This is a genomic window from Streptomyces sp. AK010, from assembly GCF_014207295.1.
Lineage (GTDB): Bacteria > Actinomycetota > Actinomycetes > Streptomycetales > Streptomycetaceae > Streptomyces > Streptomyces massasporeus.
Genome location: NZ_JACHCX010000024.1, coordinates 1 through 57,243, shown reverse-complemented (window position 1 = coordinate 57,243; position 57,243 = coordinate 1). Strand labels below are relative to the sequence as shown.

Genomic DNA, 57,243 nt, shown 5'->3' with positions numbered 1-57,243 from the left:
GGCAGGCGAACATCTCGATGACCCGTCCGTCGGCGAGGGCGATCGAGTTCCACCATCCCGGCGTGCCGTACTGCCGGGGCGAGATGTACGACGGCCCCATCTCGACGGTGGTGATCTCGCCGGACGTCCGGAGGTCGTTCAGGTGGGCGTTCCAGCCGAACACCTCGTCGTCGTTGTCGTAGTCGCCCATGTAGATGCCGACGTGGTTGACCCCGGCGAACCTCTCGACGACGTGGTCGGGCGCGTATCCGCACCAGGCCGACAGGTACTGCCCGCAGTCGAGGTCCCGCCAGGCGCTCGACGTCCGGAGGATCTCCTCCCAGGCCCGGCCGAAGCCGGCGCGGTCGGGGAAGCGCCCGTCGCGCGTGGCGGTGATGGCCGGCGAACTTCCCGCGAGTGCGTTCATGGCGCTTCCTTCCTGCCGGTGATGACGATCCCCATCTGCACTTCCGTCACGACGGCCGCGTCGAGCGCGGTGCCGCGCAGCAGCTCTTCGATCTCGCTCTTGACGTACGCGGACCGGATCGAGGTGCGGAAGCCGGGGCGCATGTCGGCCGCGATGTTCGCCTTCATGAACTGGAACGTCGTCCGGTCGACGTCCCTGCGCAGATCGGAGACGCAGTACCGGCCGCCCGGCCTGAGCACGCGGTGCATCTCCGACAGGGCGGTCGCCGGATCGGCCCATTCGTGCAGTGAGGACGCGCTGATGACGTGGTCGAAGCGGTCGTCCTCGAACGGCAGGGCCAGGACGGTGCCGCATTCGTAGGCGCATCGCTCGGCGACGCCGTAGCCGCCTGCGTTGATGCCCGCCCGCCGGAGCATCGCCGGTGAGATGTCGAGGCCGACGAGCCGGGCGGAGTCCTCGGCCTGGGTGAGCCATTCCAGGCCGAGGTAGCCCGGGCCGCATCCCAGCTCCAGGACCTCGCCGGTGGTGATCTCGGTGGCCAGGATGTCGTCGATCTTCTCCTGGAGCCAGCCGTTGTCCCGGATGTGGCGCTGCATCTCGTCGTATTTGAGGGCCAGTTCGTCGCCCTGCAGGCCCTCGTCGGTCTCCGGCACCCGGGCGGCGACGGTGCCCCGCGCGCTAGCCACGGCCCGGCCCCAGTCGCCGTATTCCCACTGCTACACCTCTCATCGTCGCGCTCCCCATGTGCACGTCGGAACGGTCGTTGCCCGTCAGGAGATTGACCGAGGATCTGAGCGAGGCGTCGACCGAGGACTCGCCCGGATACCACCAGCCGGCGTCCGCCATCACGACGTTCGGTGCGACGGAGTCGGAGATCTTGACCGTCATGCGCACCCCGCGCGCACCGGCCCGCGTGAAGAGGTCCACCTCTTCACCGTCTGTCAGGCCTTCCCGCTCAGCGGTGTCCGGATGGACGGTCACCCGCGCCGTGCTCTGGCCGCGCGAGGTGGTCGGGAGTTGGTGGAACTCGGTGTTGTAGAACTGGCGCGGATGGGCGCTGGTCATCACGTACGGCAGGGCCGGGTCCGGCTCCGGCGGGTGCCGGTAGACCGGGAACGGCTCGTAGCCCATGGCCCGCAGCCCGTGGTTCATGAGGTTCACGCGTCCGGACCGGGTCCGGAATCCGCCGTCGCGGTACTTGCGGTACCGCTTCTCGTTCCGGATGTAGCCGATCTTGGTGAACTGTTCCCAGGTGAGGTCGATGCCGGCCAGCTTGGCGTCGAGAGCGGCTTCCAGCGAGGGGAAGAAGTGCTCGCCCAGGCCGAGCCGTTCGGCGAGCTGGAGGATGATCTCCTCGTCCGAGCGGCAGCCGTCGACCGTGGCGATCTTCTGCCGGGCCGCGATGTAGGAGTTGAACTCGACGATCTGGTCCCGCTCCAGCCAGCTCGACGTCGGCAGGACGACATCGGCGTAGCGGGCGGTCGGCGTCATGAACAGGTCGCACACGACGATCAGGTCCAGCTTGCTCATCGCCTCGCGGACGAGCTCGGTGTTCTCGTGTGAGGCCAGCATGTTGCTGCCGAAGATCAGCATCGAGGTGATCGGGTACGGCGACCCGGTCACGATGGTCTCGTGCAGGTCTCCCGGCGCGACCCAGCCGGACATCGAAAGGATCTTGTGCTTGTCGCCGCCGATCCGCTTCTTGGCCTGCTCCTCGGGGAGCAGGTCCGAGCGGGGGAAGGCACGCCGGCCCTCGATCGGCATCGGCTCCCAGATCACGTCGCCGCCGGGGGCGTCGATGTTCCCGCAGATCGCCGCGAGGATGGCGATGGCGCGGTGGGTGTCGAAGGAGTTCTCGTTCTGCGACAGACCGGTTCCGGCCTCGATGCACGCCCGGGAGGCCAGAGCGTAGGAGCGGGTGGCTTCGTGGATGAGCTCGGGGGCGAGTCCGGTGATCCGCGCGACCCGCTCGATGTCGTACGCCTTCACGTGGGCGGCGAGTTCGTCGAACCCGGAGGTGTGCGCGGCGACGAAGTCGTGGTCGTACCAGCCCTCGTCGATGACGGTCCTGATCATGCCAAGGGCCAGTGCGCAGTCGGTGCCCGGCTGGATCGCCAGGTGCAGGCTGGAGCGGGCGGCGGTCTGCGTCCGTCGCGGATCGACGGTGATGACGCGGCTGCCTCGGTCGACGGCTCGTAGCAGCTTGACGCCGATCACGCCGTCCGAGTGGGTGCTCGGCTTGTTGCTGCCCCAGAGCAGGACCACTTCGGGATCGCCCTCGTAGTCGCAGAAGGTGAAGGCGCCGTACGTCATGATCGACGCCATGACCCGCGGGTAGAAGCACACATGGGCCGGACCGACCACGTTCGGCGTCCCGATCGCGTTGGCGAGCCGGAACACCCATTCCTGGTAGTTGCGGTCGGTGCCCTGCCCGAGGACGACGGACTCGGGTCCGTGCCGACCGATGGTCGTGGCGAGCTCGCCGGCGATCCGGTCGAGGGCGGCTTCCCAGCCGACCGGTTCGAACGTCCCCGAGCCGCGCGGGCCCGTCCGCATCAGCGGTGTCGTCAGCCGGTCCGGGCTGCGCAGCAGGTCGAGTGAGGCCTTGCCCTTGATGCAGAAGTAGCCTTCGCTCGTGGGATTGTCCGGGTCCCCGTGGATGTCGGTGGGGACGCCGTCCGTGAGCTCGACCATGGCGCCGCATCCGCCGTGGCACATACGGCAGACGGATCTCGTCCGGGTGATCGTCAAGCCGGCTCACCCGCCCGCTTGGCGGCCGACACGAGCAGCCTTTCGAAGGCGGCCTGTTCGGCGTCGGCGATCGCGTGCAGCCGGGCCGCGACGGCTTCCAGCCGCCGTCGCCCGTCGTCCGCGTCGTGGTAGGCCATCAGCAGGTCGATCGCCTCGTCCCACTGCCGCTGTACATCGCCGAAGTCCTCGACGAACGGGTCGAGTTCGGGGTCGTCGTACCGCTGCCGGGCCTCCAGCAGGAACTCCCGGTAGAGCGTGCGGAAGTTCGCTCCGCCGGTTCCCGCGAAGCGCCAGAAGCGTCCGACACCCGGCACCGACTCGTCCGGGGAGGCGAGGGTGTCGCTCCATCCGGCGATCTCGGAAGCGGCCCGCCGCATGGCGCGCAGACCGAATCGGGGTCCGCGGTCCTCGGTCATCCGCTCCGCGGTCAGCCGGATGGCGTTCCAGATCTGTTCGCGCAGGACCGCGTCGGTGTCCGTGGTCAGACGCTCCGGCAGGTTCTCGACGTACAGGTGCAGGTGGGGCGACGGCATGAAGCCTTCGTCGGAAGCGCGGGCTCGGCGCAGCGACTCCGTCGGAAGGGTCTGTGCCCCTCCCTGCTGGTCGGTGTCGACGACGTGGGCGAGGCAGTCGTCGAGCCCGTACACCGCGATGTAGTGCGACGCGAAATGGCTGCGGGACGAGAAGTAGTCGAGGTGGAAGATGTCGACGGACACTCCCACGACGTGTCCCGCGGCCAGCAGTTCCGTCGCAGCGGCGGAAGCCGATTCGGGGTCGGGTGAGCGCGATTCGCGCAGGGTCACCCCCAGGGCCGCGCAGGCGTTGCGGGACAGCAGGGCCGGCTCGATCCGGCCGGTGAGCATCGGCGTGCCGCGACCAGGATCCGGAGCGTCACGGTATTGGAAGTCGATCCCCTGGCCGAGGCCGAACAGCATGGCTTCGGATATACCGGCGCCGGCATGGTGGAGCATGTTGCGGAGGGTGGTCGTCTCGCAATGAACGCCGTGCTGGGGCTGAAATGTCGCCAAGCGCATATGGCTTCCCAATCGCATGGTGCGAAGATGCCGTGAACGATGGTGCGGCTATGCGTCGAGCAGGACCTCGTTGTATCCCTGCAGATCGAGGAATCCGGAGCCGCTGGCCAGGACCACGATCACCGGTTCGGCGTTTTCCGCGTCGGCCTTCGCCACGACGTCCAGGGCCGCCGCGACCGCGTGACCGGCCTCGGGGGCGAGCAGCAGGCCTTCGGTCTGCAGCAGTAGCCGGCCGGCCTCCAGCGCTGTCCGCTGGTCGAAGGCGACGGCGTCGAGGACGCGCTCGCGCCGGAGCAGGCTGACCAGGGCGGAGCTGTGATGGTTGCGCAGGCCGCCGACGTGGTTGGGCGGGGGGATGAAGCTCTCCCCCATCGTGTAGCCCAGCACCTCGGGCGTGTAGCCGCCCAGGTCGGTGCGGCCGTACGCGTAGACGCCCTGGGTGAGCCGGGGCGCCGCCGTGGATTCCGCGGCGAGGAAGCGGAGGTCGGCCCCGTCGGCCTTGGCCCGCAGGTGAGGGCCGATGAGACCGCAGAGGTTGCTTCCGCCACCCGAGCACGCGATGAGGTGGTCGCCGCGCCCGTCGACGCCCAGGTCCTCGCCGTGGGTCGTCTTGAGCTGCTGCGCGATCTCGAGCCCGAGCAACGTCTGATGGAGGTAGACGTGCGGCATCCCGCTGCCGGCGAGATACGCGGCGGAGGGGTTGCCCAGGGCGTGCTCGATCGCGTCGCTGATCGCGGTGCCGAGGCTGCCGGGGTGGTCCGGGTTCTCCCCGAGGATCTTTCGTCCGATCGCCGTGTGGGTCGACGGCGACGGCCGTACCTTGGCCCCCAGGAGCTCCATGTAGTGACGCCGGTAGGGCTTCTGCTCGAGCGAGCACCTCACCATGAAGATCTCGGCCCGCAGACCGAACATCTTCGCCGCCAGCGCGACGCTCATCCCCCACTGACCCGCCCCGGTCTCGGTGACGAGGGTCGTCCGCCCCTCCTCGGCCGCGTAATACGCCTGGGCTATGGCGGTGTTCAGCTTGAAGCTGCCGGTGGGAAGGACGTCTTCACGCTTGAGGTAGATTCTCGCGCCGGTACCGAGATACTTCTCGAGCCGGTGCGCCCGGTGCAACGGTGTCGGCCGGCCGCATTGCCGCAGCCACTCCGTGACCGGTTCGGGAATGGCAATCCACTGCTCCCCCGAACCGTTTTGCTCGACGAGTACTCGCGGCCGAATTGCGGCCGATATCTCCGCGGCCGTGGGGCTTCCGGAATCTCTGACTTCGGGCATGGGGCCCGGCAGATCTGCCAGGAAGTTGCACCAATGGGTCGGCATCCCCGGTAATGATGAACCGTTAGGAACAATGCGTTGAGGCACGGGTGACTGCTCATGCCCAACATGGCCAGGACTATACGAAGTCACGTTCCCCCCGCACCCCCGCTTCAAAATTGTGTGAGCCAGCGTACAAACCGTTCGAGCACCGCGCAACCGTTTGAACTGAAGTCGCACATTCAACGAATACCGCAGACCCCAGAAAGGCTTTTCTATCCCCATCAGGAGCCACGCCGGATTGATCAGCCGGCGAAGACGAAGTTCGGAGCGCGTCGGCGAATAGACCCGAGGGCCGCTGAATCCGATGTGCCGGCGTTTCACACAGCGCCTGCGGGGATCCACGAGACGATCTCGACGGAATCAACCGGAGGCGACAATCCGAGGCGTCGGCAACGGTGTTCGATGAACCGGCCGGAGATCTATACGTCAGCTTCCCTGGAATTGATCCGTTCCGTCAACGATTCCGCCAGGAGCTGCCAGCTCTCGGCGTGCTGCCGTGCCAGCTCGGCGATCAGAGGTGCGCAGTGGATCGGAATGCTGCTCGCCATCGCCGCCCAGTCGTGCGGCTGCGTCGCCGAGGGGTCCAGTGTCCGCAGCAGCTTCCGGCCCACCTCGGTGAACCGTAGCGAGGGATCGGCGCGCAACCGCCGCACGGCCAGTGACAGGTCCGCGCTCCCCGCCTTGGGACGTTTCACGAGGGCAGGGCGGCCGGCCCCGGTCTCCCGGACCCGCCCGTCGCCCGGCTGCTCCGTCGGCGGCGGCTCTCCCGGAAGTGCGCGGGCCCGCTTTCGCGTGTCCTTCGCCGTGGTGAGCGAGATGCCCGCGGCACGCGCCACCTCCTGCGCGGACGCGTCGGGATGCGCGGCGAGGTACGCCAACGCGCGACTGCGGCCTTCGGCCGCCGCGAGGGGGTAGGCCACCCCGTCACGCCCGAGTCGCACCGCTGTCGGGTGCGGAAGTTCCGCACCCGACCGGCGCCTGAGTGCCGCGACGGTCTTGTCCGACAGGCCCACGACCCCCGCCAGCCGCCGGTTGGACCACTCCGGGAAGTCGGCGAGCATGTGCAGGGCCGCGGCCTTGCGGTCGGCAAGGGAGAGTGGCAGTCCGTGGTTGCTGTTCAGCTTGACCGCGAGCACGAAGGCCTCGCGCTCATCACCGTTGAAGAGCACGGCACTGATGTGCGTGGCGCCGCTGTTCTCCACCGCCCTGAGCCGGTGCACACCGTCGATGACGGTCATCGTCTTCCGGTGGATGACGATCGGCGGCAGTTCGGAGCACACTTCGGCGAGCGCGTTGATGTGCCGTGGATCCTCCCCGACCGTACGAAGCGAACCCACGACCACGATGGCGCTGATCGGCACCTGGATGATCTCCGATAAACGTCCGCCCAGATGCGGATCCGGGCGGCGTAAGTGCTGCTGTATCGGTTTCTGTACGGATGCGGAGATGTGGTCCATCGCTCTTCCTCCTCAGCTCCCAGCGGACCCACCGACTGTCGTGCGACTCATCCGGTTGCGGATGTCGTCAGGCAGCGCGGCGAACCACGGGCCGATGATAGGAAGAACCGTCATGCTCCATCGGAAAGGTGAACAACATCGAGTCTCCCCCGTGACGCAATGCCGAGAACCGACTCCCGAACCCTGTCAGGAGGATCGGATCGGTGCAAGGCTTCTGTCATGCCGTCCTGTCGAGGAAGCCGATCCTTTCTTGATCGCTGATCGAGGGGCGACCGGAGTGCAAAGCTCCCCTCGCGGGCGGAATGATCGGCTCCCCGCGAGCGGACGGAAATGTCCCCGCAGCTGGACGCATGATCTGCCTTCGCCTTCCGGACCACGAGGCCGGTCCTCTTGGCCTGCGTGAAGCGCAAAGACGAGATCATGGAGCGATGGAAGCCGCCGATTAACAGGTAGTCCCGCGCAACGCCGGAAAGTTCAAAGTTCGACCAGTACTCCCCCTGCTCCGGTGGTTGCTCTCCCGTGAATTCACCTGCCACGTACAGCGGCCAGAGCGTGAAAACGATCCAGGAGCCGGGGACCTGCCTGCCTCGCGGATGGCGCCCGCGGCCTCATGATGTCGCTGGTGGGGCTGACGGCGGGTGCCGGGGCGTTGCACCGGGGTTGAGCCCCTGTGCGCCCTGCCGGCGCCCTCCCGTTCGGGTACGGGACGGCGCACGGTCGAGCGCATGGGGGTCGGCGGGGAAGCGTGTGAGGGTCGCGGGGACGGCACGGACTGCCCGAACGGGGAGGTGCTCGACGTGGGGGCGGACGGCCCCCGGTGCGAGGAGTGCCGGCACCACTGGGAGTTGGACGCGACCGTGCCGGAACGCAGGGTGGTGGAGGACGAGGGGCCGACGCGGCCACTGGGCGCTCCCGGCGAGGCCGGTCACGACAGCGCCGCGTAGAGCCGCCCTCCACGGTCGTGCGCTCCCGGCACGGCCGCCGGTCAGTGGTCGGAGTAGCTGAAGTCGCCCACGGTCCAGGCAGTGATGTCCTCGATCGCGACGCGGAACATGCCGCCCGTCTCCGGGATTCCCACGGTTCCTTGCAGAATCCGCGCGACATGGAAGTGCAGATGCGTGGGCGGCCCGTCCTTCTTCTGCGGGGTTTCGAAGACGGCGGAGAACTCACCCAGGCGGGCGGAGTCCGTCAGCACCTCCGACACCCTCTGCCGCCACATGGCTTCGGGAGCCAGTCGACCGGTGATGACGGCACCACCGGTGACCACGGTCAGGGACATCTGGCTGCTCTGCCCGGATTCCACACGGGCGGCGATGTCAACGATCAGCTCGTCAGGCTTCGGCATGAGAGCGAATTGTATGCGCCGAGCCGCCGGGGTGGTTCGAGTGGTGCCGCCGACGGGCCGGACAGGCACGCAGGGGTCTCCCGCCGAGTGTCGGCGACAGCACGCCGCGGCACCGGCGGGCCGACCGCCCAAGGGCAGCCGGATGATCACCGCCTCGTCCGTGGGTCTCCCCCAGCGGGAGAACACCCGGTTCGGCGGCACCGGCCTCCTCGGATGATCTGACGCCCCGCGTCGTCCGCCGGTCAGCTCTCGGTGAGCATGCCCTCGCGCAGCCGGGCCAGGCAGCGCGAGAGCAGGCGGGAGACGTGCATCTGGGAGACACCGAGGCGTTCGCCGATCTGGGCCTGGGTGAGTTCTTCCGCGAAGCGCATGTGGATGATCTGCCGGTCGCGTTCGTCGAGGGCGGCGATCATCGGGGCGAGTGCGTGGAAGTCCTCCACGAGTTCGAGGGCCCGGTCGTCGGCGCCGATGAAGTCCGCCAGGGCCGTCTCGCCGTCCTCGCTGCCGCCGATCGCCGCGTCCAGGGAGGTGGAGTTGTAGCCGTTGGAGGCCAGCCGGGCCTCCCTGACCTCGTCCTCGGGCAGGCTCATCAGCTCCGACAGTTCCTTCACCGTCGGGGTGCGGCCCAGACGGCTGCGGAGTTCCTCGGTGGCGCGGGCGAGTTGGACGCGGGCCTCCTGCAGCCGGCGCGGCACGTGCACGGCCCAGGTGGTGTCGCGGAAGAACCGCTTGATCTCACCCACGATGTACGGGATGGCGAACGAGGTGAACTCCACCTCGCGGGTCAACTCGAACCGGTCGATGGCCTTGATCAGGCCGATCATGCCGACCTGGACGATGTCCTCCATCTCCTCCGGCCCACGGCTGCGGAACCGCCCCGCCGCGAAGCGGACCAGGGACATGTTCATCTCGATCAGCGTGTTCCGCGCGTACTGGTACTCGGGTGTGCCCTCCTCCAGCGCCGCGAGCTGGTCGAAGAACAGACGCGTCAGCTGCCGGGCGTCCTTCGGTGCCATCCGCGAGGGCTCGGCGACCTCCGGCAGGCCATCCAGGTTCGTTTCCGTCTTCGCCGTCGTCACTGTCGCCACGATGCTTCCCTCCCCTATACCTGCACGCTGCCGGCCTCCCGTGGGCTGACGAACGCGCGTGTACCCCGGCATGTACAGAGCATTCCCCCCCACGCGATCCGGAGTGAAGTCACCTACTTGGCTCCCTCCGACGATCAAAGCGCCGCAGCCCCTTCCCTTGTCATGCCCTCATCTGAAATCTTGCGTCGACCCATTCGACCCACGGCCCGGCGGGCATCACCCCTTGCCCCGGGCTCTCGGAGGATGCTGTGACAACCCCCCGCATATCCCGGCGCCGTCTCAGACGGTCGCTGCTGTCCGTCGCCGCTGCCGGAGCGGCCCTCGCGCTCGCCACGCCCGCCGGAGCGGCCGACGTGGACACCGGCCTTCCGCCCGGTCCGGGCGCGGCCCGCGCCGCCGTGCCCGCCCAGACTGCCGCCGGGTGGGCCGCCGGAACCCGCTCCTATCTCGTCATCACCGCTCCCGGCGACACCTCCGCCGCCCGCAACGCCGTCGCGGCGAACGGCGGTTCGGTCTTCGCGCACTACGACGCGATCGGCGTCGTGGTCGCCCACTCCTCGTCGGCCGGCTTCGCCGCCGCGATGCGCTCCGTCGCGGGCGTGCAGAAGGTGGGTGCGACCCGCACCTCGGACGTCCCCGCCGACGCCTACTCCCCCACCCTGCCGAGCGCTCCCGGGCAGTCGTCCACGACGCTCACCGAGACCGCGCGGTGGGACATGACCAGGATCAACGCCGACAAGGCCTGGGCCGTCAGCACCGGCTCGCCGTCCGTCACGGTGGGCGTCCTCGACACCGGAGTGGACGACCGGCACCAGGACATCGCACCCAACTTCGACACAGCGGACTCCGTCTCCTGCGCCTACGGCAAGGCCGACACCCGGGCCGGCGCCTGGCGTGACGTCGGCAGCCACGGCACCCACGTCGCGGGCACCATCGCCGCCGCGAAGAACGGCAAGGGCGTGGTCGGCGTCGCGCCGGGCGTGAAGATCGCCTCCGTGCGCGTGGCGGAGCCGAGCACGAGCATGTTCTTCGCCGAGAACACCGTCTGCGGCTTCATGTGGGCCGGTGACCACGGCTTCGACGTCACCAACAACAGCTATTACACGGACCCCTGGATGTTCAACTGCCCCGACGACCCGGACCAGGCGGCCATCATCGAGGGTGTGCGCCGGGCGCAGGAGTACGCGGAGGGCAAGGGTTCGCTCCAGGTCGCGGCAGCGGGCAACTCCAACTACGACCTGGCGAACAAGCGCAGCGACAGCTCCAGCCCGAACGACTCCACCCCCGTCAACCGCACCATCACCAACGCCTGCATCGACATCCCGACGGAGCTGCCGGGCGTGGTGACCGTCGCGGCGATGGGCAACGGGAACGTCAAGGCGTCGTACTCCAACTTCGGCCGGGACGTCATCGACGTCGCGGCCCCGGGCGGCGACGGAGCCTACGGCGTCTACTCCACGCTCCCCGGCGGCAAGTACGGGAACATGAACGGCACATCGATGGCGTCGCCGCACGTCGCCGGTGTCGCCGCGCTGCTGAAGAGTGCCGATCCGGCGGCCACCCCCGCTGATCTGCGCGCGCGGCTGGGAACCCAGGCCACGGACACCGCGTGCCCGTCCGACGGCCGCTGCACCGGCACCACGGCGAAGAACGCCTTCTTCGGAGAGGGCCAGGTCGACGCGCTGAAGGCCGTCGGTGGCACCACGCCGCCGCCCGGCCGCTCCTTCGAGAACACCACCGACGTCACCGTCGCCGACAACGCCACGGTGGAGTCACCGATCACCGTGACCGGTGTGACGGGCAACGCCCCGGCCGCGCTGAAGGTCGGTGTGGACATCAAGCACACCTACCGCGGCGACCTGGTGCTGTCCCTCGTCGCCCCCGACGGCTCGGTCTACTCCCTGGAGGACTTCGCCGACGGCGACAGCGGGGACGACGTGGTGAAGACGTACACGGTGGACGCCTCGTCGGAGACCGCGTCCGGTACGTGGAAGCTGCGTGTCCGCGACATCGCGACACAGGACACCGGGCGGATCGACGCCTGGAACCTCACCTTCTAGCGGGGGGGGCCTCCACCGAGTCCGTGAACTCCTCGCGGCAGGGCGGCGTCAGCGCCACGCCGCGAGGAGCAGGACCGGAGCTGCCCGCGCCCTCACCACGCCACGGGCAGCTCCAGGGGGAAGCGCCGGATCGTCCGGGTGTCCCAGGGCACGTCCTGGGCCGGCACGGCCAGCCGCAGTCGGGGGAGGCGGGTGAACAGGACCCCGATCGCAGCCTTCAGTTCCGCGACCGCGAGGGTGCTGGCCACACAGTGGTGGCCGCCCCAGCCGAACGTCAAATGAGGGTGGGACGCACGGTCGACGTCGAGGGCGCCCGGGTCCGCGAACACCTCCGGGTCCCGGTTGGCCGCCAGGTAGGAGACGTGCACGAAGTCGCCTGCTCGGATCAGCACACCTTCGATCTCCACGTCCTCCAGCGCGACGCGCGGGATGCCGAGGGTCTGGCAAACGAGTGGTGTAACTGGTGCAGTTGAGGTTACTGACGGGCCGCCGACAGGCGGCCGTCGAAGGTGATGTCGAAAGCGTTCGGCGCGGTCTTCCAGCGCATGGTCCAGCGGGCCTGCCCCTTGCCGGTGGGATCGAGGGACGTGATCGCCATGTAGACGCACTTCAGGGCGGCCTGCTCGTTGGGGAAGTCCCCGCGGGCCTTGACCGCCCGTCGGATCCGCGCGTTCACCGACTCGATCGCGTTCGTCGTGCAAACGATGCGGCGGATCTCGGTGTCGAACCGCAGGAACGGGGTGAACTCCTCCCACGAGTTCTCCCACAGCTTCACGATCACCGGATACTTCCGGCCCCGGGCGTCGGCGAACTCCGCGAGCCGGTCCAGGGCGGCCTCCTCGGTCGGCGCCGTGTAGACGGGCTTGAGAAGCCGGGCAATCTTGTCCCAGTCCTGGCGGGCGGCATAGCGGAAAGAGTTCCGCAGCAGATGCACCACGCAGGTCTGCACGATCGTCCGCGGCCAGACGGTCTCCACCGCCTCGGGCAGACCCTTGAGCCCGTCGCAGACCAGCATGAGCACGTCGCTGACGCCGCGGTTCTTGATCTCGGTGAGGATGTGCAGCCAGTGCTTGGCGCCCTCGCCGCCGTCACCGGCCCACAGTCCGAGGATTTCCCGCCGGCCCTCGACGGTGACGGCCAGGGCCACATAGAGGGGCCAGTCGGCGACCGCGCCGTCGCGAATTTTCACGTGAATGGCGTCGATGAAGACCACCGGATAGACGGCGTCGAGGGGGCGGCTCTGCCATTCGGCCATGCCCTCGAGGACCTTGTCGGTGATGGTGGAGATGGTCTGGCGGGAGACTTCGGCGCCATAGACCTCAGCCAGGTGGGCCTGGACCTCGCAGGTGGTCAGGCCCTTCGCGGCCAGTGAGATGACCATCTCGTCGACGCCGGTCAGGCGCTTCTGCCGCTTCTTGGCGATCTTCGGTTCGAAGGAGCCGTCGCGGTCGCGGGGCACGGTTATCTCCACCGGGCCGATGTCGGTCAGCACAGTCTTGGAGCGTTTGCCAATGCGGGAGTTGCCGCCGTTCTTGCCCACCGGATCGTGCTTGTCATAGCCGAGGTGGTCGGTGATCTCGCCTTCCAGGGCGGACTCCAGCAGCCGCTTGGTCAGCTGCTGCAGCAGCCCGCCCTCGCCGGTCAGTTGCAGGCCCTCGGCCTGGGCGCGGCCCACCAGCTCGTCGATCAGCTGGTCGTCCACGGCCTTCGGCGACGCAGCCTTCATGGGCGCCACGGCGTTGGACTCGGACACGTTCTCACTGGTCATCGATGCATCTCGGGAGTTACACCGAACGTCCTACAGTCCCGTTCTAGGCGTCGGCGAGGAGGGGGTCGTACTGCGTGCTCGTGCGGCGGCCGGACATGAAGGAGAGGAAGTCGCCCACGAAGGCGCTCCGGCCGTAGGCGCCGTCGGTGGTGGTGAGGTCGCGGTGGAAGGCGGTCCGGAAGAGGGTCCGGTATTCGTCGGCGTCGATGCTCCCGTTGCCGTCCTTGTCGGTGGCGTCGAAGAGGACCTCGGCGACGCGGATGAGCGCGGGTCCGGCGAGGGAAGGGGCGGCGTACTCCTCAGCGCTGACACGGCCGTCGCCGTCGGTGTCGAGGGCGGCCTGCAGCTCGCGCCACCAGGCGGCGAAGGCGTCGTAGAGCCGGGTCTCCTCGGGTTCGTCCAGGTCGAGGCGGGTGGAGAGTTCACGGGCCATGGCGGCGAGGTCGGGCCAGTCGAGGTACCCGTCGCCAGTCTGGTCCAGCACTTTGCGGAAGAACTCCTCCGCCGAGCGCCGCCCCTCTCCAGTGCTTGCCGAAGGCGCCGGGTCAGGATCGGGGGCGCCGCCCAGCGGTGTGAGGAGGCGGAGCAGGGCCGATGCCCGCTTCATACGGGCGCGCAGGGCGGCTACGGTGCGGGCGCGGGGGTCGTCGCTGTCGGGTGAGAGTGAGAGGGCTTCGATGATGCTGCCGGCGTTGATCCAGCCCTCGGGCAGGAAGCGGGCGAGCCCGGCTGCAAGGTAGGCGCCCTGCATGAGTGTCGCGGCACCGGGCATCTCAGGCAGGCCGGCCCGGCGCCGGTAGGGCTCGGGGAGCGAGGCGACGGTGATCGCGCCCAGGAGCGGACCGGCGACAGCGCGGCCGGCCGCCCACAGTGTCGGCGCCCCGTCGAGCAGGGCGGGGGCGGGCAGGTGGTCGAAGAGCCGGTAGAGGATGATGCGGGCCGCCTCGGTGTTCTCCAGCTCGTTTTCGACGACCCGATCGAAGTATCGCCAGAAGTCGTTCAGGTCTTCAGGTAGTTCTGCGGCGTCGCCGTCGAGGGCGGCGAGGAAGGTGCGGTACTCGGCGTACATCCGCTCCATCGTGTCCTGGTCGAGTGGCTGGCCGCTGAGCCGGCACATGGTGACGGCGCTCTCGAAGAGGGTGGCGACCACCCAGGCGCGGGTCGCGCGGTCCATCGCGTCGTAGGCGCGGCCGCGGGAGTCGGAACCGCTCATGCGGGCGTGTAGCCGGTTGAGTCGGGCGGCCTCCCGGTCGCGTTCCGCCGGGTCGGTGCCGAACATGCGCCGCATACTGAGGAGGGTGTTGCGCAGTCGGCGCCAGGGGTGGGCGACGAAGGTGGAGTTGTCGACGAGGGCGGCGCCGATCTGCGGGTGAGCGGCCTCCAGTACGGTGGCGCGGATCATGGCCAGGGCCCAGCGCGGGTCGTCGAAGAAGGCGCTGAACTGCGATTCCGGGTCGAACAGGGGTGCCTCGTCGGCCGTTCCCGTGGTTTCGGTGGTCATGATGGGTCTCCGTTCGTCTGGGCGGGCACGCCGCCGAAGCGGCGGTCTCGGTGCCGGTAGGTGTGCAGGCAGGCGAGGAAGTCGGGAGCCCGGAAGTCCGGCCAGAGCACCTCGGGGAAGACCCACTCGGCGTAGGCGACCTGCCAGAGCATGAAGTTGGAGATGCGCTGCTCGCCGGAGGTGCGGATGACCAGATCCACATCGGGGGTGTCGGGGAACGGCAGGTGGTCCGCGAAGAGCTGTTCGGTCACGTCGTCGGCGGGCGTCCCTGTCCGGATCAGCGACCTCGCAGCCTCGACGATGTCCCGGCGCCCGCCGTGGTCGAAGGCGACGGTCAGCGTCATCCCCCGGTTGTCGGCGGTCAGCGTCGCCAGGTCATCGAAGTCCTGGGCCAGCTCACGGGGGATGCGGGGGTCGGCGACCCCCAGGAAACGGCAGCGGATGCCGCGCGCGAGCAGCAGCGGCGCGTGCTTGCGCACAACCCGGCGGACCAGGCGCATCAGGAATTCGACCTCGGTGCCAGGGCGGTTCCAGTTCTCGGTGGAGAACGCGTACAGGCTGAGCCACTCCACGTCGGCGGCCCGGGCCGCCTCGATGACGTCGATGACGGCGGTCTCCGCGGCCCGGTGACCCGCCGTACGGGGAAGCGAACGCCGCTGCGCCCAACGGCCGTTGCCGTCCATCACGCAGGCCACGTGCCGCGGCCCCGCACGCGCCGCCCTTTCGTCCCGCCGCTGCCCGCCGGGTCCGTCGTCGCGCTGTCGCCCGCCCGGCCGGTCCTCCGTCACCGCGCGTGCGCGCGGGACGCCGTGGTCCGTCACGCCTGCCCCTCCCCGTCCGAAGCGGCACGACCGGCACCGCGCTCGGTCACGCCCACCCTGCCTCGCCGCTCCCGCCTCGCCCACGCACCACGGGCGGGTTTCCTCCCGGGAGTCTGACAGCGCGAAAGGGCCCTGACTGTCCTCTGCCACTGATCCTTGACCGTTTACCACTGAACATTGACCAACGCGATCTTCTGCCACTGAAGTTTGATCACCGCAGGTCGGTGCGCTATCGCTGTCGGCTGCGCCATTGGGCAGCGCGCATTGGCGCGTGCTTGGGCCCCGTGATCCTGCTCGCGCCAGGGCCTACGCGGCGTGCGGCAGTTCTGCGGCCGGTGCGGGGCCGGGCAGGAACACCCTGCCCGGCCCCACTGCGCTTCCCCGTCCCCTGCCGTGCCCCATTGATCGGGCCGGGCCGCGGGTGCGGTGTGGCCGGCCCGGCGCTCGGGATCAGAACGTGTCGGGGAGGGTTCCGGTGACCTCGTTGCCGTAGTTGTAGAGGTTGGCGACGTTGCTGGTGGCTCCGACGATCAGGCGGATGCTCTCTCCGGCCTTGCGCTGTCCGCGGACCAGGATGTCCTTCAGGCCGTCGTCGGTCTTGAAGGTCTCGTACTTCCAGCTCCCGGAGGCGGACTTGTGGCCGAACGTCGCGTGCTGCTGGGTGAGGGCGCCGCCCTGGGTGTCGGCATCCAGGGTTCCCCGTACGACGTATCCGGTCGGCCCGTCCGCCCAGGCGTGGCCGTTGAAGCGGACGTAGTAGGAGTTGTTCTCGTTCCCGTCCGTCTTCGTGTACATGGCCACGACCTCCTGGGGCGGACCACCGGCAGTCACCGTCGTCGCCGACCCGTACTGGTAGTTGCCCATGGCTGTGACGTTCGCACCGATCCTGAAGTCGACCGTCTCGTTCGGCAGCCGTGTCCCCTCACCCTCGACCTTGATGGGGTCGCCCGTGATCCGGAACTCCAATGTGTTCCAGTCGCCCGAGGTGGCCCCGTGTTCGACCTGCACCGTGTTGTCGAAGCTCTCGTTGGAGCGGTCGAGCCCGCAGTTTCCCCTGACCGTCCCGGCGAACTTGTATCCGGTGGCGCCCCGGGGCTCCACTGCCCCTTCGAATACGAGGTCGGTGCCGAAGTTGTCCTTGAACCCCACCTTCACAACTCCCACGAACCTGCTCCTCTCCGCGGTCTGCGCCCGTCCCGGGCTTGTCCCGCCATGATCATGGACCGGACCGGAGGTGATCGGCGAACAGGGGCCGAGTCCCTCGATCGGGTGAAGTCCCAGGGTTTCCCGAGTGCGGCGCGGGGCCGGGTGACTGCCCAGCCTGCAGGGAACGCCACACTCGCGGCCAGAGCGCGCGATCCGCTGACTGGCGCGCCCCTGAAGGGGACCTGACGGCCGCTCAATAGCTGGACCCGTGATCGTTCTCACCGATAACCGCCGTACCAGTAACAAGGCCAGTCAGGTCGGGCGCAGTGCGCGGACTACTCCGTCGCTGGAATCGGAGAGTTGTGACCTGAGCTTTCCGGCGTCTTCTTCTAGTAGGACTCCGTTAGGTTGCTCGGGCTCTTGGGTTCTGGCTGGTGGTGGATGTTCTGGGAAGGGGCCGGTGACATGTGGTGCAGGTGCCCGTCCAGCAGTTCAGCAGGTCTTGGATGGCGTCAAGGGTCTGGTGGAGGGTGAGTCCGCTGTATCGGCTTTCGGGGCCAGGCGCTGTTCGGTGAGGAAGGCGTGGGCGGCGGTGACCAGGGTGACGTGGTGGTGCCAGCCTGTCCAGGAACGTCCCTCGAAGTGGTCCAGCCGAGGCCGTGTTTGAGTTCGCGGTAGTCGTGCTCGGTCCGCCAGCGCATCTTGGCAGGGCGGACCAGTTCGGCAAGCGGGGTGTCGGCGGGCAGGTTGGACAGCCAGTAGTCGGTGGGTGCTTCGGCTCCGGCCGGCCATTCGACCAGCAGCGTGACCTCGGACAGGACACCGTCCCAGGAGCCGTCCCGTGCGGTGGCGGCGGCCTGGGCCAGGCGGCGGGCCCGCACTCCGGCCGGCCGTACCCGCAGTGCCAGGAAGCGCGAGCGCATCGGTCCGCGGGAGCCTTCCCGCCAGGTCACCCCGGTGAAAGCCTGCCGGCCATGACCGCAGCGAGCGCTGCGACCGAGGACGGCCTGTCGCGGTAGCAGGGCTGCGGCTTGCGGCCGTTTCCGGACCACGCCGGGGCGGTGGGCCGCGCGTCGTGCGGGTGGACGGTCACGTCCGAACGCACCGCCACGACATAGCCGATGCCCCGGCCGTCCAGGTTGTCGCGGAAATCGGCGTTCTGCCCGTAGCCGGCATCGGCCACCACCACCGGCGGCACCAGCCCCCACCCGGCCAGCTCGTCGAAGACGTCCAGGGCCAGACGCCACTTCTCCCGGTGCCCGACCCCTTCCGCCAACTTCGCCCGAGCCCGGTTCACTTCATGTGCGTCCACACCACCAACATGCCCCCGAACAGGACCGCGAGACAGACCTAACGGAGTCCTACTAGACGGCCGTCAGGGGGCAGCCCGGCCTCAGCACAGGACGCGCAGTGCGCCGGGCAGGACCCTGGCCGTGACCGGGAGGGCGGCCTCGATCTCGCCGTCGGCGCCGTAGGGGAGGTCTCTGTCGGCCTCTATGCGTATCTCCCGGCCGCGCAGGACCTGCACCTGGGGGCGGTGGATGTGGGCGCCGGTGTCGAGTTCCTTCATCAGGGCGAAGAACAGCCGGCGCGGCGCGTCGCGGATCATCACGACGTCGAGGAGACCGTCGTCCAGCCGCGCCTCGGGAGCGATGCGGCGCGCGGAGCCGTAGTAGCTGGAGTTGGCGGCCACCACGGTGTAGCCGGTGCAGGTGTGCTCCTGGCCGTCGACGGTGATCCGGTAGCGGACGGGGCGCCAGGTGCTGATCGCGCGCAGGGCACCGGCGTAGTAGGAGGCCGAACCGCGCAGCAGGCGGGAGCGGTTGGCGTGGAGGTTGGCCAGCGCGTCCACGCCCGCGTAGACGCTGCCGAGCACGACGGTGCCGGCGTGGACGGACGAGGTGACCTCGATGGTGTCCACGGCACGCGGCGTGCCGTGGAGCAGCACGCGTGCCACGCCTTCGGGGTCGCCGGGCAGGCCCAGGGCACGGGCGAAGTCGTTGCCGCGCCCGGCCGGGACCATGCCGAACAGTGCGCCGGTGCCGCTGAGGGCTCCGCCGATGCTTCCGGTGATGCCGTCACCGCCGACGGCGAGCACGACCCGGCCTCGTTCCCCGGCGTGCCGGGCGAGTTCGCGGGCGTGGGCGAGGCTGCGGCTGTACTCGGTCTCCAGCTCAGCGCCCGCCTCCCGCAGCAGACGGGCCACCTTCAGCAGCGCCGCAGCGCTGGTGGCTCCGCCCGCGGTGGGGTTGACGACGGCGGTGAACTGTCGCATCGATGTGCCTCCGGGCTGACGGGTGGTGCCGGGCTGTCGTCTGGTGGGGTGGTGCGTGTGCGGACCGGGAGCGGGGACGCGGTCAGTCGGTCGGCAGCAGGACGCCGGGGTTCAGCAGGCCGTCCGGGTCCAGGCGTTGCTTGACGGCCCGCAGTGCCGCGACGCCCAGGTCCGTGGCCTCCCGGACGTACCAGTCGCGGTGGTCGGTGCCGACCGCGTGGTGGTGGGTGATGGTGCCCCCGGCGGCGAGGATCGCCTCGTTCGCGGCGTGCTTGGCGCGCGTCCAGTGCGCCACGGGCTCCTCGCCCTGGGCCGAGACGACGGTGAAGTACAGCGAGGCGCCGTTCTCGTAGACGTGCGAGATGTGGCACATGACCAGGGGCGCAGTGCCGTTCTCGGTGAGTGTGGCGGTCAGGGCGTCGCGGACGCCCGCGTACAGGCCGGGCAGCCGGGACCAGTAGGCGGCGGTCTCCAGCGTCTCGGCGAACGCTCCCGCTTCGAGGAGCGAGTCCCGCAGGTACGGGGCCGAGTAGCGGCCGTGCGCCCAGCGCCGCCCTGGTTCGTCGCCCGCGAACTCGCCGCCGCAGTCGGTGAGTACGGCCGCCGCGGCCGCCCGGCGCCGGGCGGTGTCCTCCTCGGTTCCCTCGAAGCCGACGACGGCGAGACATCCCGCGCTCTGCTGCTCGGCGGCGGAGCCGATGGCGTCGGGCTGGGCGAGGCCGATCAGTGTCTCGGTCTCGTCGGAGAGCCGGAGGACGGTCGGGCGCGGGCCGTCCTGGGCGAGCCGGCGCAGGGCGGCGGTGCCCTCGGCGAAGGAGGCGAAGCGCCATCCTTCGTAGCGGCGGGTCTGCGGGACGGGCCGGACGCGGACGGTGACGGAGGTGATGACGCCGAAGGCGCCCTCCGAACCGAGCAGCAGCTGCCGCAGATCGGGGCCGGCGGCCGAGCGCGGGGCGCGGCCGGTGTCGAGGGTTCCTCCGGGCGTGGCGAGGGTGAGGCCGAGGACCATCTCGTCGAAGCGGCCGTAGCCGGCGGAGGCCTGGCCGCTGGAGCGGGTCGCGGCGAAGCCGCCGATGGTGGCCCACTCGTAGGACTGCGGGAAGTGGCCGAGGCTGAAGCCGTGTTCGGCCAGGAGTGCCTCGGCCTCGGGGGCGCGCAGACCGGCCTGGAGGGTAGCGGTCCGGGAGACGGGGTCGAGGTCGAGCAGGCGGTTCAGGTGCCGCAGGTCCAGGGCGACGAAGGGCGCCTCGCCGGAGGGGGCGAGGCCTCCGACGACGGAGGTGCCGCCGCCGAACGGGACGAGGGCGAGGCGGTGTTCGGCGCAGACGCGGAGCACGGCGAGCACCTCGTCATGGCTCTGCGGGAGGGCCACGGCCGCCGGGGCGTCGGCGGTGTCACCGGCGCGCAGACGCAGCAGGTCCGGGGTGGACTTGCCGCGGGTGTGCCGGACGCGGCTCTCGGTGTCGGTGCGGACGTCGTCCGCCCGGTCGCCGAGTGCGGTGCGCAGCGCGTGCAGGGCGGCGCCGTCCAGGGCGGGCGTGGAGATCGCGATCTCCTCCAGCCGGGCTGATGCCGTGGGCTGCGGTTTGACGCCGAGCCAGTCGCGCAGCAGCCCGGTCACGGTGTCGGGCAGCGGCGTCGCCCTGGCCGGGTCTCCCCAGCCGTTCCACAGCATGTCCATGCCTGTCGTCCTCACCGGTCGTCGGGGTTGCCGCTGGAGCGGCCTCGGGCGTTACACTGTTACACATGACGCCTAATCGTCACAACAGCTCGGCCCAGCCGAACTCCGCCGACAACGACGTGGTGCTCGACGCCGTCCGCGACTGCGTCCTCGCCGTCGGGGTCCGGCGGACGACCATGACCGACGTGGCCCGTCGCGCGGGCCTCTCGCGGATGACGCTCTATCGCCGCTGGCCTGACGTCCGTTCCCTCGTCGGCGACCTCATGACGCGCGAGTGGATCGCCGTCGCGACCGGGTCCATGCCCGAGAGCCGGCCGGAGCTGGGCACGCGACCGCCGCTGATCGACGGCCTGGTCGCGGGGGTGAAGGCGTTCCGCGCCCACCCGCTCTTCCAGAAGATCGTCGACGTGGACCCCGAACTGCTCCTGCCCTACGTGCTGGACCGGCGCGGCGCGAGCCAGGAAGCCCTGCTGGGACTGCTCGCCGGGGCGCTGCGCGAAGGACACGCCGACGGTTCGGTGCGCGAGGCCCCGGCCGAACGCCAGGCCCGGACCGTACTGCTGATCCTGCAGTCCTTCGCCCTGTCTCTGCGCACCATGACCGACGAGGACGACGTCGAGCTCACCACGGCGGCGTTCCTGGCCGAACTGCGCACCGTTCTGGAGAGGACCCTCACCCCATGAGCCAGACCGCCGTTCCGGCCGCCGGGGCCTCCCTGTCCGCAGCCCGGCGCGCCCGCGAGCTGACCGAAGCGACCGACGGCCGCGTGGTGGACGTGCTGGTCGTGGGCCTCGGCGCGACCGGCGCCGGAGCGGCCCTCGACGCCGCCGCCCGCGGTCTGGACGTCGTCGCCGTCGACGCCCACGACCTCGCGTTCGGCACCTCGCGCTGGAGCTCCAAGCTCGTCCACGGAGGGCTGCGCTACCTGGCCTCGGCGCAGTTCGACGTCGCCCACGAGAGCGCGGTCGAACGCGGCGTGCTGATGGAGCGCACGGCGCCCCACCTGGTGCGTGCCCAGCCGTTCGTCCTGCCCCTGACCGGACTCGTCTCGCGCGGGCAGGCGGCGCTGGCCTGGGCCGGCTTCCGGGCCGGCGACGCCCTGCGGCTGTCGGCCCGTACGGCTCGGGCCACGCTGCCCGCCCCACGTCGGCTGTCGCCCGTCGAGACCCGGCACCTGGCCCCGGCGCTGCGCCCCGGCGGGCTGCGGGGCGGCCTGCTGTCCTGGGACGGACGGCTCACCGACGACGCCCGTCTGGTGACCGCCCTCGCCCGCACGGCCGCCGCGCGCCACGCCCGCGTGCTGACCCGTGTCCGGGCCCTGGGCCTCACCGCGTCCGGCGCCCGTGTGCGGGACGAACTCACCGGCGAGGAGGGCGAGATCCGGGCCCGTGCGGTGATCAACGCGTCCGGCGTGTGGGCCGGGGACCTCGTGGACGGCATCCGGATCCGGCCCTCCCGCGGCACCCACCTCGTCCTGCGCTCGGAGCACATCGGCCCGCTCCCCGCCGGCCTGCACATCCCCATCCCCAAAGAGACCAACCGCTTCGTCCTCGTCCTGCCCCAGGACGACGGCCGGGTCTACGTCGGACTCACCGACGAACCCCTCGTCGGGCCCGTCCCCGACGTCCCCGACGTGCCCGAGACGGACATCGGCTTCCTGCTCGACGTCCTCGGCTCCGTACTGGACGTCCCCATCCGCCGCGGCGACGTCGTCGGCGCGTTCGCCGGCCTGCGCCCCCTGCTGGACACGAGCGGGACGGCCCAGTCCGGCGCCGCCTCGCGCACGGCCGACATCTCCCGCCGGCACGCGGTGCTGACCTCACCGGACGGCGTGGTCAGCGTGGTCGGCGGCAAGCTCACCACGTACCGCCGGATGGCCGAGGACGCCGTGAACGCCGCGGTCGACGCACGCGGTCTGGCCGCCGGTCCCTCACCCACCGCCGCGCTCCCGTTGGTGGGCGCCGCGGCCCCCCGGGTACTCGCCGCACTCCGCGCGCCCCGCCGCCTGGTCCGGCGCTACGGCACCGAGGCACCGGCCGTGCATGCCCTGGCCGGGCAGGACCCGCGGCTGGCCGAGCCCGTCGTCCCGGGCCATCCCGTCACCGGCGCCGAGGTGCTGTGGGCACTGCGGCACGAGGGGGCCCTGGACGAGGCCGACCTGCTCGACCGGCGCACACGCATCGGACTGGTCCCGGCGGACCGGGCCGAGGCGCTGGGGGCCGTGCGCGCTCTGATGGGAGAAGCAGCACCCCTCGCGTGAGGCTGCCGTGGGGGACGGCGGGTGCGTGTCGTGACGCAGGCGAGCGGCTCCACTCTCACCCGCGCCGGGTGAAGCCCCCCGTTCCCTGCCGTGGGGATGCTGAGGAGGACGCGAGCCGAACCGTTCGCAGGAGGCTCCTCTCCCCCGTCCCCCTCCAGCCCCCGAGCATCGAATCGAGGCGCAAGATGACCACCACACCCACCCAACCGTCACACAGGGCGAGGGACGACTGGGCCACCGGCCTGACCGCCTTCGCCGCCGTGATGCTCTTCCTGGTCGGGCTGCTCGACCTCTTCCGGGGCATCATGGCCATCGCCGAGGACGACATCTTCGTCACGACCCGCAACTACGTCTTCGAGTACGACCTGACCGGCTGGGGCTGGATCCACCTCGCCCTCGGCGTGGTCGCCATGGCCGTCAGCGTGGGGCTGCTCAAGACGGCGATGTGGGCCCGTGTCGTCGGCGTCGCCATCGCCGGGCTCGTCATAGTCGCCAACTTCCTCTCCCTGCCGCAGTACCCGGTCTGGTCGATCGTGATGATCGCGCTGTCGGGCTTCATCATCTGGGCCCTGTGCGTCGTACCGCGCGAGAACCTTCTCGAACCGTCCGAGGAAGGCTCCTGGCGCGCACACGACGACGCGTTCCGTCCCACGGCCTCTCCCCGGCCTCCTCGCTGAGGGCCCCGGGGCGGCCTCGCAGGAGGCCCGGTCCGCCGTGCGGCCGGGCGGGAAGGCTGGGATGCTGAGGGTGGAAGCGCTGCCCATGACGTGGCCCTGACCCGACAGGGGTGATGAGCGACGTGTCGGACATTCCTGCCCGTGCTCGAGTATCCGAGGTTCCGGTCATTACGCCGCTGTCGCACACCGATCCCCTGGGCAATCCGTTCCTGCGCACGCGATTCGCCCTCCCCGCGAGGCCCCGGACGTATCTGCGGCGCCGGCGGCTCGTCGACCACCTCGACCAGGCCTTCACGACGCCGCTGACTCTCCTCAACGGCCCGGCCGGAGCCGGCAAGACCCTGCTGGCCGCCGAATGGGCCTCCCGGCAGAGCCCGCCGGTCGCCTGGCTCTCCTTCGACGGCGGAGACCACCGCCCCGGGTTGTTCTGGGCCTACGTCCTGCAGGCCCTGCGAGCCTGCGGTGCCCCGCCCTGCGACGCGGTCGGGGCACCCGGCAACGCCTCCCGGGTGAGCCGCAGGCTGCTGTCCACCCTCGCCTCCGAGCTCAACGAGCGCGAGCGGCCCGTGCTCCTCGTGCTCGACGAGTACGACCGCGTGGCCGACACGAAGATCGCGGAGCAGTTGGAGTTCGTCCTGCACCACGCCGGCCGGGGACTGCGCCTCGTCCTGATCACCCGCATCGAACCACTGCTCCCGCTGCACCGCTACCGGGCGGTCGGAGAACTGACGGAGATCCGCTCCGCCGAACTGGCCTTCACGCCCGAAGAGGCCGCCGCGCTGCTGGAACTGCACGGTGTGAGCGTTCCGATCCAGGCGGCGCGGAACCTGGTCGACCGCACCCGGGGCTGGGCCGCCGGTCTGAGCCTGTCCGCCCTGGCCGCCCGGGAGACCTCGGACCCCGAGCTCTATCTGAAGGAGTTCGAAGCGGACCGCAGCACGGTCGCGGACTTCCTGCTGGCCGAGGTCCTCAAGAGGCAGACACGGCAGACCCAGGACCTCCTGCTGCGCGTGAGCGTCCTGGACCGCTTCTGTCCCGATCTGGCCAACGCGCTGACCCACCGCATCGACGCCGAGCCCCTCCTCGCCGGCCTGCACCGCGAGAACGCGTTCGTCGAACGGCTCGGGCACTCCTGGTACCAGCTCCACCCGCTGTTCAGGGAGATCCTGCGGGCCCATCTGCGTGTCCGCCTGCCCGCGCTGGAGCCCGAACTGCACCGACGGGCCGCGCGGTGGTTGCGTCGGCACGGCCACCTCCCGGAGACACTCGCCCACAGTGCCGCAGCGGACGACTGGGACCTCGCCGCCGGTGCCCTCGTGGACGACCTCGCGATCGGACGGCTCTTCACCGGCCCGAACGCGCAGGACCTGGCGCAGCTGTTCTCCCATATGGGGCCCGAGGCGAGAAGCCCGGCCACCGACCTCGTGCGCGCCGCCCACGACCTGTCCCACCACGACCTCGATCACGGCCTGGCGAGCCTGCGCCACGCCGAGGAGCGGCTGGCCGACGACGACCGCGACCTCGCGGCCGCACGGCTGAGCTGCGCGCTGCTGGAAGCCCTGGCCGCCCGGCTGACCGGCAGTCCCCCGCTTGTGGAGAAGGCCGCCGAAACGGCCCACGCACTACGACAGGAAGTGCCGGCTCACCTCCTGGACAAGCATCCGGAACTCACCGCCCTCCTGTTGACCCATGTGGGTTCGACACTCCTTTGGGCCGGGCGTTTCGAGGAGGCGCGTGCCGTCCTGACCACCGTGGCCGGCGCTCCCGGCGGAACGTCCACCGAGGCTCCCCGGGAGGAGGCGATGGGGCACCTGGCCCTGATCGACTACCTCAACGGCTGGCCCGGCCGCGCAGAACGCAAAGCCCTGGCGGCAGTGTCCGAGGAAGATCGCCCCGACCCGCCCCAGCCGGCCGGTTCCGCGATCGGACGGCTGGTCCTGGCCGCCGTTGCGGTCGACCGCAACGAACTGGACCGGGCCCAGGCCCTCATCGACCAGGCAGCAGATCTTCCCTTCGAAGCGCGTGATCCGGTGACGGCGGCGGGGCGCTCCCTCGCCGCGGCTCGCCTCCTGATGGCCCGGGGAAAGATGCGAGCCGCGGTCGAGGCGGTGGCCCCGGCCGTCCCCGCCGCCGTGACCTCACCGTGGGCGGCAAGCCAGGAGGCACTCGTCACCTCGGCCGCCCATCTGGCCGAGGGGCGGTCCGACCGAGCCACCGAGGCACTCCGGGCGGTCTCCGGCGAACAGCCCGTGTGCGCCGTGGAGGCCGCGTCGATCCAGCTCGCCGCACGACGTACCGCGGCGGCCTTAGACCTGCTCGACAGCATCCGCACCGAGGAACGCACCGGCCCGGCGGTGACCGTGAGGGCAGCACTGGTGAGGGCCCGGGCCGCCGACGCGGCGGGAGACACGGCAACCGCCCGCAAGCTCCTGACCCAGGCCCTCCTCGACGCCCGGCGCGAACGGCTTCGGCGTCCGTTCCTGGATGCCGGCGCGTGGATCCGGCCCCATATGGCCACGGCGCCGCTGCACGACCTGGCGGCGGGCTGGCTCACCCCCGCCGCACCGCCGACCCGCCGGCGGCCGGGACCACCACCGCCGCCGCCCGCCCCGCTCGTGGTGGTGGAGCTGAGCGCGCGCGAGCACGACGTCCTGGAGCGCGTGGCCCGGATGATGTCGACGGAGGAGATCGCCGCCGACCTCTGCCTGTCGGTGAACACGGTGAAGACCCACCTCAAGAGCGTCTACCGGAAGCTCGCGGTGAACCGGCGCGGCGAGGCGGTGCGCCGCGCCCGCGACCTCCGGATGCTGTGAGGCCGCCCCGTTCCACGAGTCCTGCGCCGGCCCTCCCCCCCCCTCGTGGGTGAAGCGGGCAGCGCGCACCCCGGGGTTCGATGAGGGCAGACGGCGATGCGCCGGCGCACGCCCGGGACTCCCCGGCCGTACCCGGCGGACTCGGCGGACTCGGCGGACTCGGCGGACTCGGCGAGGTGGACACCGTGAAACGCCGGCGGGCTCTGATCATCCTCGGTGCGGCCTGGCTGGCTCTCTGCGTCGCCGTGGCCGGCCAGGTCGGCTGGTCCGTGGCCGCGGCGCGCCGCGCCAGTGCGTCGCCGCGGCTCATGGCCGTCACCGCATCGGTCAATCTGCTGCTCGGCCTGCCCATCATCGCCGTCAAGATCGTGTCGAAGCACTGATCCCGGCGTCCGTCACCGGGCGGGTCACCTACTCCGGGTGAGGTTCGACCCGGCACGGAGGTGGACGATGGCGGTGAGGGCGCCGTCCGCCTGTCCCGGGAAGCCGTGGGAGGACAAGTCCGTGCGCTACGAGATCCGCGTCGAGGGACACCTGTCGGAGACACTGGCCAAAGCCTTTCCGGAGCTGGGCCATGTGGTGATGGCCGGCCAGACGGTTCTGTTCGGCCCCGTCGTGGACGAAGCGCACCTGTTCGGGCTGCTGGCACGCTGCCAGTCGCTGGGACTGCGGGTCGTGGAGATGCGGCCGGTACCGGAGTGACGCGACCGACCCCGGGCGTACGACGCGCGCAGGCTCCCGTCCCGCCGCGGCGGCGCCGACGGCTCACCCACCGAGGGTGAACCCGGAGCCGGCGACAGGCGGGACGCTGAAGCCGTCGGATCCATCGCCCGGGCCGCGACGCATCCCTCGAAGACCACCGCACCTCGATCACACGAGGAGTCTCCATGACGAAGTCAAGCCGCCTGCGTGACCGGCGGGGCGGAGGTGAAGACTCGCCCGTCACGCAGCAGGGCCCACAGCACGCCGGCCCGTCGGCGGGCCAGGGCGATGACGGCCTGCACGTACACGGCCCGCTGACCGTTGGCCGCGAGCAGGGCCGGCAACAGCGCGGAGGACGTGCCGGAGATGTCCACCGCCCAGGACACCTCGTCGGCCAGGTCCGGGATCTCGCCCATGGCGGTCAGGATCGCCGTCTCGTCATTGTCGATCTTCTTCGACCACAAGGTCGCGCCGGCCTCGTCGGCCACAGCCGCCCAATGGTGGCCATTACCGGCATCGACGCCGGCCCCTCCCCGGGCGCGTCGCTCGCTCACTCGCCCCTCCTCGTTCCACCCGGCATGCCGTCGGCCCGAGGAACACCCCGCTGTCCTCTCCGTGATCTGCGACCGCACACAGCGCGCACATCTCAATCAGCGGCCAGGGCGCCCCGGAGAACCGGGCGGCCACTCCTCGGAAGCCACCGAAGGCAAGAAGCCACAAGCCACACCCGGCCCTCCCGGGCCGACTGACCACTTACGGAGACGCCATGACCATGTCGCGTGGTCCTTCATCGCTCCCCGGACAGGAGCACCACTCCGACGGAGCGGTCCTCATGGCAGCGGGTGACTCCGCCTACGGTCTCGCGCGGCTGGGCCGTTCCTGGACATGGCTTCTGGCCTCGTCCGTGGCGACGCTCGTGCCGGGCGTCCTGATCCTGGTCTGGCCGGAGGCGACCCTGCACGTCCTCGCCGTCCTCATCGGCCTGTACCTGCTGGTGAGCGGGGCGTTCCGGTTCGTGGCCGTCTTCGGCCGGGAAGAGCACGGAGAGCGGCTTCCGGCGTTGGTCCTGGCCGTGCTCTACGTCCTGGCCGGGGTGCTGTGCCTGCGGAACCCGCTGCAGACGATCGCCGCGCTCTCGCTGGTCGTCGGGGTCGTATGGCTGGTGTCCGGGATCCTCACCCTCTACACGGCCATCGCCGCGAAGGACCTGCCGCACCGCGGCGTCGTCCTGGGCGCCGCGGTGATCGGCATCGTCGCGGGGATCGTGGTGCTCGCCCTGCCCTCGGAGTCGGCCCGCGCCCTGACCCGGCTGCTCGGCCTGTGGCTGGTCCTGCTGGCCCTGGCCGAGGCGGCGGTCGCCCTCGCCTGGCGGGCCGCGCTCCGCAAGGCGCAGGCCATGGGGCCGCGCGCCCCCACGGGGGCGGGCTGACCGCGCGCACGACGCTCCCGGCGACGCCGGGCACACGCTCGGGTGCCCGGCGTCGCCGCTGCCTCCTCCATCCCGTGCGGCGCCCCTCACAACCGGGGCGACGCACACTCGGAAAGGCGCCCCCATGAACTTGGCCGCGTCTTCGGACCCGGGACACTCCGGCGGAGCCGCGAGCCCGAAACACGTCATGGCCACCGAGGAAAGAGGGGAGTACGAGCGGCTGCGCCGTCACGCCGCGGTACGCCACCGGCGGGCACGGCGGGCCGGCTCCTCGCTGCTCCTCGTGCTGCCCCAGCTGCTTGCACCCCTGGCCGTCGTCGCCCTGGGTCCAGGACACGGTGTCCGACACCGACAGGTACGTGGAGACCGTCGCGCCCCTGGCATCGGAACCGGCCGTGCACGACGTCGTGATCAAGCGGCTGACGGACCAAGTGGTGAAGAACGTCGGCGTCAAGGCCCTGCCGGACGCACTCGTGCGGACCCTCCAGGACGCGGGGACACCGCCGCGTGTCGTCGACGGAGCCGATTCTCTTCGAGGGTCCGCTGCGCGAGACGGTCAGGACCGTCGTGGACCGCACCGGCACCGGCGTGATCACCAGTGACGCCTTCCAGCAGGTGTGGGAGGGCGCCAGCCGGCGCTCGCACGCGCGGTGGTGAACATGCTCACCGGTGACCGCGAAGGCGCCGTGACCGCCGAGGACGGCACGGTCCAGCTGAACGTGGGCGAGATCGTGGACCAGGTGCGTCGTCGAGGGTGTCGTCGCGCACACCGAGAACCGCCCGGAGGGAGTCGGCCAGCAGGTCCTGCATCCTGCCGGGGGCGAACGCCGCGACGGTCATGACCAGCGGCAGTGCGGTGAGGAACGCCTGCGCGGCCAGCCGTACGGAGCCCTCCACGAGCTCCGGCCACACCGCCGAGTATGGTGCGATTGGCGTTGACCTCGCCCCGAACCACCTGACACACGCGCCGGCCATGCGTGCCCCGTACAGTGAAGTGACGGGAACCCTCTGGCCCAGTTGAGCGACGGGACCCCTCTCCTCCGCTCGCACCCCTCCGTACGGGAGCACCCATGAACCACCCGTCCGGCGCCCCCGACGACGACTCCGGCGCACTGTTCGGACTCGACGCCCTCACTCCTGGACCGGACGCCGCCGACCGGCGCCCCTCCTTCCGCACCTCCGCCGCGGCTCCCCGACTGCTGCCCGTACGCGAGATCTACGCCGAGCCCGCGGCGGCCGAGTCCCCCCGCGGGAGGCAGATCAGCGCCCGGTTCCCCGACGCGCGGGTGACGACGGTGGAGTCCCACTGGCGCCTGCCCGGGCTGCACGGCAACCAGGGGAACATCGAGCGCTGGGTGCGCATCAAGGGGGAGACGCTGGTCCTCGGCGAGAGGAAGACCCTCACCACACGCCCCAACGGCCGATCGGCGGACTGGATCGCTCCCGGCGCCTCCAACGGCTGCGCGATGGCCTGTGCCTACTGCTACGTGCCCCGGCGCAAGGGGTACGCCAACCCCGTCACCGTCTTCACCAACATCGACCGGATCGTCGCCCACATCGCCCGGCACGTGGCACGGCAGGGGCCCAAGCCCGAGCCGAACCAGTGCGACGCAAGGTCATGGGTGTACGACATCGGGGAGAACGGCGACTGCTCGGTGGACGCACTGATCTGCGACAACACCGCGGATCTGGTGCACGCCTTCCGGCAGTGGCCGACCGCCAAGGCGTCCTTCGCCACCAAGTTCGTCAATCCCGACCTGCTGGCCCTCGACCCGCGTGGCCGCACCCGCATCCGGTTCTCGCTGATGCCGCCGGACGACGCCCGGCTGCTCGACGTGCGCACCTCGCCCGTCACCGAGCGCATCGGCGCGGCGGCCGACTTCCTGGACGCCGGGTACGAGGTCCACTTCAACCTCTCCCCCGTGGTGGTCCGCCCCGGCTGGGAGGCCGCCTGGGCCGAGTTGCTCGTCCACCTCGACGACGTTCTGCCCCGGCGGGTGAAACAGCAGGCGGCGGCGGAAGTGATCATGCTGACCCACAACCGGGACCTGCATGAGGTCAACCTCGGCTGGCATCCCCGCGCCGAGGACGTCCTGTGGCGCCCGGAACTCCAGCAGGCCAAGCGCTCCGAGAACGGCGCCCTCAACCTCCGCTACCGCAACGACGTCAAGGGCGAGGCGGTGCGGACCCTGCGCACCCTGATCGACCGCCACGCACCGTGGCTGCGCGTGCGCTACGCCTTCTGAGCATCTCTCACGGCCTGCGCGGCGCGGGGCAGCCGGTATGCGGGTGCGCAAAGCCGCGCGTCGCCCGAATGCCGGTGCTGCGAGCAGCCGCCGACAGGGCAGTCAGTCCTACATGAGTGATCACCACGACGGACCGGACGCGGCCCACCGCCGTCCACCCGGCATGACCGACACCACCGTCCGGGCCTTGGGGGCCCTGTCCAAGGCACTGGAGACGACCGAGCGTGCGCGCGGCCACCTGTACGCCTTTCACCAGCTGACGGGCGGGGCCGACTTCGAGCTTGACCGCGCGGCCGACCTCATGCACGAGGCCGGCCACCCGCGATGGGCGGAACGGATCCGGCGCGAGATCACGGGCCGCAATGTCATTCCGGGGCACTGGACGTTCCAGATCATCGAGGCCTACGACGCCACCTACTACGAGCCGTTCAAAGCCACGGAACGGGAAGCGCGACGGGAACTGGCCGACGGCAAGGACCACCTGTACGAGGCCGAGCTCAAGGAAGCGCGCCGCACCGATGGGCACCCCGACCACACGGCTCGGCCCGACGCCGCACCGCAGGGCTGAGAGGTCCTCCGGGGCGCAGGCCCGCCCGGCCCGGTGCCCTGCCGGCAGGGCCACGCCGCCGGATGGCCCATCTCACCGATTCACGACCTTTGTGGACGTAATCTGCGCAATATGAACAAATGCCATATCGCATACCTGGCGTGCGCTGCGGCGCTGCTCGGGACGGGCCTCGGGGCCGCTCCGTCGTCCGCCGACCACACGGTCCATCTGGTCAGGCCCGGGGAATCGGTCCAGAAGGCGGTGGACAGCGCCCGGCCGGGTGACACCGTCTTGCTGGCGCACGGCACCCACCACGGAAGCGTCGACGTGACCACGCCCGGACTCACCTTGCGCGGCATGGGCCGCGGCACGGTGCTCGTACCGGAGGCGGGCGTGGGCACCACCACCCTTCCCGCCGGCACGGCGGGCGCCGCGAGGGCCGCCGACAGCTGTGCCGCCGCCGGCAACGGCATCTGTGTCGCAGGCACGAAGGACCACGGCGTCGACGGCGTCACCATCGCGTCCCTGACGGTGACCGGCTTCGCCAAGACGGGCATCCACGCCAATGAGGCCGACAGGCTGACGGTGCGGAACGTCACCGCGGTCCGGAACGGGGTGTGGGGCATCGCCACGGAGCGCTCGGCCCGTGGCGTGTTCCGCGGCAACACCGCCCGGGACAACGGCGACGCGGGCCTCTTCCTCGCCAACACGGTGAAGGAGGAGGAAGGCGCCACGGACACCGGGGGAACGGTGGTGGAGCACAACCGGCTGGAGGGCAACCGGATCGGCGTCACCGTCCGCCGGCTGCGCAACCTGACCGTCGCGGGGAACCACCTCACGGGCAACTGCGCGGCGGTCTTCGTCGTCGGCGACGAGAACAAGCCGAAGGCCGGCCTCGTGACCGTGCGCGAGAACCGCATCGAGCGCAACAACAAGTCCTGCCCGAAGACCGCCCGGCTGGACGCCCTGCAGGGGTCCGGCATCGTCCTGACGGGCACCGAGGACAACCTGATCACCCAGAACGTGATCAGGGACAACGTCGGCACGTCCCCGCTCTCGGGCGGCATCGTCGTGTTCAAGAGCTTCGTCGGCACAACCAGCGAGCGCAACCGCATCAGCGACAACCTGCTGGAGGGCAACTCCCCGGCGGACCTGGTCAACACGGACCCCGGCGAGGGCAACACGTTCCAGGGCAACTCCTGCCTGTCGTCCAAGCCCGCCGGTCTGTGCTGACCGCACACCGACCCACGCCCCTCGGCGCGCCCGAGAGTTCCACGACTGTTCAGTGATCACCCTGCTCGATCCAAGTAGAAAGGCGGCACATGACGACCACTCAGCCAGCTCCTCCGCCGTCCATGCGGCTGCGGGAACTCGCGTTCGGGGCGGCATGTGCCGCCGCCCTGCGCGCGGCCGCCCGGCTGGGCGTCGCCGACGCGCTCGGTGACCAGCCCATGGCCGTGGAGGACATCGCGGCCGCGGTGAAGTCCGAACCCGGCCCGCTGCGACGGCTCCTGCGGGCCCTGTCCTGCTACGGCGTGTTCGCCGAACGCCCGGACGGGACGTTCGCGCACACCGACGTCTCCCGGTTGCTGCGCGAGGACGACCCCCACAGCCTGCGCGCCATCTCGCTGTGGTGCACCGAGCCGTGGACCTGGGACGTCTGGCCGAAGCTGGACGAGGCGGTGCGCACCGGCCGCAACGTGGTGGAGGACCTGTACGGCAAGGAGTTCTTCCCCTACCTCAACGAGGACGCCCCGGAGTCGGCGGACGTCTTCAACCGCGCCATGACGACCTCCAGCGTGCAGTCGGCGCAGGACGTCGCCGCGTTTCTCGACCTCACGGGGTGCGCCTCGGTCGCCGACATCGGCGGGGGCCAGGGGCACGTGGTGGCGAGCCTGCTGGACAAGTACCCGGACCTGCGCGGGACGCTGCTCGACCTGCCCCGGGTGGTGGAGAACGCCGTCCCGCGACTGCGCACGGGCGGCGACCTCGCGGACCGCGCGCAGGTCGTGCCCGGCGACGTCCGGACGGCCGTCCCGGTGAAGGCCGACGTCTACGTCATCAAGAACATCCTGGAGTGGGACGACGAGAGCACCACCCGCACGCTGCGCAACGTCCGCGAGGCCGGCGGCCCCGGGACGCGGGTGGTGGTCATCGAGAACCTCGTCGACGACTCGCCGTCCATGCGGTTCAGCACCGCGATGGACCTGCTGCTGCTCCTCAACGTCGGCGGGGCGAAGCACACCCGCCAGAGCATGGTGGACCGGCTCACCGAGGCCGGCCTGGTCATCGACGACATCAGTCCGGTCAACCCCTATCTGCACGCGTTCGACTGCCACATCCCCGGCTGATCCGACCGCGTACCGAGGGGCCGGGTGATCCCCGGACTGCCTCGACGCAGACAGACCGGCGGCCGCCGGGTCCGCGACGCTGCGGACCCGGCGGCCGTCGAGTGCCGGCTGCGATCAGCAGGCCGGCTCGCGCTCCCAGAAGTAGAAGCGCTGCGCCATGGCGTCCTTCGGGGAGCGCCAGGTGTCGGGGTCGTACGCGCTGACGTACGCGGACAGGCGCTCGCTGACGTCCCGGAACTCGGGATGCCCGGTGATCTTGGCGATGGCCGGTCCGGGCTCACGCTCGGACTCGATCAGGTGCATGTACACATCGCCGAACTGGAAGAGGCTGCGCCGGGTCACGCCGACGAGGTGCGGCAGCTCCCCGCGGTCGGACTCCGCGAACACCTTGGCGATGTCGGGAGCCGATCCCGGGGCCATCCGGGCGACGATCAGGGCTTGGTGCATGGGGCTGTTCTCCGTCCGGCTCAGCGGGTCAGACCGGGACTCGCACCGCGTTCGGCGGCGATCTTCTCGATGCGGTCGCGGATCAGGCCCATCTGCACCTTCGAGTTCCGGTTGATGTTGTCCGTCATCCACTCGTCGTCGACCGGAGCCTCGGGCTTCATCGCGAAGTCCTGCGTCCAGACCATCCGCGTGCCGGCCGGTACCTCCTCGTACCGCCAGTGGATGTTCATGTGGTCGAAGGGGCCCGTCTCGACACGGCGGGCCTTGACGGTGAGCGTCTCGCGGTCTGGCTCGCGCTCGGAGACCCAGCTCCACACGGTGCCGTTCTCGTCCGGGTGCATCGTCAGCCGGAAGGTCGTCTTGTGGCCCTCCCGGGAGATGATCTCGACGGAGGCGTACTCGCTGAACAACTGCGGCCAGTTCTCCAGGTCGTTGGTCACCTCCCAGACCAGGTCCACCGGGGCCGCGATGGTGATCTCGTTCTGCGTGTGTCCGGTCATGTCACGCTCCAGCCAGGAGGGCACTGTTGACGAGGTCGAGGAACTGCCGGGGCGTCTTGGAGCGTTCGGCGTCGGTGGGCATCGGCGTGCCGTACCGGTTCTCCAGCTCGCCCACGATGCCCAGCAGGCCCAGCGAGTCCACGCCGAGCTGCTCGAAGGCCGTCTCGTCACGGCGGAGTTCCTCCGGAGTGACGGTGACACCGGTGCACTTCTTCATGAGTTCGGCGAGCTCTTCCACAGTGATGCGGTCATTCATGCCATTTCCCTTCCTTGTCTGTTCCGCGGCGCCTCAGGACGAGGCGTCGGTGGCGCCGTGCCGCAGCACCAGCGCCGAGTTCGACCCCATGAGCCCGCGGCTCAGCACCAGCGCCGTGCGTACCTCGGCGGTACGCGCCCGGCCGGTCACGAGGTCGAGGTCGTGGCAGATGTCGACGACGTTGGGGGTGGGCGGGATCAGACCGTGCTCCATCGAGAGCACCGCCGCCGCGACGTCCATCAGCGGCGCCGCGCAATAACCCCGGCCGATCCCGGCCTTCGGCGCGGTGACGGGCACCCGGGTGCCGTGGGCCCCGAGAGCGTCGGCGATGGCCTTGGCCTCGGCGCGGTCCGCCTGCGGTACGCCGAGGGCGTCGGCGAAGACCACGTCGATCTCCTCGGGGGCGCAGTCGGCCTCCGCCAGAGCGCCCCGGACCGCCTGAGCGAGCCCTTCCCGGGACTCCTCCCAGCGGGAGGCCCCCGTGAAGGTCGCCGCGTGTCCGGCCAGGTGGGCCCGCACGGGCGCGCCCCGTTCAAGGGCCGTGCTCTCCGTCTCCACCACGACCATGGCGCCGCCCTCGGCGGGCACGAACCCGCAGGCCGCGGAGGTGAACGGGCGGTAGGCCCGGGTCGGGTCGTCGACCGTGCTGAGTTCCTCGTAGCCGAGCTGGCAGACCACCGAGTACGGCGCGATCGGTGCCTCGGTCGCGCCGGCCACGATCACGTCGGTGCCGCGCCGTACGGCTCGTGCCGCGTGGGCGAGGGCGTCCAGGCCGCCGGCCTCGTCGGCCGCGACGACCGAGCAAGGGCCCTTGAAGCCGCGGCGGATGGAGATCTGTCCGGTGCTGGCGGCGTAGAACCAGGCGATGGACTGGTACGGGCCGACGAAGCGGCTGCCCTTGCCCCACAGTTGCTGGAGCTCGCGCTGTCCGAACTCGCCGCCGCCGGAACCGGCCGCGGTGACGACGCCGACGGAGAACGGCACCTCGTCGGTCACGGACCGGGGGAGCCGGGCGTCGTCCAGCGCGAGGTCGGCCGCGGCCATCGCGAAGTGCGTGAACCGGTCGGTCTGGACGAGGAATCGCTCCTCGATCACCGCCGACGGGTCGAAGTCGCGGACCTGGCCCGCCACCCGCAGCGGCATGTTCTCGCAGCCGTCCCGGGTGACGCGGTCCAGGACGTTGATGCCCTCCTTGGTGGACTTCCAGAAGGTCTCGGTACTGGATCCGTTGGGCGCGACCACACCGATTCCCGTGACGGCCGCGCGCCGTGGACGAGGTTCGCTCATCGTGACTTCTCCCTCGGCCGGTTCATGACCACCGCGGACTGGAACCCGCCGAATCCGCTGCCCACCGAGAGCACGCTGTCGAGCTTGCGCTCGCGGGCCACGCGGGGCACGTAGTCCAGGTCGCACTCGGGGTCGGGTGTCTCGTAGTTCGCGGTCGGCGGTACCACCTGGTGGGTCAGGGCGAGTACGCAGGCGACGAGTTCGATCGCTCCGATGGCGCCCAGGGAGTGGCCCACCATCGACTTGATGGAACTCATGGGGGTTCGGTAGGCGTGCGGTCCCAGGACCCGTTTGACCGCGGCGGTCTCATGGCGGTCGTTCTGCTTGGTGCCCGAGCCGTGCGCGTTGACGTAGTCGATCGCGGTGGGGTCGAGTCGTGCGTGGTCGAGGGCGTCCTCGATGGCGCGGGCCATCTCCAGGCCCTCGCTGGTGAGGCCGGTCATGTGGTAGGCGTTGCCGAAGGTGGCGTAGCCGCCGATCTCGCAGTACACGCGGGCGCCGCGGGCCCTGGCGTGCTCGAGCTCCTCCAGGACGAGTACGGCTCCGCCCTCGCCCATGACGAATCCGTTGCGGTCGGCGTCGAAGGGGCGCGAGGCGTGGGCCGGGTCGTCGTTGTTCGGGGAGGTGGCCTTGATCGCGTCGAAGCAGGCCATGGTGATCGGGGAGATCGGCGAGTCGGAGGCGCCGGCGATGCAGATGTCGGCGCGGCCCTCCTCCACGGTGTGGAAGGCGTACCCGACCGCGTCGAGCCCTGACGTGCAGCCCGTGGACACGGTCTGCACCGGGCCACGTGCTCCGAACCTCTCCGCCACCGTCGAGGCGAGCGAGCCGGGCGTGAAGGCGCGGTGCAGGTCGGGGCCGGCTCCCCGGTGGTCCACGTCCCAGCGCTGTCCGCGGTGGGAGACCAGGACGTAGTCGTTCTCCAGCCGGGTGGTGCCGCCCACCGCCGTGCCGAGTGAGACGCCGACCCGCCACGGGTCCTCGGCGTCGAGGTCCAGACCGGCGTCCCGTACCGCCTCTTCTCCCGCGACCAGGGCGAACTGGATGTAGCGGTCGCTGCGTTCCGTCTCCCGCTCGTCGAGGCCGTGGGCGGCGGGGTCGAAGTCGCACTCGGCGGCGATCCGCGAGCGCAGACCGGACGGGTCGAAGAACGTGATGGCCCGTGTCGCCGTGCGTCCGTCCGCCAGGAGGTTCCAGAACGCCGGGACACCTATGCCGCCGGGAGCGACGATACCTATGCCGGTGACCGCCACTCGCCTCGTCATGAGCGGACCTGACGTCGTTCGGCCGCCTCCGCTCCCACCACTGCGGACTGGACGTCGGTCTCCTCGGTGTCCACGTGGCCCAGCGGCGGACTCGGGGCCAGGGGGCCGAGGTGGAAGACCAACCGGGCCTCCACGTTGCCGACGTTGCGGAAGCGGTGGCGCATGTTGACGGGGATGAGCAGCCCCTGCTCGGGCTGGAGCGGGTGCGGCTCTCCGTCCAGGTCCACCTCGAGCTGCCCGCACACCACGTACACGAACTCCTCGGAGTACGGGTGGTAGTGCTCACCGATGCGGTCACCGGGCTCGATGAGGGCCACGCCCATGAATCCGCTGGTGGCGCCCACCGCGGCCGGAGTGAGCATGGCGCGCAGGTCACCGCCTCGCCGGCGGTTGGGCTCGACGTCGCTCAGGCTCACGATGTTGGGACGGGATGTGATCACGGGTTCCTCCGTTGAGGTGCTGCACCAACGCGGGAGAGGCGACTGCCGCCTCTCCCGCCGGATGGCGAATCAGGCGTCGGGCGACCGGCGGTCGGTGACGAGATCCATGCGCGCCAGTTCGAGCACACGCGCGAGGCTGCCGTCCTTCGACGCGACCACGTCCATGCCCGCGGTCTCGTCCAGCAGCGTCGTCAGCTCGGCCACCTGTGCCGAGTCGGACAGACCGAGGATGTGGCCCGGATCGGCCGCCTCGAGTCCGCCGTGCACGTCGATCAGCCGTACGACGACGTCGTCGCGCTGGAAGATCGTGCTGCGCAGGACGGGGCTGCGCGGGTCGTCCGCCGCCGCCTCGTCGCGATGGGCCAGGAGTTCGGCGAGCTGCATCCCGCGCTCCGGCCGGGCCGGGTAGTACAGGGCGTACCGCTCGGCCTGCGGGTTCTGCCGCTGCGCCATCACGTGATGGACGGCCGGCAGGGCGGCCCTGGTGAAGAAGACCCGGGCGGACTCGGGGTCGCCCAGGTCCCGGTCCTGCTCCAGATGGGGGTTGATGGCTTCTTCGACGGCCCGTACCTCGGGCTGCCGGGCGACGTGGCGCAGCGCGGCCAGCAGGTCGCCGCGCACCTCGACGGCCCGCACCACCCGGTTGCCGTGCATGAACAGCGAGGTGCGGCACAGGCGCGTGGTGTCGTCGACCTTGGGCTCGGGCGAGTCGTAGTCGGCGAGGATCTTGGCGACGATCTCCTCGCTGCCGGGCTTCACGGTGAAGGTGAGCGCGTGCCGGATCACTCCGTCACCGATCCTGGGCGCCGTCTGGAGCCTGCGGGCCGCCTGGTCGGTGCTCGCCGCCGGGCCGCCGGTCTCGCGGACCACGTGGAAGCGCAGTGACCGGGTGTCGCGGACGCAGCTGTGCAGCGGCTCCACCATCCGCACATGCTCCTCGCTGTTGACCCAGGCCAGGAAGGGCGGGGCACTCTCCCACTCGCTGGTGATGAGCCACTGGGAAGGGTTCTCGATCGACTGGCACAGCTGGTCGCTGACGTGCCCGGGCACGGACGCGACCTGGTTGCACAACTGTTCGTAAGCTTCGAGGAACTGGTGCTGGGCCCCGTCGTGGACGTCGACCAGGAGGACGACGCGCAGCCGGGAACCGTCGAACACGGACTGGGAGACATGGTGCGACGCCTGTCGCGTACGCGAACCTTCCGCCCGTTCGGACGTGGTGGTCATCCCGCACATCTCCTTCGCGGAGGGGAAAGTGAGCGCCGGTCGCGAGGGTTCGACGTCGGCGTTCCTCGATCCTGTGGCCGTCCCCGTACACGCGCGACTCGGACGGCGTACGCGAGTGACGGGCGGGAGGCTGGCGGTGCCAGAAGGGCCCGGAGGGATCAGGCGATCCGCGCGGTCACGGCCTGCCGGTCGCACTCCCCCGCACAGGTGACGTGGGCATCCACTCGTCCTCCCGCCACGGCCGGGGCAGCCGACGTTCCGCCGGTCGGCTGCCCCCTCCGCTGCGTCAGGGAGCTCAGGCGACTGCCAGCGCGGTCCTCAGGACCTGGTGCAGTACCGCCTCGGCGTCCGCGTCCGGCCCCTCCGACCGCCATACGACGAATCCGTCGGGCCGGACGAGTACGGCGCCCCCAGGGCCGGTGCCGTGGCGCTCGGCCCAGTCGGCGTCGTCCTCCGGCACCAGGTCGGCCTGAGTCCCGGTGCCCACCCGGTACGACGTGAGCGGCAGGGACAGTTTGCCGGCGAGGCGGACGGCTGCCCCGTGCCACTCGTTCGGCTCAGCGGCGTCACTGAGCAGCACGAGGGACCGCTCGTACAGGTCGAGCGTCGAGAGCCGTTCGTCCCCTCGGCGCACCCACAGGTGAGGCGCCCTGCTGCCCGGTCCGCCGCTCAGATCGAGGCGCTCGGGCACCACCGGGATCTCCGGATCGGCGCCGACGACGGCACCCTGCGGGTAGCGGTAGCCGAGGGCCACGTTGAGGATGCCCTTCTGGGGGCCACCGCCGCCCGCTGCGGGGGGCGGTGCGAATCCGGGGTGGCTGTGCTCGGCCGACCGGGCCGCGGCCCGCGCGCTGGTGGCCTCGGCCACGGGGCGCCGTTCGGCGTCGTACGTGTCGAGCAACTCCTCCCCCGCCCAGCCGTCGAGCACCGCGGCCAGCTTCCAGGCGAGGTTGTGAGCGTCCTGGATACCGGTGTTGGAACCGAAGGCCCCGGTGGGGGACATCTCGTGCGCCGAGTCACCGGCCAGGAAGACACGTCCCGACCGGTAGCTGCGGGCGACCCGCTGAGCGGCGTGCCAGGGCGCCTTGCCGGTGATCTCCACATCGAGGTCCGGGACCCCGACCGCCCGGCGGATGTGCTCGACGCATCGCTCGTCCGTGAACTCCTCCAGGGATTCCCCGTTTTCCGGGTGCCAGGGGGCGTGGAAGACCCAGTTCTCGCGGTTGTCCACCGGCAGCAGGGCGCCGTCGGCCTCGGGGTTCGTCAGGTAGCAGACGATGAAGTGACGGTCCCCCACGACGTCGGCGAGACCACGGGAGCGGAACGTGAGGCTGACGTTGTGGAACAGGTCGCCGGGCCCGCTCTGGGTGATCCCGAGTTGCTCTCGCACGGGGCTGCGCGGGCCGTCCGCGGCGACGAGATAGTCCGCGCGGATGGTGGTGTGCTCACCCGTCTCGCGGCTCTTGACGACGGCGGTCACGCCGGTGGAATCGCTGTCGAACGACATCAGCTCGGTGGAGAAGCGCAGATCGCCTCCGTGCTCACGGGCGTGGTCGAGCAGCACCGGTTCGAGGTCGTTCTGGCTGCACAGGCACCAGGCGCTCGGGCTGAAGCGGGCGAGGCCGCCGCCCGGGTCGATGTCCCTGAACAGCCACTCGCCCGCGTCGCCGACCAGAGTGGGCGCCTGGAGGATGCCGTGGTTGACGGCCAGGGTGGCGGCCGCGTCCTTGATCCCCTTCTCGACGCCCGCCACCCGGAACAGTTCCATCGTGCGCACGTTGTTGCCGCGGCCCCGCGGGTGGATGGAGGTGCCTGCGTGTCGCTCCACCAGCACGTGGGGCACGCCCAGCCGTCCCAGGAACAACGAGGTGGACAGGCCGACCAGCGAGCCGCCCACGATGAGGACCGGGACGCTGATGGTGTGGGGGCCCGTCCGTCCGGCTCGTTCGTTCATCACTCTCGCCTCCAGCGCATCGATACCGCCGACCCGGCCGGATACGGCGGAGATCCTCATGCATGCCCCGGGAAGCTGACGGCGGCTCAGGCTTCACCCGCCTGCGTCGCGACGCGGGCGGCTCCCGGTGGGAGCGGGGCATGCGACCGGCCGCCACGGGCGTCACCGGGCCGGCGATCGAGGGAGCGAACCCGGCGCGGGGCAGTGCCCGGCGGCGTCAGTAGGTCGAGTTGGAGGACCTCAACCCCTACCCGTCCTTGGACCGTGTCGGCGCCCCGACCCGCGACGCCTTCGTCACCAGCATGACGAGCTCCCTCCACCGGTTCCTGGACGCCTCACCGCGCACCGAGCCGCCACCCGGATTGGCCTGTACCAAAGCCTTGACAGTCGCTTGCGTCATTCCTTAAGTCATGAACTGAGATAACACGGTGCGGGCGGCCGGCGACGTCATCCCGTCCTTGGGCGGCTGGAGCGGCAACAAGCTGGAGAGGCGCAGAGCTTCCGCCTGAGGACCGGGTGGAGCATGCAACGCCGCGAGGAGCCACACCCCTTCACCTAGCGCGTCACGCGGTGGCGGAGATGGACGACCCCGGAGCTGAAGGTGCGTGTCTCGACGAGCTCGAGGTCCACCCGGCGCTCGTCCCGCGGGAAGAACGGGATACCACCGCCGACCAGCACCGGGTAGACCATGGCCCGGTACTCGTCGATCAGACCGGATGCAGCCCCCTGCGCGGCGAGGGTCGCGCCGCCGAGGGCGATCTCCCCCTCCCCCGGCTCGGAGCGCAGCCGCTCGATCTCCTCCGCCAGACCGCCGGAGACCAGGCGGGCATTGCCCCGCACCGACGTCAGCGTCTTGGAGAACACCACCTTCGGGAGCGGATTCCACAGGGCGGCCCACTCGAGCTGAGCGTCGTCGAGTGCGGAATCCTGATCGGCGGTCTCCCAGTACAGCATCGTCTCGTACAGCCGTCGCCCCAGCAGATGAACGTCGACCTGTCGGATGTCGTCGATCCAGAAGCGGAAGACGTCCTCGTCCGGCTCCGTCCAGTCGAAGCGGCCGTCCGGCCCGACGATGTAGCCGTCAAGTGAAACGTTCATCGAATAGGTCACGCTGCGCATCGGAAGTCCTCCCGAAAGACAACGGTTCCATCCATTCTTCACACAGATCCTCGAATTCTCCGCGAAAGACCATCGACGGCTGCGGCATCCGACCGCCCTTCTTCCCCTCCCCGCCGGAACGTTCGAACGGTCTGCTCTACCCTCGTGTGCGTGGCCGATCACCGCTGTTCGGCCTCCCAGGGGATCGGCAGAGTCACCTGCGCCGGTAGGACCACCGGAGCAGGTCTCGGATGCAGGCGTTGGCTCGTCTGTCAGGAGGACCGTTGCACCAGGACGAGCGGGCAGACCGGCCCGGAAGCCACGGAGAACACGAGATCCAGCACGAGTTGGCCACCACCGGCCGCGCTGATCGCTTCTACGACGAGCAGGTGCTGGACCGGCTCAACCCCAGGATGCAGGAGTTCGTGGCCCGGCAGGAGATGTTCTTCCTCGCCACGTCGGACAGCCGCGGTGAATGCGACAGCACCTTCCGGGCCGGCCCACCCGGTTTCCTGCACGTCCTCGACGACACGACCCTCACATACCCGGAATACCGGGGAAACGGCGTCATGGCGTCGCTCGGCAACATCCGCGAGAACCCGCACGTCGGCCTCCTGTTCATCGACTTCTCCGTGGATCGCATCGGCTTGCACATCAATGGCCGGGCCCGCCTGATCCCCGACGAAACCATGCGCCGTGACCATCCCGCCCTGCCCTTCGATCCGTTGCCGGGGCGCCGTCCGCAGATGTGGGTCGAGGTCGAGGTCGAAGAGGCCTACATCCACTGCTCGAAGCACATACCAAGACTGGTCAAAATGCCGCTGCGCCCCCGGACCGAGGACAGAGAGCCCACAGCCACCGCAGGCGAACAGGCCTGGGGCACGGACGACGTCAAACGCAAAGGCGGCGACTATTTCGAAGCGGCGAAGGAGAAAGACAAACAGGCCGTACGGTGATCCGGGCCGGATCCTGAACGACCGCTGAATCCCGGACGCCCGCCGACATCGCCTCACGGAACGCCTCGCACCCGCACCCGCACCAACGCTCTGTATGCGCTGGTCAGGACTCTGCTTGACCTTGACGCCGGGTCAACGGGCTCGACGGCCAGTTCGTCGGCCTGCTGGACTCGACCATGGTCCAGTCCTCGCCAACTGTCGAGCGGCTGGTGGCGATCTTGGAGGAGCGGGGCTGGAGGGGCTGGACGCGCCTCGAGCGAGTGGCCGCCGAACGGCTCGACACCGGCCCTCCGTCAGCCTAGGCCTGGGAAAGGGGGCTCCCGGGCACCGGTGCCCTGCTGTGCGGGGGGACCGGCCGCTGATGTCGCCCCGTACCCGGTCCGGGCGCCGTGGCCGTCCCGTCGTGGAACAGTGGAAGAGGGGCATGGGCCGGGTAGCCCGCGAGGGTACGGGCGGAGTGAGGAGGCCGGGATGCGGCTCCCTGTGCTGGTGGGTGTCGACGGGTCCGAGCGTGCCGCGGCGGCGGCCGTTCTGGCGGCACGGGAGGCGGAGCTGCGCGGCGTTGCGCTACGGCTGCTGCACGCGTCTCCGCAGCTCCCCGGAGCCGTCGTGCCGGGTCAGGCCCTGCACCGGCTGCGCGACATCGGCGCCCAGTTGCTCCAGCGGACGGTCGCGGACCTCGCCGAGCGTCATCCGGACCTCCGGGTGGAGACCGTGCAGTGCGACGACGCCCCGGCGGGGGCTCTCGTCGCCGCGGCAGGTGATGCGGGGCTCCTCGTCGCCGGCATGCGCGGAACGGGCGGGTTCGAGGGGCTGGCAGTCGGCTCGGTGGCTCTGCGGGTGGCGGCAGCGGCCCCCTGCCCCGTCGTGCTCGTCCCGCACCGCCCCGGCGCCTTCGCGGAGCAGGACCGCGCAGCGCACGGCACCGGTTCGGTCGTCGTGGAATTCGACGCGCACCGGCCGGTCGGTGAGGTGGCCGACTTCGCGTTCTCGGCAGCCGATGTTCACGCCGCGCCGCTGCACGTGGTGCAGTCCTGGGCCTTTCCCGCCGAATCCGTCTCCTCACGGAGCCTGGTGGTGACCGAGGGGGACCGGGCGGACTGGGAGGACCAGGAGGTTCTGCGGCTGTCCGACGCCCTGCGCCCGTGGCAGGAGAAGTATCCCGGTGTGACCGTCGTCAGCGATCTCATGCTGCTCCACCCCGCGGAGGCCCTTCTGAACGCCTCCGGGGATGCGGACCTGCTCGTCGTGGGGCGCCGCGCCGAGCCGCAGGTGACGCAAGGCCGTCTGGGACCGGTCGCCCACGCCGTGCTGCACCACGCCCGCTGTCCGGTGGCGGTCGTCCCGCACGGAGGGTGACCGATCAGCCGTAGAAGGCCTCGAACTCGTCGTACAGCGACGGGTCCACCACCTTGTTCTGCCCGGTGGCTTCCGCGAGAGGGACGCGGACGATCCGCGTACCCCGCAGGGCGACCATGCGGCCGAAGTCGCCTTCCTTGACCGCGTCGATGGCATGCAGTCCGAACCGGGTGGCGAGCCACCGGTCGAAGGCGCTCGGTGTGCCGCCGCGCTGGATGTGGCCGAGGACCGTGGTGCGGGCGTCCTTCTGGGTGCGAGCCGAGATCTCCTGGGCCAGCCACTCCCCGATGCCGGACAGTCGCACATGGCCGAACTCGTCCAGGGACTGGTCCTTGACCATCAGCTGTCCCTCCTTGGGGACAGCCCCTTCGGCCACGACGACGATCGGCGCGTAATTGATCTCGAACCGGCGTTTCACCAGCTCACAGACCTGATCGATGTCGAAGGGCCGCTCCGGGACGAGAATCACGTTGGCACCGCCCGCGACGCCGGCATGCAGCGCGATCCACCCCGAGTGCCGCCCCATCACCTCCACCACGAGGGCGCGCATGTGTGACTCCGCGGTGGTGTGGAGGCGGTCGATGGCCTCCGTCGCGATACCGACGGCGGTGTCGAAACCGAAGGTGTAGTCGGTGCCCGAGACGTCGTTGTCGATGGTCTTCGGCACACCGACGAGGTTGATCCCCTGCCGGCTGAGCTCTGTGGCCGCTCCCAGCGTGTCCTCGCCGCCGATCACGACGAGCGCGTCCACCTCGTGCGAGGCGAGGGTGTCCCGCACCCGTCGCAGCCCGCCCTCGTGCTTGAACGGGTTCGTGCGGGAGGACCCGAGGATGGTCCCACCGCGGGGCAGGATCCCCCGGACGCTGGAGATGTCCAGCGGAACGACATCGTTCTTGAGCAGGCCGAGCCAGCCGTCCCGCACACCGACGAAGTCGAACGCGTATTCCTGAACGCCCTTGCGGACGACACTGCGGATCACCGCGTTGAGGCCGGGACAGTCACCGCCGCCGGTCAGTACTCCGACCCTCATGGGCTTTCTCCCATCCGCCGCGCACCTCGTCCGTCCGCTCGCGCCGCTCACGGCGCCCGGAGACCGCAGCCGGCCCTCGGCCCGCCGCCTCCTCTCCAGCCTCCCTCGATTCGATCTGCGGTGGCCACTCGGGCGGGCCCTTTCGACGACGGTCCCGTGCCGGCGCCGCCGGCGGAGCGGCACATCGTGCGCGGGCCCCGGCAGGCCAGTACGGTGCAGGGACGGAGGCCCGACGGCACCGCGGCGTGCGGAGGCGGCATGACGAACGAGCAGGCGGCGAAGGTGCCGCGCAAGGCGTACGAGAAGGAACTGCTGCGCCTGCAGACGGAGTTGGTGAAACTCCAGGAGTGGGTGCGCGCCGAGAAGGCCCGGCTGGTCGTCGTCTTCGAGGGGCGGGACGCGGCCGGCAAGGGCGGGACCATCAAGCGGGTCGCGGAGCACCTCAACCCGCGCGTCGCGCGGATCGCGGCGCTGCCGAAGCCCACCGAGCGTGAGCGCACCCAGTGGTACTTCCAGCGGTACGTCGAGCACCTGCCGGCCGCCGGGGAGATCGTGCTGTTCGACCGGTCCTGGTACAACCGGGCCGGTGTCGAGCACGTGATGGGCTTCTGCTCGAAGGAGGAGTACCAGCTCTTCCTGCGCCAGTGCCCGATCTTCGAGCGGATGCTGACCGAGGACGGCATCCTGCTGCGCAAATACTGGTTCTCGGTGAGCGACACCGAGCAGCAGGAGCGTTTCCGCCGGCGTCTCGAGGACCCGCTGCGGCACTGGAAGCTGTCGCCGATGGACCTGGAGTCGATCAGCCGCTGGGAGGCGTACTCGCGGGCCAAGGACGAGATGATGGTGCACACCGACATCACGGAGGCCCCGTGGTACGTCGTCGAGAGCGACGACAAGCGCCGCGCCCGGCTGAACATGATCGCCCACCTGCTGGACTCCGTGCCGTACCACGAGGTGCCGCCGCCCGTGCTGGAGCTGCCGGACCGCCCCCCGTCGACCGGTTACCAGCGCCCGCCGCGCGACCTGCAGACCTACGTCCCCGACCACGCGGCCCGGCTGTGAGACACATCGCGCCTCGGGCTCCGGGTTAGCGGTGACCGCGGGGGCGGCCACCGATGAGTCGGTTCCCGGTCCTCCGGTCAGCGGGCGTCTCGGTGTGCGTGTGCTTCGGCGAGGAGGAGGTAGCTGCTGGCGGTCCAGGTGTAGGCGCGGTCGCGCAGGCCCGTTCCGGTGAGCGCGTCGAAGTTCTCGGCGAAGCCGTGGGTTTCGCACAGGGCGCGGAAGCGGGCGCTGATGTCGTCCGCGAGGCGCTCGTGGCCGGCGCGGCGCAGGCCGTCTTCGATGAGGACGGTGGCGGGGGCCCAGATGGGGCCGCGCCAGTAGCCGTCGGCGAGGTAGTGCGGTGAGGTGGGCAGCTCGGTGGCGAGGCCGTACGGCGTGAGGTGGGCCTTGATGTGGTCGGCCAGCGTGCCGCTGACATCGGCGGGCAGGTGTTCGCCGAGGACGACGGGCATCAGGTCGAGGAGGCTGGAGCTGCTCCAGGTGTCCCCGGTGCCGACGGCCCGGGCCACGAACCGGTCGGTGGCCCAGAGCCGGTCCAGCAGCGCCGTCTGTGTCTCCTCGGCAGTCCGCGTCCAGCGGATCGCCTCCTCCGGCATGTCCAGTGCGGTGGCCAGGTCGGCCAGTTCATGCAGCTGGAGGACGAGGAAGGCGGCCAGGTCGGCGCTTTCGACGACCCGCGCGGGGTCGAAGGTGGTGGCGTTGTCCCAGCCGCTGTCGTTGCCGTGCTGGTAGTGGGGCAGGTCGGCGCCGGGGGCTCGCCGGGCGGTGAGCCAGAAGCCGGTCCAGCGTTCCAGCAGGCCGTAGGTCTCGGCGAGCTCGGCGGGGCCGGGAGGGGTCGGCAGGCGGCGGCGCAGCCGGCCGGAGGTCCAGCCGTGGATGGGCGGTTTGACGAAGTTGTAGAGCACTTCGGAGTGGGTGACGGAGTCGGGCAGGGCGCCGCTGTCGTCCTGGTGGTCGAAGGGCAGGGCGAACTGGTCGAGGGCCAGGTCGGGGCAACCGGGGGCGAGGGCGAGGGCGTTGAAGCAGTGGTCCCAGCTCCAGACCTTGTCCATCCAGTGCTTGGACATCAGCACCGCGGGCCGGGTGACGAGCCCGGTGGGGCGTACGGTCGCCGACCAGACGACGTAGACGGCGAGTTCGGCGGCGGGGGTGGCGGACGAGCGCCACGGGGCCACCAGGTCGACGAACTCCGCGAACGAGCGCTGCTCGGACTCGGTGATGGCGTCGAACGTCGCCGCGGACGCGTACGGCGGGCGGGCGGTGTCGAGTTCCTCGATCGCGATCTCCCAGGGACCGTTCGCCTCCGACGTCAGGGTGAGGCCGCGGTGGCCGCCGCCCAGGCTCTGGGTGCCGGCGTCGGTGACGGTGCCGGACAGCACGGTGACGCGGTAGCGGCGTCCGGTCTCGTAGGAGGTGAACACGTACGCGTCGGCGGCCGGGTCGCGGAAGAAGTACGTTCCGCTGAACGGGGTGAGGGTCCGCGCGGCCGCGTCGACGCTCATGCCCAGGCCGCTTCCCCGCAGGCGCACGGTGTCGGGCGACTCGTAGGAGAGGTCGACGCGTCCGCTCTCGCCGATCCAGCTGAGCCGGCCCGGTGTGGTCTCGACGCGGGTTTCGGCCCGGTCGCCCGTCGCCGGGTCGAGCGGGACGAGGCGCAGGACGGCGTGCATGCCGTTCTGGTGCGAGACGAGGTGGAGGTCCTCGGCGTAGGTCTTCTCCGCCACCACGGGTGAGATGTCGAACCAGGATCCGTGCGTACTGAACGGGATGTCGTGGACGGAGAAGGCCGGGCCGGATCGGGGGGCGGTCATGACGCTGACTCGTTTCTCGAGCAGGGGTCACCGGCCGGCTGACGCGCAGGCGGCTCGGTGGGGACAGGGGGAAGGGGATGGGTCCCGGGTCAGTCCTTGACGGCCCCGGCGGTCACTCCGGCGGCGACGTAGCGCTGGGCGAGGACGAGGATGACCGCGGCGGGCAGCGAGGCCACGACGGCGGTGGCCATGATGGCGTTCCACTCCTGGTTGTTGTTGCCGATGTAGTGGTAGATGCCGAGGGTGATCGGCTCGTGGGCGCCGCCGGTGACGAGGGTTCCGGCGAAGACGAAGTCGGACCAGGACCACAGGAACGCGAACAGGGACACCGTGACGACGGCGTTGCGGCTCATCGGCAGGACGACGGACCAGAAGGTCCGCAGGGCTCCCGCCCCGTCCGTCTTCGCGGCCTGGAGCAGCTCGCCGGGGATGCCGGACATGAACGCGGTGAAGATGAGGACGCCGAAGGGGACGGCCAGCGTGGAGTCGGCCACGATCAGGCCGGGGACGGACTGGAGCAGGCCGAGGCTGAGGTAGATGGCGTAGAAGCCCATCGCCATGATGATGCCGGGGATCATCTGCGCGGCCAGCAGGACGAAGCTGAGGATGCCGCCGCCGCGTGGGCGCAGTTTGGCCAGGGCGTAGCCGGCGGGGGCGGACAGGGCGATGGTCAGGGCGACGGTGCCCAGGCCGATGACGAGGCTGGTGCCGAGATAGGGCAGCTGCTCGTGGAGGACCGTGCGGTACCCGTCCAGTGTGCCGTGGGTGGGGAAGAGGTCGGGTGGGCTCTTGCGCATGTCCCGGTCGGGGGTGAGGGACACGTTGAGCATCCAGTAGACCGGGAAGAGCATGACCGCCGTCAGAAGCAGTCCGAGGACGGTCTTCCACCCTGTGCGGCCGGTGCGTCGGGTCATGACAGCGCCTGCTTTCGCTGGACCTTGAGGTAGATCAGCCCGAACACCAGGGCGGCGACGACCAGCAGGTTGCCGACGGCCGCGCCGGGTCCGAAGGCGGGCAGGAGATTGCCGAAGCCGAGCTGGTAGGACCAGGTGGCGAAGGTGGTCGACGAGTCCGCCGGTCCGCCCTTGGTCATGATCCAGATGATGTCGAACACCTTGAGCGTGTAGATCAGGCCGAGGAGGAGGGTGATCGCGGACACCGGGCGCAGCAGCGGGAAGGTGATGCGCCAGAAGCGCTGCCAGGCGCCCGCGCCGTCGAGGGCGGCGGCCTCGTACAGGCTCGCGGGGATGGACTGGAGGCCGCTGTACAGCACGACCAGGTTGAACGGGACCCCGATCCAGATGTTCGCGATGATCACCGAGGTCAGTGACCAGGACGGTGAGGTCAGCCAGTTCACCGGGGCGATGCCGAGGCCGTGCAGGGCGGCGTTGACGATACCGGAGTCGCTGTTGAGCATCCACGACCAGGTGGACGCCGACACGATCAGCGGCAGCAGCCACGGCACCAGGAACAGCGCGCGCAGGGTCGCCGACAGCCGGAAGTGCCGGCTGAAGAAGACCGCGAGGGCGAGGCCGATGGCGTACTGGAATACCAGGCAGACGGCGGTGAAGAGCGCGGTGTGGAGCAGGGCGGGGGCGAAGGTCGGGTCGTCGAGGACGGTCCGGTAGTTCTCGATGCCGGCGAAGGGCGCGTTGCCCTGGACGAAGGAGCGGACGGTGTAGTTGCGCAGGCTGAGGTCGAGGTTGCGGTAGAGCGGATAGGCGTAGAAGAGGGCCAGGTAGAGGGTCACCGGGGCGAGGAACCCCCAGGCGGCCCACTGCGGGGAGGTCGGACGGCGCCGGGCGCGCGCGGGGGCCGGGGGCGGGGCGGCGGTGGCCGCCCCGTTCCGGACGGGCGCGGCCAGGTGGTCCCGCGGATGGGTCGTCTGCTTCATCGGGCCCTCGTCACTTCACCGCGGCCTGCGCCGAAGTGAGGGCGTCCTTGGGCGACTTGGCCCCGCTGAGGGCGGACTGGACGGCCTTCCACAGCTGCTCGGAGATCTTCGGGTACTTCGTGCCCAGGTCGTCGCTGGTGCGTCCCTTGGCCGCCTTGACCGCCGCGACCCAGGGCTTCAGTTCGGCGTTCGCCGCGACCTGCTTGGCCTGGACCTCGCCGGTGGGGGCCACGTAGGACAGGGTGGTGTCGGTGTCGTACAGGTTCTGGGTGCTGGTCAGGCAGGTCGCCAGCTTCTGGGTGGTGGCGTAGCGGCCGGTGTCGCCCTGGGTGGGGATGGTGACGAACTCGCCTCCGGTGGGGGCTGCGGCGCTGCCTCCGTCGGCGCCCGGTATCGGCAGGACTCCGTAGTCGAAGCCTGCCTCCTTCGCGTTGGCGAGCTGCCATGTTCCGTTCTCGGCGAAGGCGTAGTCGCCGCCGGCGAACTCCTGCCAGCTGGTGGTCTGCGTGTTGTTGATGACGGAGTTGGGGGCGTAGCCCTCCTTCAGCCAGTCCTTCCACAGCGACAGGGCGGACGCGGCCTGCGCGGAGTCCAGTGCGGTCAGTTCGGCTCCCGCGCCCCAGAACCACGGCAGGAACTGGAAGCTGCCCTCCTCCGTGCCGATCGCGGAGAAGGTGATGCCCTTCTTGCCCGCCGCCGTCACCTTCGCCAGCGCCGCCGTCAGCGACGTCCAGTCCTTGACCGAGGCGATGTCCACCCCGGCCTCCTTCAGGACCTTCTTGTTGTAGTAGAGGGCGAGGGTGTTGGCGCCGATCGGGGTTCCGTAGGTCTTGCCGTCCGACTGGCCGGCGGCGAGCAGGTTGGGGTCGACCTTCGAGGTGTCGAGCTTGTTGTCCTCGGTGCTGGTGAGGACGCCCGCCTCGGCCAGGGTCGACACCACGGGGTTGTCGACGATGAGGACGTCCGCGGAGTTGTCCTGCTGGGCGGCCAGCAGCGCCTTGTTCGCCAGGTCGCTGGTGTCGTAGCCGGTCCTCTTGATCTTCACCCCGGTCTTGGCGCCGCACGCGTCCAGCAGCTTCACCCAGGCCGAGCCCTTGGCGAACTGCGGGTACGGGTCCCAGACGGTGTACGTGCCGCTGTCCGAGCCCTTCGTGTCGGCGCTGCCCGACCCGGAGGAGCAGGCGGCACCGGTGGCGGCGACGACGGCCGACAGGGCCACCGCGGTCAGCCGGCGCCTTGAGGAGCTGTGCATGGCGGGTCCTTCGTTCTGGGCACACGGGTGCCGTGGGAGGGGTGACTGGGGGAAGCGGGCACTCCGAACCGGCGAGGGTGCGGGGGTCGGGTGCTCCTGAAGAGGGAGAGGGTGAGGGGGCTGCGCCGTGCGGTCAGGCTTCGGGGAAGGAGGTGCCGGTCGCGGGGAAGGAGGTACCGGTCGCGGGCCCGGTGCTGGCCCGCAGCGAGATCGGCGGTGTGAGCAGGTGGTGGCGGCCCGGCGCGGTGGGGTGCTCGATCCGCTCGACGAGCAGGTCGACCGCGCGCCGGCCCATCTCCTCGGCCGGTACGTCCGCCGCGGTGAGCTGCGGAGTGACCGTCTCGGCCCACCGGCTCGCGACGACTCCGGTGACGGAGAAGTCGCGCGGTACGTGGCGGCCCGATTTCGCGAGCCCTCGATACAGGCCGCCCAGTGCGGCCTCGTTCAGTGTGACCAGGGCGGTGGTGGCCGGGTCGTCGTGCAGGATCCGCTCCAGGCAGGCCTGGCCGGACGCCGCGTCGTCCCCGCAGCAGTACGTCCCTACCGTGAGCCCGCGCTCGGCCGCGGCCTTGGTGAAGCCGTCCAGGCCGCGGTGCGCGGACTCGTACCCGGCGTGCAGCAGCAGCTCGGGCCGGTTGACGAAGGCGACCCGGCGGTGGCCGAGGTCGGCGAGATGGTGGACACAGGCCGCGGCGAGCGCCGTGTGGTCCAGGCTCACCCACCAGCCGTTCTCCGGATGGGCGGTGCGGCCGATGGCGACGGCGGGGAAGTCCAGTTCGGCCAGGTGGTCGACCCGGTCGTCCTCCAGCCTGATCTCCATCAGGATCGCCCCGTCGACCCTCCGCTCCCCCAGCAGCCGCTGGAACGAACGGTCACTGTCGACACCGCTGGGCGACAGCAGCACGTCGTAGTCGTGCACCGCCGCCGCCTCCACCACGCTGCCGATGAAGTCCAGCTGCATCCCCGTGTAGTGGTTGCCCGCGGGCGGGAAGACGAGGCCGATGGTGCTGGTGCGCCCGTTGGCCAGGGCTCGCGCGCTGGCGTTGGGCCGGTACCCCAACTCGTCGATGACCTGTTGGATCTTGCGACGGGTCTCCTCCGACACCGAGCGCTTGCCGCTCAGCGCGTAGGACACGGTGCTCCGCGAGACACCGGCCCGCTCGGCGATCTCACCGATGTTCACGGCGGCTCCTTGCTCGAACCGGTTCGACACCTCGTGGGAGGGAGCGTTCGCCGGTCGTGTGGGTGAGGCGTGGGAAGGGGTTCGACGGCCGGTCGTCGAACCGGTTCGCGTGAAGCGAAGGTAGGAACTGCCCGAATGCCTGTCAACATCCTGGACCACACTTTCTCGATCCGCCCGAAGACCGGGAACCTCCTTCTGCCGGAAGGATTGCTGGGCGGGTTTCCCGGTGCTAGCTTCGCGAACCGGTTCGACGAAGTGATCCTTCCGGCGAACCCGGGCTGTTCCCGTACTTCCCGTGGAGGCGAGCGGTCGCCCTCACGGTCCGGAGACGTGCCTGCGGCCCGGAAGATCGAACCGATTCGACCAGCACCGACCTCCCCATGCGCTCTCCTCCCCGGGCCATCACGTGTACGAGCCGCCGGCCGAGCCCGGCCGGCCGGAACCGCCTACCGCCCGGAACCACCTACTCCCGGAACCTTCTCCTTCCGGAACCGCCCACTCCCGGAACCCTCGCCTCCCGAAACCGCCCACTCCCGGAACCCCCGCCACCCGAAACCGCCCACTCCCGGAACCCCCGCCACCCGAAACCGCCCACTCCCGGAACCCCCGCCACCCGAAACCGCCCACTCCCGGAACCGCCCACTCAGAGATCAAGGACGCCATCCATGCCATCCGCTGACAGATCCGCCAGGCGACGGGCACCCGCCGCCGTGACACTCGCGCTCGGCGCGGGCCTGCTGGCCGCACCGGCCGCCCCCGCCCAGGCGGCGGAGGCGCCCCGGCCCGCCGCCCGCTACACCTTTGACCAGGACGACATGGCCTCCGGGAAGATCACCGACAGTTCCGGCAACGGTCTGACGGCAGACCTGGTGAACGGCTCGACCGCCCGGTCCGTCGAGGGCACCGGCGGAGGCAGGGCCCTCGCCCTGCCCGGCGGCGCGTCCGACGCCGACGGCGCGTACGTCCGCCTCCCCCGTGCCGTGGTCGGCGACACGGCCGACCTGACGGTCTCCGCGCGCGTGAAGTGGAGTGGCGACAAGTCGCCCTGGCAGCGGATCTTCGACCTGGGCACGAACACCACGAAGTACCTCTTCAGCACGCCCTACAACGGCGGCGGGCTGTTCCAGACCTCCGTGACCACCGGTGGTGGGGGCACCGAGGCCCAGGTGCGCGGCTACGCGCCGCTCCCCGCGGACGAGTGGCGGACCGTCACCGTCACCCTCGACACCTCCGCCGGCCGGCTCACCACGTACCTCGACGGCGTGGCGGTCTCCTCCGCCGAGACCGGCATCAAGGCCAAGGACCTGCTGGACGCCTCGGCCACCGCCGCCGGGTACATAGGCAAATCCCTCTACCCGGACCCGCTGCTCAAGGGTGCGATCGACGACTTCACCGTGTGGCACGCCGCCCTGAGCCCCGAGCAGGTGGCCGGTACGGTCGGATCCGTGCCCACCCTTCAGCAGCTCTCGAAGACCTCCTTCGAGGCACGCACCACGACCGGGACCGCCCCGTCGCTCCCCGCCGCCGTCCGCTCCTCGTTCTCCGACGGCTACGACCGCGACACGCCCGTCACCTGGGACGCCGTCCCTGCCGAGAAGTACGCCGCGCCCGGCACCTTCACGGTCGCCGGAACCGCGGCCGGACGCGCGGTCGAGGCCACCCTCACCGTGGTTCGCGAGGGTCAGCTCACCGTCGACCTCGGCTCCGACACCGGCGCGTTCCACGGCGGCGCCTCCGGCACCCTCTACGGCGTGTACGGGCCGGACGTCCCGACCAACAACCTCATGGAGGGCATGGGCCTGCGCACGGTCTCCACCAAGGCGCAGGACGGCCCGCAGCACCCCGGTGCCGACGCCCTCGAGGTGGTCAAGCCGCTGGCCGACTCCACCGACGGTGACGTGTACATCTACATGACCGACATCTACCGCGGTTTCCCCTACCAGTGGCCTGGCGACACCCCCGCGGAGAAGCTCAAGGGCTACGAGGAGAAGATCGCCAAGCAGGTCGACCAGGTCCTGAAGCTGCCGAAGCAGTACCAGGACAACATCGTCTTCGTGCCGTTCAACGAGCCCGAGGGCAACATGTTCGGCACCGGCGAGTGGAGCTACGACAAGGTCAGCTGGCTCAACGACCCGGACGACTACTTCGCCGCCTGGGACCAGGTCCACAAGCTCATCAAGGGCAAGATGCCGAACGCCCGCATCGCCGGACCCAACACCAGCGTCCTGTACGACCAGGTGAAGGGCTTCCTCGCCCACGCCCTGGCCGCCGGAACCCTCCCTGACGTCATCACCTGGCACGAACTGAGCCACCCGGAGGCGGTGCGCCAGAGCGTCGCCACGTACCGGGCGTGGGAAAAGGACCTGTTCAAGGGCACCGACAGGGAAGGCACCCGACTCCCCGTCAACATCAACGAGTACGCGTTCAACTACCACACCTCGGTGCCCGGCCAGATGATCCAGTGGGTATCCGCGATCGAGGAGTCCAAGGTCGACGCCGACATCGCGTACTGGAACATCGACGGGAACCTCTCCGACTCCGCCGTGCAGTCCAACCGCGGCAACGGCCAGTGGTGGCTGCTGAATTCATACGCCTCGATGAGCGGGCACACCGTGAAGGTGACCCCGCCGTTCCCCGGCGAGAACTACACCATGCAGGGCGTCGCCACGCTCGACGAGAAGAAGAAGCAGTCCCGGCTGGTCTTCGGCGGCTCCACCGGCAAGGGCCACATCACCTTCGCCGGTGTCCCGAAGAAGGTCTTCGGCACGCGCGTGCACGCCTGGGTGCGGGAGATCGAGTGGAGCGGGCAGGTCGGCGACTCGTCCGGCCCGAAGCTGCTCGCCGAGTCGAACCTGAAGGTCGGTGAGGACGGCACGGTCACGCTCGACTTCGGCGACGGGGCCCTGCCGGAGCTTGAGGAGTCCTCGGCCTACGAGGTGGTCCTCAGTCCGGCCGGTGAGGCGAAGGGCACACAGGCCCCGCCCGTGCGGTGGCAGTCCTCGTACGAGGCGGAGGACGCCGCGCACACCGGCTCCGGCTGGTCGAAGAACGGCCCGGAGGGCTCGCCGCGTGACGTGTCGAAGTTCTACACCTCCGGCGGCTACGACGTCGGCGGCCTGCGCACCGGCTCGGACGTCGCACTCGACTTCACCGTGGACGTGCCCGAGGACGGCACGTACGACCTGAGCGTCTTCGCCAACTCCCTCAACACCTTCGACAAGGTCGAGGAGGAGGGCCCGACCAACGTCTTCCTGAGGGTGGACGGCAAGGCCGGCAGCGAGCAGGAACTGCACCTGCCGCTCGGCTACAAGTGGGCCGTCTGGGACCACAGCGACACCAAGGTGCAGCTCACCAAGGGCAAGCACACGCTGACGCTCGCCGCGAAGAGCGCCGACGGCAAGCGCGTCACGAAGGGCGACGCCATCGTCGACCGCCTCGCCCTCTCCCTCCCCCGCGCCTCGGCGGACACGCAGGTCCACGAGGGCGAGCTGGCCTGGCCGGCCGGCGGCGCACGTCCCGTCTACGACCTTCCGAAGCCGGCGGCGACCGGTTCGGGCGCGGTCCGCCTCGCGAAGGGCCAGAGCGCCACGTTCTGGGTCTACTCGCCTGCCGACCGCGAGGCCACGCTCAAGGTCGACACCCTCGACGGAACCGGCGCCCGGCTCTCCGTCAACGGCCACGAGGTCCTGCGTCTGGCCAAGGGCAGTACCCGTGCGGCGGTCTCCCTCTCCGGCGGCGTCAACAAGGTGACCGTGACCGGGGGTCCGGGCACGACCCTCGTCGACCGTCTCACGGTCACCCCGACCGAGGGCACGCTGCCGACGCGCACGTACGAGGCCGGGGACGCGCGGCTCGCGGGCTCGGCCACGCTCACCCCGCTCTCCCTCGCCACCGGCGGCACGGCGATCACGGGCATCGGCGGCGCCCCGGGCAACGGCAACACCGCGACGTTCACCGTCACGGCCGACCATGCTGGTCTGTACGCGTTGCGCATCCGCTACTCCAACCCGGAGCAGTCCGAGGCCACCCACTACAACCCCGACCCGCTCGCCCGCCACGCCGACATCAGCGTCAACGGCGGCGACGCGCGGCGCGTCGGCTTCCCGCACAGCTTCCACCGGAACAACTTCTGGGAGCTGACCGTCCCGGTGCAGCTGAAGAAGGGGAAGAACACGATCGGCTTCCGCTCCGAGGAACTGCCGAACTTCGACGGCACCACGTACGCCTCGGACGCGTTCCCGGGCGTGCTGCTCCGCTCCCGCTACGCACCGCTGATCGACCGGATCACCGTCGCGCCGTACGCGCGGGAGGTCCGCTGAGATCACGCCTCCGCAGAGGTCATACCTCCGCTGACGTCATCTCCGCCGGAAGCGCCGTGAGGCGCATGGACTCCGTGTAGCGGTGCTCGTCGTCCCTGACAGCTGTCAGGGACGACGAGCACGTCCGGGCCCTTAGTACTCCAGTCTGACTTCGCGATCTTGAGTCGGGTCCGGCTGGGAACGGGTACGGCCACCGCGTGATCATCGGGGGTTGTGTGGACTCCTGAA

47 protein-coding genes and 4 pseudogenes (1 of these 51 only partly in view) are annotated in these 57,243 nt (G+C 70.4%); 19 read left to right on the top strand and 32 right to left on the bottom strand.

What is annotated here, in order from left to right; all coding sequences use genetic code 11:
- The 6 genes from HDC93_RS32870 to HDC93_RS32845 all read right to left on the bottom strand — a co-directional run.
- Positions 1-406, bottom strand: partial view of a hypothetical protein gene (locus tag HDC93_RS32870; protein WP_185014482.1) — the 5' portion only. 272 nt of this gene lie to the left of the window's left edge; the window shows 406 of its 678 coding nt (coding positions 1-406); the start codon lies at positions 404-406; its stop codon lies beyond the left edge, outside the window.
- Entirely contained in the window at positions 403-1,092 is a 690-nt protein-coding gene (locus tag HDC93_RS32865; RefSeq protein WP_185014481.1) for a class I SAM-dependent methyltransferase, read from the bottom strand. The genes HDC93_RS32870 and HDC93_RS32865 overlap by 4 nt, the downstream gene beginning before the upstream one ends.
- Complete coding sequence (locus tag HDC93_RS32860; RefSeq protein ID WP_260419891.1) at positions 1,085-3,157, bottom strand: molybdopterin-dependent oxidoreductase; 2,073 nt, start codon at positions 3,155-3,157, stop codon at positions 1,085-1,087. Before HDC93_RS32860 ends, HDC93_RS32865 begins: the two co-directional genes overlap by 8 nt.
- Positions 3,154-4,191, bottom strand: coding sequence for a BtrH N-terminal domain-containing protein (locus HDC93_RS32855; protein ID WP_185014480.1), 1,038 nt, complete (start codon positions 4,189-4,191; stop codon positions 3,154-3,156). The genes HDC93_RS32860 and HDC93_RS32855 overlap by 4 nt, the downstream gene beginning before the upstream one ends.
- Before the next feature lie 48 nt (positions 4,192-4,239).
- Entirely contained in the window at positions 4,240-5,511 is a 1,272-nt protein-coding gene (locus HDC93_RS32850) for a TrpB-like pyridoxal phosphate-dependent enzyme (RefSeq protein ID WP_185014479.1), read from the bottom strand.
- Between the two features lie 416 nt (positions 5,512-5,927).
- On the bottom strand, positions 5,928-6,965 hold the full coding sequence (locus HDC93_RS32845; protein WP_185014478.1) for a ParB/RepB/Spo0J family partition protein: 1,038 nt from the start codon (positions 6,963-6,965) through the stop codon (positions 5,928-5,930).
- Positions 6,966-7,690: 725 nt separating this feature from the next.
- Here HDC93_RS32845 and HDC93_RS32840 point away from each other — a divergent pair.
- Positions 7,691-7,909 carry a hypothetical protein gene (locus tag HDC93_RS32840; protein ID WP_185014477.1) on the top strand — a complete coding sequence of 73 codons (219 nt, stop codon included), beginning with the start codon at positions 7,691-7,693 and terminating at the stop codon, positions 7,907-7,909.
- A 41-nt stretch (positions 7,910-7,950) separates the two neighbouring features.
- On the opposite strand, the gene HDC93_RS32835 is transcribed toward HDC93_RS32840, so the two are convergent.
- Both HDC93_RS32835 and HDC93_RS32830 read right to left on the bottom strand, forming a co-directional pair.
- Positions 7,951-8,310, bottom strand: coding sequence for a hypothetical protein (locus HDC93_RS32835; RefSeq protein WP_185014476.1), 360 nt, complete (start codon positions 8,308-8,310; stop codon positions 7,951-7,953).
- A 242-nt stretch (positions 8,311-8,552) separates the two neighbouring features.
- A complete protein-coding gene (locus HDC93_RS32830; protein WP_185014475.1) occupies positions 8,553-9,398 on the bottom strand; it encodes an RNA polymerase sigma factor SigF in 846 nt (281 codons plus the stop codon).
- 248 nt (positions 9,399-9,646) lie between these two features.
- Here HDC93_RS32830 and HDC93_RS32825 point away from each other — a divergent pair, with 248 nt between their 5' ends.
- A complete protein-coding gene (locus HDC93_RS32825; protein ID WP_311774680.1) occupies positions 9,647-11,458 on the top strand; it encodes a S8 family serine peptidase in 1,812 nt (603 codons plus the stop codon).
- Between the two features lie 92 nt (positions 11,459-11,550).
- On the opposite strand, the pseudogene HDC93_RS32820 reads toward HDC93_RS32825, so the two are convergent.
- The 8 genes and pseudogenes from HDC93_RS32820 to HDC93_RS32785 form a co-directional block, all read right to left on the bottom strand.
- A pseudogene (locus HDC93_RS32820) lies at positions 11,551-11,895 on the bottom strand (cytochrome P450); the annotation flags it as partial.
- Positions 11,896-11,933: 38 nt separating this feature from the next.
- Positions 11,934-13,184, bottom strand: a complete 1,251-nt coding sequence (locus HDC93_RS32815; RefSeq protein WP_260419894.1) for an IS256 family transposase — start codon at positions 13,182-13,184, stop codon at positions 11,934-11,936.
- 85 nt (positions 13,185-13,269) lie between these two features.
- Positions 13,270-14,727, bottom strand: a complete 1,458-nt coding sequence (locus HDC93_RS32810) for an oxygenase MpaB family protein (protein ID WP_185014473.1) — start codon at positions 14,725-14,727, stop codon at positions 13,270-13,272.
- On the bottom strand, positions 14,724-15,410 hold the full coding sequence (gene uppS / locus HDC93_RS32805; protein WP_221517438.1) for a polyprenyl diphosphate synthase: 687 nt from the start codon (positions 15,408-15,410) through the stop codon (positions 14,724-14,726). The genes HDC93_RS32810 and uppS overlap by 4 nt, the downstream gene beginning before the upstream one ends.
- Before the next feature lie 588 nt (positions 15,411-15,998).
- Entirely contained in the window at positions 15,999-16,712 is a 714-nt protein-coding gene (locus HDC93_RS32800) for a hypothetical protein (RefSeq protein ID WP_185014471.1), read from the bottom strand.
- A gap of 474 nt (positions 16,713-17,186) precedes the next feature.
- Positions 17,187-17,961, bottom strand: a pseudogene (locus HDC93_RS32795) (IS701 family transposase); the annotation flags it as partial.
- A 126-nt stretch (positions 17,962-18,087) separates the two neighbouring features.
- Positions 18,088-18,969, bottom strand: coding sequence for a diacylglycerol kinase family protein (locus HDC93_RS32790; RefSeq protein WP_185014470.1), 882 nt, complete (start codon positions 18,967-18,969; stop codon positions 18,088-18,090).
- An 82-nt stretch (positions 18,970-19,051) separates the two neighbouring features.
- Complete coding sequence (locus HDC93_RS32785; protein ID WP_185014469.1) at positions 19,052-20,650, bottom strand: FAD-binding oxidoreductase; 1,599 nt, start codon at positions 20,648-20,650, stop codon at positions 19,052-19,054.
- A 65-nt stretch (positions 20,651-20,715) separates the two neighbouring features.
- Between HDC93_RS32785 and HDC93_RS32780 the strand changes: the two genes are divergently transcribed.
- The 6 genes and pseudogenes from HDC93_RS32780 (at position 20,716) to HDC93_RS32755 (ending at position 27,102) form a co-directional block, all read left to right on the top strand.
- The gene (locus tag HDC93_RS32780; RefSeq protein ID WP_185014468.1) at positions 20,716-21,333 is read left to right on the top strand and encodes a TetR/AcrR family transcriptional regulator; all 618 of its coding nucleotides are present in this window, start codon (positions 20,716-20,718) and stop codon (positions 21,331-21,333) included.
- Entirely contained in the window at positions 21,330-22,910 is a 1,581-nt protein-coding gene (locus HDC93_RS32775) for a glycerol-3-phosphate dehydrogenase/oxidase (protein ID WP_185014467.1), read from the top strand. Before HDC93_RS32780 ends, HDC93_RS32775 begins: the two co-directional genes overlap by 4 nt.
- A 185-nt stretch (positions 22,911-23,095) precedes the next feature.
- The gene (locus HDC93_RS32770) at positions 23,096-23,587 is read left to right on the top strand and encodes a hypothetical protein (RefSeq protein WP_185014466.1); all 492 of its coding nucleotides are present in this window, start codon (positions 23,096-23,098) and stop codon (positions 23,585-23,587) included.
- A gap of 131 nt (positions 23,588-23,718) precedes the next feature.
- The gene (locus HDC93_RS32765; protein ID WP_311774688.1) at positions 23,719-26,400 is read left to right on the top strand and encodes a LuxR C-terminal-related transcriptional regulator; all 2,682 of its coding nucleotides are present in this window, start codon (positions 23,719-23,721) and stop codon (positions 26,398-26,400) included.
- A 203-nt stretch (positions 26,401-26,603) separates the two neighbouring features.
- Positions 26,604-26,783, top strand: a pseudogene (locus HDC93_RS39815) (hypothetical protein); the annotation flags it as partial.
- A gap of 121 nt (positions 26,784-26,904) precedes the next feature.
- Positions 26,905-27,102 (top strand): hypothetical protein, encoded by a 198-nt coding sequence (locus tag HDC93_RS32755; RefSeq protein ID WP_030847793.1) that lies wholly within the window; start codon positions 26,905-26,907, stop codon positions 27,100-27,102.
- A 194-nt stretch (positions 27,103-27,296) separates the two neighbouring features.
- Here HDC93_RS32755 and HDC93_RS32750 read toward each other — a convergent pair whose 3' ends face one another.
- Entirely contained in the window at positions 27,297-27,656 is a 360-nt protein-coding gene (locus HDC93_RS32750; RefSeq protein WP_311774679.1) for a transposase, read from the bottom strand.
- Between the two features lie 212 nt (positions 27,657-27,868).
- Here HDC93_RS32750 and HDC93_RS32745 point away from each other — a divergent pair, with 212 nt between their 5' ends.
- The 6 genes from HDC93_RS32745 (at position 27,869) to HDC93_RS32720 (ending at position 33,675) form a co-directional block, all read left to right on the top strand.
- Positions 27,869-28,531 (top strand): HdeD family acid-resistance protein, encoded by a 663-nt coding sequence (locus HDC93_RS32745; RefSeq protein ID WP_185014464.1) that lies wholly within the window; start codon positions 27,869-27,871, stop codon positions 28,529-28,531.
- Positions 28,532-29,038: 507 nt separating this feature from the next.
- Positions 29,039-29,188, top strand: a complete 150-nt coding sequence (locus HDC93_RS38940; RefSeq protein WP_260419890.1) for a hypothetical protein — start codon at positions 29,039-29,041, stop codon at positions 29,186-29,188.
- A gap of 413 nt (positions 29,189-29,601) precedes the next feature.
- Positions 29,602-30,777 (top strand): spore photoproduct lyase family protein, encoded by a 1,176-nt coding sequence (locus HDC93_RS32735; RefSeq protein WP_185014463.1) that lies wholly within the window; start codon positions 29,602-29,604, stop codon positions 30,775-30,777.
- Between the two features lie 112 nt (positions 30,778-30,889).
- A complete protein-coding gene (locus HDC93_RS32730) occupies positions 30,890-31,345 on the top strand; it encodes a hypothetical protein (RefSeq protein WP_185014462.1) in 456 nt (151 codons plus the stop codon).
- Between the two features lie 111 nt (positions 31,346-31,456).
- Positions 31,457-32,557 carry a nitrous oxide reductase family maturation protein NosD gene (locus tag HDC93_RS32725; RefSeq protein ID WP_185014461.1) on the top strand — a complete coding sequence of 367 codons (1,101 nt, stop codon included), beginning with the start codon at positions 31,457-31,459 and terminating at the stop codon, positions 32,555-32,557.
- Positions 32,558-32,646: 89 nt separating this feature from the next.
- The gene (locus tag HDC93_RS32720; RefSeq protein ID WP_185014460.1) at positions 32,647-33,675 is read left to right on the top strand and encodes a methyltransferase; all 1,029 of its coding nucleotides are present in this window, start codon (positions 32,647-32,649) and stop codon (positions 33,673-33,675) included.
- A gap of 114 nt (positions 33,676-33,789) precedes the next feature.
- Here the strand turns inward: HDC93_RS32720 and HDC93_RS32715 are convergent, their stop codons facing one another.
- The 8 genes from HDC93_RS32715 to HDC93_RS32680 all read right to left on the bottom strand — a co-directional run bounded on the left by HDC93_RS32715 (position 33,790) and on the right by HDC93_RS32680 (position 41,051).
- The gene (locus HDC93_RS32715; protein WP_185014459.1) at positions 33,790-34,122 is read right to left on the bottom strand and encodes a TcmI family type II polyketide cyclase; all 333 of its coding nucleotides are present in this window, start codon (positions 34,120-34,122) and stop codon (positions 33,790-33,792) included.
- 20 nt (positions 34,123-34,142) lie between these two features.
- Complete coding sequence (locus HDC93_RS32710) at positions 34,143-34,622, bottom strand: SRPBCC family protein (protein ID WP_185014458.1); 480 nt, start codon at positions 34,620-34,622, stop codon at positions 34,143-34,145.
- A 1-nt stretch (position 34,623) separates the two neighbouring features.
- Positions 34,624-34,878 carry an acyl carrier protein gene (locus HDC93_RS32705; protein ID WP_185014457.1) on the bottom strand — a complete coding sequence of 85 codons (255 nt, stop codon included), beginning with the start codon at positions 34,876-34,878 and terminating at the stop codon, positions 34,624-34,626.
- 33 nt (positions 34,879-34,911) lie between these two features.
- Positions 34,912-36,165, bottom strand: a complete 1,254-nt coding sequence (locus HDC93_RS32700; protein WP_185014456.1) for a ketosynthase chain-length factor — start codon at positions 36,163-36,165, stop codon at positions 34,912-34,914.
- Positions 36,162-37,430 (bottom strand): beta-ketoacyl synthase, encoded by a 1,269-nt coding sequence (locus HDC93_RS32695; RefSeq protein WP_185014455.1) that lies wholly within the window; start codon positions 37,428-37,430, stop codon positions 36,162-36,164. The genes HDC93_RS32700 and HDC93_RS32695 overlap by 4 nt, the downstream gene beginning before the upstream one ends.
- Entirely contained in the window at positions 37,427-37,870 is a 444-nt protein-coding gene (locus tag HDC93_RS32690; protein ID WP_030847753.1) for a cupin domain-containing protein, read from the bottom strand. Before HDC93_RS32690 ends, HDC93_RS32695 begins: the two co-directional genes overlap by 4 nt.
- A 69-nt stretch (positions 37,871-37,939) precedes the next feature.
- Positions 37,940-39,097 (bottom strand): SchA/CurD-like domain-containing protein, encoded by a 1,158-nt coding sequence (locus tag HDC93_RS32685; protein WP_185014454.1) that lies wholly within the window; start codon positions 39,095-39,097, stop codon positions 37,940-37,942.
- A gap of 295 nt (positions 39,098-39,392) precedes the next feature.
- Positions 39,393-41,051: an FAD-dependent monooxygenase gene (locus tag HDC93_RS32680; protein ID WP_185014453.1), complete on the bottom strand. Its 1,659-nt coding sequence runs from the start codon at positions 41,049-41,051 to the stop codon at positions 39,393-39,395.
- A 224-nt stretch (positions 41,052-41,275) separates the two neighbouring features.
- Between HDC93_RS32680 and HDC93_RS38935 the strand changes: the two are divergent.
- A pseudogene (locus HDC93_RS38935) lies at positions 41,276-41,458 on the top strand (hypothetical protein); the annotation flags it as partial.
- Between the two features lie 148 nt (positions 41,459-41,606).
- On the opposite strand, the gene HDC93_RS32675 reads toward HDC93_RS38935, so the two are convergent.
- On the bottom strand, positions 41,607-42,170 hold the full coding sequence (locus HDC93_RS32675) for a dihydrofolate reductase family protein (RefSeq protein ID WP_185014452.1): 564 nt from the start codon (positions 42,168-42,170) through the stop codon (positions 41,607-41,609).
- Between the two features lie 263 nt (positions 42,171-42,433).
- Between HDC93_RS32675 and HDC93_RS32670 the strand changes: the two genes are divergently transcribed.
- Both HDC93_RS32670 and HDC93_RS32665 read left to right on the top strand, forming a co-directional pair.
- On the top strand, positions 42,434-43,105 hold the full coding sequence (locus HDC93_RS32670) for a pyridoxamine 5'-phosphate oxidase family protein (protein WP_260419889.1): 672 nt from the start codon (positions 42,434-42,436) through the stop codon (positions 43,103-43,105).
- Between the two features lie 471 nt (positions 43,106-43,576).
- Complete coding sequence (locus HDC93_RS32665; RefSeq protein ID WP_185014450.1) at positions 43,577-44,464, top strand: universal stress protein; 888 nt, start codon at positions 43,577-43,579, stop codon at positions 44,462-44,464.
- A gap of 4 nt (positions 44,465-44,468) precedes the next feature.
- On the opposite strand, the gene HDC93_RS32660 is transcribed toward HDC93_RS32665, so the two are convergent.
- Complete coding sequence (locus HDC93_RS32660; RefSeq protein ID WP_185014449.1) at positions 44,469-45,494, bottom strand: 6-phosphofructokinase; 1,026 nt, start codon at positions 45,492-45,494, stop codon at positions 44,469-44,471.
- A gap of 258 nt (positions 45,495-45,752) precedes the next feature.
- Here HDC93_RS32660 and ppk2 point away from each other — a divergent pair, with 258 nt between their 5' ends.
- Positions 45,753-46,556, top strand: a complete 804-nt coding sequence (gene ppk2 / locus HDC93_RS32655; protein ID WP_185014448.1) for a polyphosphate kinase 2 — start codon at positions 45,753-45,755, stop codon at positions 46,554-46,556.
- A 77-nt stretch (positions 46,557-46,633) separates the two neighbouring features.
- On the opposite strand, the gene HDC93_RS32650 is transcribed toward ppk2, so the two are convergent.
- The 5 genes from HDC93_RS32650 to HDC93_RS32630 form a co-directional block, all read right to left on the bottom strand.
- Positions 46,634-48,367: an amylo-alpha-1,6-glucosidase gene (locus tag HDC93_RS32650; protein ID WP_185014447.1), complete on the bottom strand. Its 1,734-nt coding sequence runs from the start codon at positions 48,365-48,367 to the stop codon at positions 46,634-46,636.
- 89 nt (positions 48,368-48,456) lie between these two features.
- Positions 48,457-49,281, bottom strand: a complete 825-nt coding sequence (locus HDC93_RS32645) for a carbohydrate ABC transporter permease (RefSeq protein ID WP_185014446.1) — start codon at positions 49,279-49,281, stop codon at positions 48,457-48,459.
- Entirely contained in the window at positions 49,278-50,261 is a 984-nt protein-coding gene (locus HDC93_RS32640) for a carbohydrate ABC transporter permease (RefSeq protein WP_185014445.1), read from the bottom strand. The genes HDC93_RS32645 and HDC93_RS32640 overlap by 4 nt, the downstream gene beginning before the upstream one ends.
- A gap of 10 nt (positions 50,262-50,271) precedes the next feature.
- A complete protein-coding gene (locus HDC93_RS32635; protein ID WP_185014444.1) occupies positions 50,272-51,513 on the bottom strand; it encodes a sugar ABC transporter substrate-binding protein in 1,242 nt (413 codons plus the stop codon).
- 133 nt (positions 51,514-51,646) lie between these two features.
- Positions 51,647-52,696 carry a LacI family DNA-binding transcriptional regulator gene (locus tag HDC93_RS32630; RefSeq protein WP_185014443.1) on the bottom strand — a complete coding sequence of 350 codons (1,050 nt, stop codon included), beginning with the start codon at positions 52,694-52,696 and terminating at the stop codon, positions 51,647-51,649.
- Positions 52,697-53,361: 665 nt separating this feature from the next.
- On the opposite strand from HDC93_RS32630, the gene HDC93_RS32625 reads away from it, so the two are divergent.
- Positions 53,362-57,015 (top strand): LamG-like jellyroll fold domain-containing protein, encoded by a 3,654-nt coding sequence (locus tag HDC93_RS32625; RefSeq protein WP_185014442.1) that lies wholly within the window; start codon positions 53,362-53,364, stop codon positions 57,013-57,015.
- The last annotated feature ends 228 nt before the right edge of the window (positions 57,016-57,243 follow it).

Excerpts from the sequence above, each read along its gene's own strand:
- HDC93_RS32725 (WP_185014461.1), top strand. The coding sequence starts at position 31,457 with ATGAACAAATGCCATATCGCATACCTGGCGTGCGCTGCGGCGCTGCTC.
- HDC93_RS32710 (WP_185014458.1), bottom strand. The coding sequence starts at position 34,622 with ATGACCGGACACACGCAGAACGAGATCACCATCGCGGCCCCGGTGGAC.
- HDC93_RS32840 (WP_185014477.1), top strand. The coding sequence starts at position 7,691 with ATGGGGGTCGGCGGGGAAGCGTGTGAGGGTCGCGGGGACGGCACGGAC.
- HDC93_RS32780 (WP_185014468.1), top strand. The coding sequence starts at position 20,716 with ATGACGCCTAATCGTCACAACAGCTCGGCCCAGCCGAACTCCGCCGAC.
- uppS (WP_221517438.1), bottom strand. The coding sequence starts at position 15,410 with ATGGACGGCAACGGCCGTTGGGCGCAGCGGCGTTCGCTTCCCCGTACG.
- HDC93_RS32675 (WP_185014452.1), bottom strand. The coding sequence starts at position 42,170 with ATGCGCAGCGTGACCTATTCGATGAACGTTTCACTTGACGGCTACATC.
- HDC93_RS32705 (WP_185014457.1), bottom strand. The coding sequence starts at position 34,878 with ATGAATGACCGCATCACTGTGGAAGAGCTCGCCGAACTCATGAAGAAG.
- HDC93_RS32790 (WP_185014470.1), bottom strand. The coding sequence starts at position 18,969 with ATGCGACAGTTCACCGCCGTCGTCAACCCCACCGCGGGCGGAGCCACC.
- HDC93_RS32715 (WP_185014459.1), bottom strand. The coding sequence starts at position 34,122 with ATGCACCAAGCCCTGATCGTCGCCCGGATGGCCCCGGGATCGGCTCCC.
- HDC93_RS32720 (WP_185014460.1), top strand. The coding sequence starts at position 32,647 with ATGACGACCACTCAGCCAGCTCCTCCGCCGTCCATGCGGCTGCGGGAA.
- HDC93_RS32660 (WP_185014449.1), bottom strand. The coding sequence starts at position 45,494 with ATGAGGGTCGGAGTACTGACCGGCGGCGGTGACTGTCCCGGCCTCAAC.
- HDC93_RS32775 (WP_185014467.1), top strand. The coding sequence starts at position 21,330 with ATGAGCCAGACCGCCGTTCCGGCCGCCGGGGCCTCCCTGTCCGCAGCC.
- ppk2 (WP_185014448.1), top strand. The coding sequence starts at position 45,753 with ATGACGAACGAGCAGGCGGCGAAGGTGCCGCGCAAGGCGTACGAGAAG.
- HDC93_RS32665 (WP_185014450.1), top strand. The coding sequence starts at position 43,577 with ATGCGGCTCCCTGTGCTGGTGGGTGTCGACGGGTCCGAGCGTGCCGCG.
- HDC93_RS32650 (WP_185014447.1), bottom strand. The coding sequence starts at position 48,367 with ATGACCGCCCCCCGATCCGGCCCGGCCTTCTCCGTCCACGACATCCCG.
- HDC93_RS32785 (WP_185014469.1), bottom strand. The coding sequence starts at position 20,650 with ATGGACATGCTGTGGAACGGCTGGGGAGACCCGGCCAGGGCGACGCCG.
- HDC93_RS32770 (WP_185014466.1), top strand. The coding sequence starts at position 23,096 with ATGACCACCACACCCACCCAACCGTCACACAGGGCGAGGGACGACTGG.
- HDC93_RS32855 (WP_185014480.1), bottom strand. The coding sequence starts at position 4,191 with ATGCGCTTGGCGACATTTCAGCCCCAGCACGGCGTTCATTGCGAGACG.
- HDC93_RS32640 (WP_185014445.1), bottom strand. The coding sequence starts at position 50,261 with ATGAAGCAGACGACCCATCCGCGGGACCACCTGGCCGCGCCCGTCCGG.
- HDC93_RS32685 (WP_185014454.1), bottom strand. The coding sequence starts at position 39,097 with ATGACCACCACGTCCGAACGGGCGGAAGGTTCGCGTACGCGACAGGCG.
- HDC93_RS32680 (WP_185014453.1), bottom strand. The coding sequence starts at position 41,051 with ATGAACGAACGAGCCGGACGGACGGGCCCCCACACCATCAGCGTCCCG.
- HDC93_RS32645 (WP_185014446.1), bottom strand. The coding sequence starts at position 49,281 with ATGACCCGACGCACCGGCCGCACAGGGTGGAAGACCGTCCTCGGACTG.
- HDC93_RS32700 (WP_185014456.1), bottom strand. The coding sequence starts at position 36,165 with ATGAGCGAACCTCGTCCACGGCGCGCGGCCGTCACGGGAATCGGTGTG.
- HDC93_RS32815 (WP_260419894.1), bottom strand. The coding sequence starts at position 13,184 with ATGAAGGCTGCGTCGCCGAAGGCCGTGGACGACCAGCTGATCGACGAG.
- HDC93_RS32625 (WP_185014442.1), top strand. The coding sequence starts at position 53,362 with ATGCCATCCGCTGACAGATCCGCCAGGCGACGGGCACCCGCCGCCGTG.
- HDC93_RS32730 (WP_185014462.1), top strand. The coding sequence starts at position 30,890 with ATGAGTGATCACCACGACGGACCGGACGCGGCCCACCGCCGTCCACCC.
- HDC93_RS32850 (WP_185014479.1), bottom strand. The coding sequence starts at position 5,511 with ATGCCGACCCATTGGTGCAACTTCCTGGCAGATCTGCCGGGCCCCATG.
- HDC93_RS32635 (WP_185014444.1), bottom strand. The coding sequence starts at position 51,513 with ATGCACAGCTCCTCAAGGCGCCGGCTGACCGCGGTGGCCCTGTCGGCC.
- HDC93_RS32845 (WP_185014478.1), bottom strand. The coding sequence starts at position 6,965 with ATGGACCACATCTCCGCATCCGTACAGAAACCGATACAGCAGCACTTA.
- HDC93_RS32835 (WP_185014476.1), bottom strand. The coding sequence starts at position 8,310 with ATGCCGAAGCCTGACGAGCTGATCGTTGACATCGCCGCCCGTGTGGAA.
- HDC93_RS32810 (WP_185014473.1), bottom strand. The coding sequence starts at position 14,727 with ATGACCACCGAAACCACGGGAACGGCCGACGAGGCACCCCTGTTCGAC.
- HDC93_RS32735 (WP_185014463.1), top strand. The coding sequence starts at position 29,602 with ATGAACCACCCGTCCGGCGCCCCCGACGACGACTCCGGCGCACTGTTC.
- HDC93_RS32745 (WP_185014464.1), top strand. The coding sequence starts at position 27,869 with ATGACCATGTCGCGTGGTCCTTCATCGCTCCCCGGACAGGAGCACCAC.
- HDC93_RS32695 (WP_185014455.1), bottom strand. The coding sequence starts at position 37,430 with ATGACGAGGCGAGTGGCGGTCACCGGCATAGGTATCGTCGCTCCCGGC.